General features: G+C 71.4%; 47 protein-coding genes and 1 riboswitch. Of the genes, 17 read left to right on the top strand and 30 right to left on the bottom strand.

Annotated features, from left to right (window positions below; translation table 11 throughout):
• Together ABZ659_RS00235 and ABZ659_RS00230 are read right to left on the bottom strand one after the other, a co-directional pair.
• A complete protein-coding gene (locus ABZ659_RS00235) occupies window positions 1–3,579 on the bottom strand; it encodes a type I restriction endonuclease (protein WP_360211828.1) in 3,579 nt (1,192 codons plus the stop codon).
• A 115-nt stretch (window positions 3,580–3,694) separates the two neighbouring features.
• Complete coding sequence (locus tag ABZ659_RS00230) at window positions 3,695–4,231, bottom strand: ATP-binding protein (protein WP_360211826.1); 537 nt, start codon at window positions 4,229–4,231, stop codon at window positions 3,695–3,697.
• A gap of 262 nt (window positions 4,232–4,493) precedes the next feature.
• On the opposite strand from ABZ659_RS00230, the gene ABZ659_RS00225 reads away from it, so the two are divergent.
• The gene (locus tag ABZ659_RS00225) at window positions 4,494–5,345 is read left to right on the top strand and encodes a helix-turn-helix transcriptional regulator (RefSeq protein WP_360211823.1); all 852 of its coding nucleotides are present in this window, start codon (window positions 4,494–4,496) and stop codon (window positions 5,343–5,345) included.
• Entirely contained in the window at window positions 5,314–5,550 is a 237-nt protein-coding gene (locus ABZ659_RS00220; protein ID WP_360211820.1) for a DUF397 domain-containing protein, read from the top strand. The genes ABZ659_RS00225 and ABZ659_RS00220 overlap by 32 nt, the downstream gene beginning before the upstream one ends.
• 14 nt (window positions 5,551–5,564) lie before the next feature.
• On the opposite strand, the gene ABZ659_RS00215 is transcribed toward ABZ659_RS00220, so the two are convergent.
• The 5 genes from ABZ659_RS00215 to mnmA all read right to left on the bottom strand — a co-directional run bounded on the left by ABZ659_RS00215 (window position 5,565) and on the right by mnmA (window position 12,834).
• Complete coding sequence (locus tag ABZ659_RS00215; RefSeq protein ID WP_360211817.1) at window positions 5,565–6,773, bottom strand: hypothetical protein; 1,209 nt, start codon at window positions 6,771–6,773, stop codon at window positions 5,565–5,567.
• Window positions 6,763–9,387: a class I SAM-dependent DNA methyltransferase gene (locus ABZ659_RS00210; protein WP_360211814.1), complete on the bottom strand. Its 2,625-nt coding sequence runs from the start codon at window positions 9,385–9,387 to the stop codon at window positions 6,763–6,765. Before ABZ659_RS00210 ends, ABZ659_RS00215 begins: the two co-directional genes overlap by 11 nt.
• 91 nt (window positions 9,388–9,478) lie before the next feature.
• Window positions 9,479–10,180, bottom strand: a complete 702-nt coding sequence (locus ABZ659_RS00205) for an RloB family protein (RefSeq protein WP_360211811.1) — start codon at window positions 10,178–10,180, stop codon at window positions 9,479–9,481.
• An 83-nt stretch (window positions 10,181–10,263) separates the two neighbouring features.
• On the bottom strand, window positions 10,264–11,544 hold the full coding sequence (locus ABZ659_RS00200) for an ATP-binding protein (RefSeq protein WP_360211808.1): 1,281 nt from the start codon (window positions 11,542–11,544) through the stop codon (window positions 10,264–10,266).
• A 162-nt stretch (window positions 11,545–11,706) separates the two neighbouring features.
• Window positions 11,707–12,834 carry a tRNA 2-thiouridine(34) synthase MnmA gene (gene mnmA, locus ABZ659_RS00195; protein ID WP_360211805.1) on the bottom strand — a complete coding sequence of 376 codons (1,128 nt, stop codon included), beginning with the start codon at window positions 12,832–12,834 and terminating at the stop codon, window positions 11,707–11,709.
• Between the two features lie 60 nt (window positions 12,835–12,894).
• Here mnmA and ABZ659_RS00190 point away from each other — a divergent pair, with 60 nt between their 5' ends.
• On the top strand, window positions 12,895–13,590 hold the full coding sequence (locus ABZ659_RS00190; protein WP_360211802.1) for an N-acetylmuramoyl-L-alanine amidase: 696 nt from the start codon (window positions 12,895–12,897) through the stop codon (window positions 13,588–13,590).
• On the opposite strand, the gene ABZ659_RS00185 is transcribed toward ABZ659_RS00190, so the two are convergent.
• From ABZ659_RS00185 to ABZ659_RS00175, 3 genes are all read right to left on the bottom strand, one after another.
• Window positions 13,587–14,756, bottom strand: coding sequence for a cysteine desulfurase family protein (locus ABZ659_RS00185; RefSeq protein WP_360211799.1), 1,170 nt, complete (start codon window positions 14,754–14,756; stop codon window positions 13,587–13,589). The genes ABZ659_RS00190 and ABZ659_RS00185 overlap by 4 nt on opposite strands.
• A gap of 112 nt (window positions 14,757–14,868) precedes the next feature.
• Window positions 14,869–15,135, bottom strand: a complete 267-nt coding sequence (locus ABZ659_RS00180; RefSeq protein WP_360211796.1) for a DUF4190 domain-containing protein — start codon at window positions 15,133–15,135, stop codon at window positions 14,869–14,871.
• A gap of 5 nt (window positions 15,136–15,140) precedes the next feature.
• Complete coding sequence (locus tag ABZ659_RS00175) at window positions 15,141–15,314, bottom strand: hypothetical protein (protein ID WP_360211793.1); 174 nt, start codon at window positions 15,312–15,314, stop codon at window positions 15,141–15,143.
• A gap of 125 nt (window positions 15,315–15,439) precedes the next feature.
• On the opposite strand from ABZ659_RS00175, the gene ABZ659_RS00170 reads away from it, so the two are divergent.
• The gene (locus ABZ659_RS00170) at window positions 15,440–16,066 is read left to right on the top strand and encodes a TetR family transcriptional regulator (protein ID WP_360211790.1); all 627 of its coding nucleotides are present in this window, start codon (window positions 15,440–15,442) and stop codon (window positions 16,064–16,066) included.
• A gap of 15 nt (window positions 16,067–16,081) precedes the next feature.
• Here ABZ659_RS00170 and ABZ659_RS00165 read toward each other — a convergent pair whose 3' ends face one another.
• From ABZ659_RS00165 to ABZ659_RS00120, 10 genes are all read right to left on the bottom strand, one after another.
• A complete protein-coding gene (locus ABZ659_RS00165) occupies window positions 16,082–16,936 on the bottom strand; it encodes a thioesterase family protein (RefSeq protein WP_360211787.1) in 855 nt (284 codons plus the stop codon).
• A 25-nt stretch (window positions 16,937–16,961) separates the two neighbouring features.
• The gene (locus ABZ659_RS00160; protein ID WP_360211784.1) at window positions 16,962–17,678 is read right to left on the bottom strand and encodes a trimeric intracellular cation channel family protein; all 717 of its coding nucleotides are present in this window, start codon (window positions 17,676–17,678) and stop codon (window positions 16,962–16,964) included.
• Between the two features lie 69 nt (window positions 17,679–17,747).
• A complete protein-coding gene (locus ABZ659_RS00155) occupies window positions 17,748–18,839 on the bottom strand; it encodes an oligopeptide/dipeptide ABC transporter ATP-binding protein (protein ID WP_360211781.1) in 1,092 nt (363 codons plus the stop codon).
• Window positions 18,836–19,843 carry an ABC transporter ATP-binding protein gene (locus tag ABZ659_RS00150; RefSeq protein ID WP_360211778.1) on the bottom strand — a complete coding sequence of 336 codons (1,008 nt, stop codon included), beginning with the start codon at window positions 19,841–19,843 and terminating at the stop codon, window positions 18,836–18,838. Before ABZ659_RS00150 ends, ABZ659_RS00155 begins: the two co-directional genes overlap by 4 nt.
• Before the next feature lie 6 nt (window positions 19,844–19,849).
• The gene (locus ABZ659_RS00145) at window positions 19,850–20,806 is read right to left on the bottom strand and encodes an ABC transporter permease (RefSeq protein ID WP_360211775.1); all 957 of its coding nucleotides are present in this window, start codon (window positions 20,804–20,806) and stop codon (window positions 19,850–19,852) included.
• 1 nt (window position 20,807) lies between these two features.
• Entirely contained in the window at window positions 20,808–21,812 is a 1,005-nt protein-coding gene (locus tag ABZ659_RS00140) for an ABC transporter permease (RefSeq protein ID WP_360211772.1), read from the bottom strand.
• A gap of 99 nt (window positions 21,813–21,911) precedes the next feature.
• The gene (locus ABZ659_RS00135; protein ID WP_360211768.1) at window positions 21,912–23,579 is read right to left on the bottom strand and encodes an ABC transporter substrate-binding protein; all 1,668 of its coding nucleotides are present in this window, start codon (window positions 23,577–23,579) and stop codon (window positions 21,912–21,914) included.
• A gap of 249 nt (window positions 23,580–23,828) precedes the next feature.
• On the bottom strand, window positions 23,829–24,653 hold the full coding sequence (locus ABZ659_RS00130; RefSeq protein WP_360211765.1) for an enhanced serine sensitivity protein SseB C-terminal domain-containing protein: 825 nt from the start codon (window positions 24,651–24,653) through the stop codon (window positions 23,829–23,831).
• A gap of 192 nt (window positions 24,654–24,845) precedes the next feature.
• Window positions 24,846–25,613, bottom strand: coding sequence for an enhanced serine sensitivity protein SseB (locus tag ABZ659_RS00125; protein ID WP_360211762.1), 768 nt, complete (start codon window positions 25,611–25,613; stop codon window positions 24,846–24,848).
• Window positions 25,614–25,678: 65 nt separating this feature from the next.
• Window positions 25,679–26,353 (bottom strand): AAA family ATPase, encoded by a 675-nt coding sequence (locus tag ABZ659_RS00120; RefSeq protein ID WP_360212270.1) that lies wholly within the window; start codon window positions 26,351–26,353, stop codon window positions 25,679–25,681.
• Between the two features lie 349 nt (window positions 26,354–26,702).
• A riboswitch (glycine riboswitch) is annotated at window positions 26,703–26,798 on the top strand.
• Between the two features lie 165 nt (window positions 26,799–26,963).
• Here ABZ659_RS00120 and gcvT point away from each other — a divergent pair.
• The 4 genes from gcvT (at window position 26,964) to ABZ659_RS00100 (ending at window position 31,293) form a co-directional block, all read left to right on the top strand.
• Window positions 26,964–28,082, top strand: coding sequence for a glycine cleavage system aminomethyltransferase GcvT (gene gcvT / locus ABZ659_RS00115; protein ID WP_360211759.1), 1,119 nt, complete (start codon window positions 26,964–26,966; stop codon window positions 28,080–28,082).
• A gap of 114 nt (window positions 28,083–28,196) precedes the next feature.
• On the top strand, window positions 28,197–28,577 hold the full coding sequence (gene gcvH / locus ABZ659_RS00110) for a glycine cleavage system protein GcvH (protein ID WP_360211756.1): 381 nt from the start codon (window positions 28,197–28,199) through the stop codon (window positions 28,575–28,577).
• Window positions 28,578–28,591: 14 nt separating this feature from the next.
• The gene (glyA, locus tag ABZ659_RS00105; protein WP_360211753.1) at window positions 28,592–29,854 is read left to right on the top strand and encodes a serine hydroxymethyltransferase; all 1,263 of its coding nucleotides are present in this window, start codon (window positions 28,592–28,594) and stop codon (window positions 29,852–29,854) included.
• 71 nt (window positions 29,855–29,925) lie between these two features.
• A complete protein-coding gene (locus tag ABZ659_RS00100) occupies window positions 29,926–31,293 on the top strand; it encodes an L-serine ammonia-lyase (protein WP_360211750.1) in 1,368 nt (455 codons plus the stop codon).
• Between the two features lie 93 nt (window positions 31,294–31,386).
• Here the strand turns inward: ABZ659_RS00100 and ABZ659_RS00095 are convergent, their stop codons facing one another.
• The 4 genes from ABZ659_RS00095 to ABZ659_RS00080 all read right to left on the bottom strand — a co-directional run bounded on the left by ABZ659_RS00095 (window position 31,387) and on the right by ABZ659_RS00080 (window position 34,440).
• Window positions 31,387–32,337, bottom strand: coding sequence for a glycosyltransferase family 2 protein (locus ABZ659_RS00095; RefSeq protein ID WP_360211747.1), 951 nt, complete (start codon window positions 32,335–32,337; stop codon window positions 31,387–31,389).
• A 108-nt stretch (window positions 32,338–32,445) separates the two neighbouring features.
• Window positions 32,446–33,096 (bottom strand): NAD(P)-binding domain-containing protein, encoded by a 651-nt coding sequence (locus tag ABZ659_RS00090; RefSeq protein ID WP_360211744.1) that lies wholly within the window; start codon window positions 33,094–33,096, stop codon window positions 32,446–32,448.
• Between the two features lie 155 nt (window positions 33,097–33,251).
• Complete coding sequence (locus tag ABZ659_RS00085) at window positions 33,252–33,464, bottom strand: EF-hand domain-containing protein (protein ID WP_360211741.1); 213 nt, start codon at window positions 33,462–33,464, stop codon at window positions 33,252–33,254.
• A gap of 55 nt (window positions 33,465–33,519) precedes the next feature.
• Window positions 33,520–34,440: a MerR family transcriptional regulator gene (locus ABZ659_RS00080; RefSeq protein ID WP_360211738.1), complete on the bottom strand. Its 921-nt coding sequence runs from the start codon at window positions 34,438–34,440 to the stop codon at window positions 33,520–33,522.
• A gap of 68 nt (window positions 34,441–34,508) precedes the next feature.
• Here ABZ659_RS00080 and ABZ659_RS00075 point away from each other — a divergent pair, with 68 nt between their 5' ends.
• Window positions 34,509–35,144: a GNAT family N-acetyltransferase gene (locus tag ABZ659_RS00075; protein WP_360212268.1), complete on the top strand. Its 636-nt coding sequence runs from the start codon at window positions 34,509–34,511 to the stop codon at window positions 35,142–35,144.
• A 21-nt stretch (window positions 35,145–35,165) separates the two neighbouring features.
• On the opposite strand, the gene ABZ659_RS00070 is transcribed toward ABZ659_RS00075, so the two are convergent.
• The 5 genes from ABZ659_RS00070 to ABZ659_RS00050 all read right to left on the bottom strand — a co-directional run bounded on the left by ABZ659_RS00070 (window position 35,166) and on the right by ABZ659_RS00050 (window position 40,730).
• Window positions 35,166–36,332: a hypothetical protein gene (locus ABZ659_RS00070; RefSeq protein ID WP_360211735.1), complete on the bottom strand. Its 1,167-nt coding sequence runs from the start codon at window positions 36,330–36,332 to the stop codon at window positions 35,166–35,168.
• Between the two features lie 30 nt (window positions 36,333–36,362).
• Window positions 36,363–36,866 carry an ATP-binding protein gene (locus tag ABZ659_RS00065; RefSeq protein WP_360211732.1) on the bottom strand — a complete coding sequence of 168 codons (504 nt, stop codon included), beginning with the start codon at window positions 36,864–36,866 and terminating at the stop codon, window positions 36,363–36,365.
• 275 nt (window positions 36,867–37,141) lie between these two features.
• Entirely contained in the window at window positions 37,142–37,909 is a 768-nt protein-coding gene (locus ABZ659_RS00060; protein ID WP_360211729.1) for an enoyl-CoA hydratase-related protein, read from the bottom strand.
• A 96-nt stretch (window positions 37,910–38,005) separates the two neighbouring features.
• Window positions 38,006–39,277 (bottom strand): Ig-like domain-containing protein, encoded by a 1,272-nt coding sequence (locus tag ABZ659_RS00055; protein WP_360211726.1) that lies wholly within the window; start codon window positions 39,275–39,277, stop codon window positions 38,006–38,008.
• Between the two features lie 211 nt (window positions 39,278–39,488).
• Window positions 39,489–40,730 (bottom strand): Ig-like domain-containing protein, encoded by a 1,242-nt coding sequence (locus tag ABZ659_RS00050; RefSeq protein WP_360211723.1) that lies wholly within the window; start codon window positions 40,728–40,730, stop codon window positions 39,489–39,491.
• Between the two features lie 152 nt (window positions 40,731–40,882).
• Between ABZ659_RS00050 and glgX the strand changes: the two genes are divergently transcribed.
• From glgX to ABZ659_RS00015, 7 genes are all read left to right on the top strand, one after another.
• A complete protein-coding gene (gene glgX, locus ABZ659_RS00045; RefSeq protein ID WP_360211720.1) occupies window positions 40,883–43,132 on the top strand; it encodes a glycogen debranching protein GlgX in 2,250 nt (749 codons plus the stop codon).
• A gap of 89 nt (window positions 43,133–43,221) precedes the next feature.
• Window positions 43,222–45,048, top strand: coding sequence for an ABC transporter ATP-binding protein (locus ABZ659_RS00040; RefSeq protein WP_360211717.1), 1,827 nt, complete (start codon window positions 43,222–43,224; stop codon window positions 45,046–45,048).
• Window positions 45,045–46,913, top strand: coding sequence for an ABC transporter ATP-binding protein (locus tag ABZ659_RS00035; RefSeq protein WP_360211714.1), 1,869 nt, complete (start codon window positions 45,045–45,047; stop codon window positions 46,911–46,913). Before ABZ659_RS00040 ends, ABZ659_RS00035 begins: the two co-directional genes overlap by 4 nt.
• 172 nt (window positions 46,914–47,085) lie before the next feature.
• Window positions 47,086–48,810: an ABC transporter ATP-binding protein gene (locus ABZ659_RS00030; protein ID WP_360211711.1), complete on the top strand. Its 1,725-nt coding sequence runs from the start codon at window positions 47,086–47,088 to the stop codon at window positions 48,808–48,810.
• A complete protein-coding gene (locus ABZ659_RS00025; RefSeq protein ID WP_360211708.1) occupies window positions 48,807–50,567 on the top strand; it encodes an ABC transporter ATP-binding protein in 1,761 nt (586 codons plus the stop codon). The genes ABZ659_RS00030 and ABZ659_RS00025 overlap by 4 nt, the downstream gene beginning before the upstream one ends.
• 317 nt (window positions 50,568–50,884) lie before the next feature.
• Window positions 50,885–52,942, top strand: coding sequence for a M4 family metallopeptidase (locus tag ABZ659_RS00020; RefSeq protein ID WP_360211705.1), 2,058 nt, complete (start codon window positions 50,885–50,887; stop codon window positions 52,940–52,942).
• Window positions 52,943–53,013: 71 nt separating this feature from the next.
• Window positions 53,014–53,541, top strand: coding sequence for a DUF1990 domain-containing protein (locus ABZ659_RS00015; RefSeq protein ID WP_360211702.1), 528 nt, complete (start codon window positions 53,014–53,016; stop codon window positions 53,539–53,541).
• Window positions 53,542–53,838: 297 nt separating this feature from the next.
• Here the strand turns inward: ABZ659_RS00015 and ABZ659_RS00010 are convergent, their stop codons facing one another.
• Complete coding sequence (locus tag ABZ659_RS00010) at window positions 53,839–56,463, bottom strand: glycosyltransferase family 1 protein (RefSeq protein ID WP_360211699.1); 2,625 nt, start codon at window positions 56,461–56,463, stop codon at window positions 53,839–53,841.
• 518 nt (window positions 56,464–56,981) lie between these two features.
• Here ABZ659_RS00010 and ABZ659_RS00005 point away from each other — a divergent pair.
• Window positions 56,982–57,671, top strand: a 690-nt coding sequence (locus ABZ659_RS00005) for a maltotransferase domain-containing protein (RefSeq protein ID WP_360211696.1), incomplete at its 3' end; no start/stop codon positions are given.

Genomic DNA, 57,671 nt, shown 5'->3' with positions numbered 1-57,671 from the left:
CTACGCGGTTGTGCTGTCACTTCGCCCGGGATACCGCAGGAAGTCCGCGTGGCGCTCGACCGCGAGTTCCACAAGCAGGTTGGCCAGGGGACCAGTCACCTCCCAGTCCACGTACACCTCCTCCTCCAGGAAGTTGCGCAACTCTCTGCGTACCCGGTCCCTCGCCTCGGGAAGCCGCTGGAAGTTCGGGGACCTGACCAGGACGGCCAGACAGGCAGCTACGTCCCGCGCCGCCTTGACACGGTCCACCGACTCAGGGACGGCCGGCCCGTCGGCCTCGTCGTAGTCCCGGCACAGCAACCCGTGAATGGGCTGCTCGGTCCAGGGGTGGAGGCCACCCGCTCCCGCCGCGCTCTCGCTCTCCGCCTCCCTTACGTCGCGAGCCAGAGTCTCCAGCGACGCCGCCGCCTGCTCGAAGTCCTCCTCCATTCGGCGGATGACCTCTTCGAGCCGCTCGCTGAACCGTTCATAGCGGGCGCGGTCGGCGTTCAGCCGGGCCGTGATGTGTGTGGTGAGGCGGCTGGTCAGGTACGACACCCGGGCGCGGGCATCAGGGTTCGCCAGGACACGTTCCAGGAAGTCGGCAGCGGTGAGCTGCGCGGGCGGCACCCGCTCCTCAATGCCGGACACCGAGATGTGCCGGGCGATGAGGTCCCGCACCTTCGCCCCGTACCGCCTGGGGCTGAACTCGTCCCGTTCGTCGAGGTAGCGGGCACGGACCAAGTACTGCACCACACCCACGTCACGCGCGAAGGACTCGTAGGTCAAGGCACCCGGCCGCGGGAGCACGGCACCTAGCGCGGTGAGGAACGCGCGGACTCGTTCGTCGAACTCACCCCGCAGTTGCGGTTCCTCCAGCCTGGCCAGCAGGTTCTCACGCTGGGTCTCGTCGCCCGGTTCGGTGACGCCGAGCCTGGCGAGGAAGGCGGTGAGGTTCCGGTGCCGGTCAGCGAGCAGCGCGTCGGCCGCCGCGTCCGCCTGCAACCACAGACGGTCCCGAGTGGGCTGGGGTCCGGTGTGCTCCGGGTCGAGGTGGTCGAGGGAGAGGTCCTGGTAACCGAGTACGGCCCTCAGGTGAGCATCCTCGTAGTCGGCGAGGGAGCGAGCCAGTTCGGGACCCACCCCGACGTAGTCCACTACCAAGCCGAACTCCTTGACCGGGTAAAGCCTGTTGGTCCGGGCGATACCCTGGAGCAACCCGGCTCCGGACAACAACCGATCCAGATACAGCACCTGCTCCGGCGGGGCGTCGAATCCGGTGAGCAGCATGGAGTTGACGACCAGGAAGCCGACGGGAGCGTCACTTCCCGAAGTGCCCCGCCGACCCCGCTGAGGGACACCTCGTGAGGGGTCTGCTCGAAAGGTGTCGTTCCAGACTCCGTCACCGGTCGACGGGCGCCGCCGCCCGGGTCGTCGGGTCCCGGTGCCCCAAGGCTGCCCGGGGCCGGGCTCCCGTGCCGGTACCCCTCGCTTGAAGCGCTCGATGTGATCGTCCTGGTGCTTCTTCTCCGTCCAGCGCTTCCAATTGTCGTCATCACCCCGGCGTCCGGAGATCACTGCGGCGATCTCGACGCGCTCCAGCAGATCCCGGTAGCTCGCGAGTCGGATCAGTTCACGCCGTTCAGGGTCCGACTCGCGTTCCTCGGCCTCCGGGTCGTACCTCAGATCGCCGAGGGCGTCGATCCGTCGCACAAGCCGCTTCCGGGCGGTGGTCAACGCCTTCTGGTAGCGCACGGCTGCCCGTCGGGAAACCGCGACGACCTGGGCGCCGAAGCCGTCCCGCATCGCCGTGGTGGCCCAGTGCCACATCATGTGCTCCGCCTTGGCCTCGATGACGGAGGTGGCTTCGAGGATCTCCTTGCGCCGCCCGAACTTCCTGAGTACCTGGAGGCGTTTGGCCTGATCAGCGGGTATACGCTCGTCGAACCCGGCGTCGAGCCGCGCCTTGTCGAGCACCTCCAGAGGCACGCTCTCAGCCGCGTACCAGACAGGGAGGACGGCACGATCCTGTTCGGCGTCGCGCAGAGTGTAGGTGTCGAGAAAGGGACCGAAGACGTCCTCTGTGGTCTTGCGTACCCGGCTGATGAGCGGCGTGCCGGTGAAGCCGAGCATCACCGCGTTCGGCAGCATGGCGCGCAGGCGGGCGTGCTGCCAGGCGTACTGACCCCGGTGGGCCTCGTCCACCAGGACGACGATGTCGTGCCCGTCGTTCGCCACGCGGTTGTGGACGTGGTCCGAGCCACCCGGTCCCTGGGCGAGGAACTCCTCTCGTCCGTCATAGGCGGTGTCATCCCGGCGGGCCTTCTGGAGCATGACGAGGACGACGTCGGGTACGTCGACGGCCAGGAAGCGACGAGCCTGCCGCACGTTCCGTGACCGGTAGATCCGCTCGTCGGCGGCGGCGAGGCTGCGGCGGATCTGCTTCTCCAGATCCCGCCGGTCGGTGACCACGACGACCTTGTGCCCGGCCAACTCCGGCGTGCTGCGCAGGTGGCGTACCAGGAAGGCCATGGTGAGGCTCTTGCCCGAGCCCTGGGTGTGCCAGGTGACGCCGCCTCGGTGGTCAGTGTCCTGACCGGCTCCGTGCGCCTCCTGCCGTCTGTGCAGGGCGTGCGCGATGCGGTGCACGGCACGGAACTGCTGGTAGCGGCCGATGACCTTGACGGTACGAGGGCCACGTCCGGCTTGTGTGGTGAAGTCCCGTACGAGACTGAGAAGATGGGCGGGCCGCAGCACACCCGCGACGAGGATCTCCTGCGCGGTCAGTTTCCGCCCTCCGGAGGCCCCCAACTCCTCCCGAACCTCCTGCTCACTAGCCGGACAGTAGGTCCGCCAGGCGGCGAAGCCGACGGGCTCGGAGGTGACGGTGCCCAGCTCGGCGTGCGTTCCGGCGGCGGCGACGAGAAGCTGCGCGAACCTCGTGAACTCGGGCACCGCGTCGGGTTCGTCCGCACCGGCGTACCGCACGACCTGCCCGACGGCGGCGTCCAGCGCGACCCGGCTGTCCGGGCCCGCCGCGACGGACACCTTGCACTCGACGACGACCCACGGCAGGCCGTTGACGAAGAGTACGAGATCCGGGGTGCCCCGCCGCAGCCCACCGCGCTCGACGCGGAACTGCGAGACCGCCAGCAGATCGTTTCCGCACGCGTCCTCCTGGCCCTGGCGGGCAGGCTGCTCCCAGTCGACGAGGCGCACGTGCTCGGGCTGGCCCCTCTTCCAGCCGGGGAGCGTCCGGGCGTTGACGCCTTCGCGGAGCAGCCGGGTGACCTCCAGGTTCCCGGCGACGCCCCGGGAGGTGTGCGGGTCCTGCCCCTGGCCGCGCCCCATGAGCCGATCGAGAATGAACCTCAACTGATCGTCGCTCAGCCAAGGGCGCCCGTTCGAGCCGGGGTTGAGGCGGGACACGGCGTCGTAGAACCGCCGCTCGTTCACGACCTCGCCCCAGGAGGTACGGCCGGAACTGGCGGGCCTGGTCGCCGGTGAACCGGGCGGTGCGCCTTCCAGATGCGTCCACCCCATGGCTACGAGCTGGTCGATCAGCGGCTTCTCGACCAGCTCGTACTCCGGCTGCGACATGCCCGCGCTCCCCGCCCTCATGTACTCCGCCCGCCCCTGTGCGAACAGAGGTAGGAGCGAGTCTAGTGACGGGGACTGACAGTGGCGGGCGTGACGGCAAAACGCCTTACGGCACTCAGGCGGCGAGCGCGGGCGGTTCGGGCTCCGGCTGGCCGAGTCTCAGCTCGAACCAGATGGCCTTGCCGTGGGCTCCGTCCAGCGGCCTTGCCGGTGTCGCGCAGCCGCCCCACCGGTCGGCGAGAGCGTCGAGGATCAGCAGCCCTCGGCCGCCGTCCGCGTGCGGCTGGGCGGGAGTGGGCCGCACTCCGGGGACGCCGGGCAGGTCGGGGCAGTTGTCGCGCACGCTGACCCGCAGGACAGGGTGCAGCCACTGGAGTCTCACCGACGCGGGCCCGGTGGTGTGCCGTACGGAGTTGGTGGCCAGCTCGCAGGTCAGCAGTTCGGCGCGGTCGGTGAGTTCGCCGAGCCCGTGCGCGTCGAGGACGGCCCGGAGGGTGACGCGGGCGACGCCGGGGCCTCTCGGGTCGCGGGGGAAGTGCAGCTCGTAGCGCCAGGGGGCGGTGAAGGGGAGCGGTGGGGGGTGCGGGAGTCCGGTGAGGGGGTCGAGGCAGGGGAGGAGGGAGTGCGGTTCCGGGCTCTGCTCTGGGTGCACGTGGCACCTCCTGGGTGCGCGGTCGTGACGGTAACTGGACTGGTGCCACGGGCTCCCTCCCGACGGTTCGGTGGCTCGCCGCGCCGAGAAGGACAGGGTGCGCTTCCTAGGTCGGGGCTGGAGGGAGTGGCACGACTCTTACCGTAGCGCCTCACTTACAACGGGTGATACCTACTTCACTACAACGAGTTGAAGTTGCGAATCAGAATGTACGCTCCGAGCACTCACGTGCACACTGTGCGCGAACAAGGAGAGAGGATGCATGGCACCACGTCAGGCCCCAACCATTCGTCAGCGCCGTTTCGGATCTGAGCTACGACGACTCCGCGAGTCCCTCGGCCTGTCCGCGCCACGCGCCGCCGAGCTTCTTGGTACCGATCGCACCACCATCTCCAACGTCGAGGCCGGGCGCTTCGGCATCAGCGAGCAGCGACTGCGGCGGCTGGCCAGCATCTATGAGTGCGACGACCACTCACTCATCGACGCACTGGCAGCTATGACAGGAGGGCGCAAACCAGGCTGGTGGGACGAATACAGGGGGAAGGTACCGCCGGACTTCTTGGACGTAGCGGAATTGGAGCACTACGCCCAAGCTCTGCGCACGCTACAAACGGCACACATTCCTGGGCTGTTCCAGACCGAAGACCATGCGCGTGCGTTGTTCGATCTCTTCATCCCCGCGCTACCTCGCTTGGAGGTCGAGTTGCGCGTCGCACAGCGCCTCGCCCGCCGCACAGTGATCACGAAAGAGCCTCCCGTCCAGTACACGGGCTTGATTCAAGAGGCAGCGCTACGTATGCAGGCCGGAGGGCGACGCGTCGCCAAGACGCAGCTAGAGTTTCTGTTGAAGGAGAGCGAGCGAGACAACGTTACGTTGCGCGTCATCCCATTCAGCGCCGGAGGATTCCCGATGGCGGGCGACTCGGTTCTGTACGTGACTGCAGAGACCCTGCAACTCGACACCGTCCAGGTCGACTCCCCGACCGGGGCAGTCTTCTTCGATTCCCCGGCGCAGCTCACCAACTTCCGCCGACGGTTGGACGCAGCCGAACAGGTAGCATTGCCCGCGCAGCAGTCGAGGGATGCCATCCTCGACATCATGCGCGAACTATAAGGACGAAAACACCTTGACTGAATTGAAGTGGATAAAGTCGTCACACTCAGAGGCATCGGGAAATAACTGCGTGGAGGTGGCTGCCGTCGAGGACGCGATAGTCGTACGCGACAGCAAGTTCCCCACCCGGAACCTTACGATCAGGCCACAAGCGTTCACGATGCTCATACAGAGTGTCACGGCGGGGCCACTCGGCCCCAAATGACCGCCACACCGTGGTCAAGCGGCTGCGGCTGATCCTCGCCCGTTGAACATGTCCTCCATGACGGACTGCTGGAGAACTCGAAGCTTGGCGATTTTCCGCTCCAGCACGCTAGACCGCGATCGCATGGCCCGAACCGGTTCAAGATTCCGCCACTGCTCGTCTATCGGCGGCACTGGAACGACCATGGTCTTAACTTGGGTTGAGTTGATCGATGCAAGATTGGTTGTCTGCTTACCCACACGTTGAAAGTACGCGCGCCCTTCGGCGGACGCCATGTACAGAGCCAGGAAGTGAGAATCCATCCTGCTACCGCAACGGACGCGAAAAACATGGTTCTGGTGCAGACAGGGCGTAATGCGACCGTCCCAAACCGCTCCTCGCCCAAGCTTGTCCAGGTCTCCACCCTCTGTCAGTAGTAGATCTCCCCTCCGCAGAGCAAAGCGCTCAAGCTGGGTAGCGAGGACCCGCACAGTCTTTACATCATCGGTATCAATACGCCCATCCAAAACGTTCGCAACGCGGAGGTACGGCAACTCCACTGTCCCGTCACCCAACGGCTCAGCTCCGAGCGTGACGCCTGCCGTCACCTCGGCAATGGATTCCACCGGCGCGTGCTCCCAGTGAGACTTCGACGCCAGCGCTCGCGTGGACAGAGCCTGCTCAGCAACCTTGCACTTGGCCAACATTCGCTCCAGCAACCCAATCCGCCGCTCGAACGCTCTGTGGGCTGCGACGATGCGTTCCTGCTGAACCAGAGTAGGCAGCGGTACCAGCAGGTTTCTCACATCTGCCTGCGAAATCTTGTACTGCCCGCTACTGCCGCGCATAACGTCGTCGACTTGGCGGCGTACAGCATCAGAGCCAAGAACTATGCCGAGGAATTCCGGATGCAGGATATCGCGGTCAGCCTTGAGACGGAAAACAAGGTCCGGGAGCAGCAATCGCCGGCGGACCTGCCGAACCACACAGGCCACACCCACAAGGCTCCGTACCCCATTTGCACGCGCCATTAGGACGTCACCAGGCACCAGTTCCAGCGTCGGACGTGGCCGGGACTCAGGGGTCAGAGCTTTCGCCTCGCCCTCAACGAACCGGCCGGAAGTCACAGCACTCAACTTCAGCACGCCCCACTCGTCGGGACTTGGCCGCCGAGACTCGCAAACAGGACTCCAGCCAGCACCAACGGACACCAACACCTCTCTCAACCGAACCTCAGCGCGCATACCCCAACTCCTTAAGCCACCGCCCCAGCTCACCGGCCGCCGCCTCGCTCTCTCCCTCCAGGTCCTCCAGCGAGACTTCGTATTTCGCCGCCCATGCTCTGAACACAGAAACCAGCCCGCGCCTCCCCGAGGCCACAGACGCGTCCAGGCGAACGGAAAGGCCAGCGCCGAATACTTCCAGGGTTACCCGGCGGGCACCGTCCTCCTCCGCCTTGGCCACTTCCGCAGCCGCCTTCAGGTCCTTCAGGAAGCGGTCGTCTAGGGCCGAGCGGCGCCGGGAGGCTGCCGTACGGTCCTTGCGCAGGCGGGCAACCTTCTTCTCCACGCGCTCGATCTCAGCGGCATCGGCAGGCTCCGGGGCCTCAGGCCCAGCGATGTCCGGGTCCTCCTCCTCGTCACCGGACGCGAATACCGGGGCCTGCAAGGCCGCGAGTTCGGCCTGGGCCTCCTTCAGCGCCGTATCCGCCTTGACCAACTCGGCGTCGGCACGGGCGACCTCCGCCAGGAATTCGGGGATCAGGGCTCGAACGACCGGCTGGTCCAGCGCCCGACGCCGGTCAGCGGTCGTGACCGATGGCTTGATACGGGCCTTCCTACGCCCAGTGCCGCCGTTGCCCCCGTCGTCGGTCTCCTCTTCGTCCGGCACCACCGGGTCGACCATGTTCTCGACCGAGTCGACCCAGCCGTCGAGGACCCGGTCGTACCCTCCGGCTGCCAGGGCCTTGAGGTCGTACCGTACGGCCATCCACCAGTCGGCGACGATGCCCGCGGCGTCGTGGCGGTCTAGCACGCCGACATCTCGCACGGCCTCCGTGAAACCGGTGACCAGGCGGGCGCGCAGTGGCAACAACGCGGAGTGGCCGATCAGGGCCGTGAAGTGGGGTTCCTGCTGCCCCCACCACTCCTCGAAGGTGTGGCGGATCTCCGCCTCCTTCGCTGCCGTGAGAGTCGGGATACGTGCCGCCGTCACCTCCGGGCCCTCGGGGAGGAAGTCGACGTAGTCGGGATCGTCCCTGCGGGGGGTGAAGAGATCGGTGACCCTCACGCCGTACGCTCCGAACCTTTTCGCCTGTGGCTTGATCTCCGTCAGCGGGACACCGCCGTACAGGTGGGCTCGTACGTCCTGGGACTCCGGCGGCGGAGAGTTGTCCACCCAGCGGCGGATGTTGAGATTGGCGTCGGCTGCCAGCAGGTCCTCGACCTCGACGAGGGCGGAGTAGCCAGGCTCCTCCCGCCACTCGCGGTACGCAGTGACGATCTTCTCGGCGTGCTCCTCGCCCAGCTCGTTCTGGTTGCGGGCGGAGCGGAAGTCGCGGTCGGCGTTGATAAACAGGACCTGCCCGGCCCGCTGGGGAGCCTTACGGCCCGGCCTGCGCAGGACCAGGATGCAACCGGGGATGCCCGTGCCGTAGAACAGGTTCGGGCCAAGGCCGATCACGGCCTCGACGCAGTCGTCCTCCAGGAGCCGGATTCGGATGTCGCGTTCCTTGCCTCCCCGGAAGAGGACACCGTGTGGCATGACCGTGGCGGCGACAGCCTCGCGGTTCTCCTCCAGTACCGAGATCATGTGCTGGACGAACATGAGGTCGGCCTTCTTGCCGCTTTCCGGAGCGTAGCCCCAGCTCATGCGGCGGCCATGGTCCTCGTCGGCCTTCGCGACCAGCTCGGCGTCGTAGTTCAGGGAGAAGGGAGGGTTCGACAGCACCTTGGTGAAGGTGCGCAGCCGTCCGCTCCCGGTGAGGTGCAGCGGCTCGGTAAGAGTGTCCCCGTGCTGGAGGTCGAACTCCCGGACACCGTGCAGCACCATGTTCATGCTCGCCATGGCCCAGGAGGGGCCGCTCTTGTCCTGGCCGTTGACCGACAGGTCGTCCGGGCCGCCGCCGCTCTCCTCCACGTATTCGTGGGCGGCGATCAACATGCCTCCGGAGCCCGCACAAGGGTCGTAGACGCTGTCACCCGGCTTCGGGTCGACGAGCCGGACCATCATGCGGACGACCTCGCGAGGCGTGTAGAACTCGCCGCCGCGCTGGCCCGCGCTGTCCGCGAACCGGGCCAGCAGGTATTCGTAGGCCGCACCGAGCATGTCGGGGAACTCGAAGTCCTCGTTGCGCAGCCGGTAGAGGGTGAAGTGCCGGATGAGCTGCCGCAGCTCCCGGTTGGTGAAGCGTGGTTTCGTGCCGACGACCTCGTTGAAACTGATGTGGCTGGCGATTCCGGCCAGCTTGTCGTTGCTCTCCTGGAGCGCCGCGAGGGCCTGGTCGAGACCTTCGCCCACCCGCTCGGTCAGGGCCGAGATGCCGGGTGCGGGGTTGTCGGGCTGCTCCGGATCGAAATGGGGCCCCTTCCACCAGCGGGCCCGTGGCGGTACGTAGAAGACCCGGGGGTATTTGTCCGGATCGTTCGCCCGAGCCAGGGCTCTTGCCTCGTCCTTGGTCCGCTCCCAGGTCTCCTCTCGGACGCGCTTCCACTCCGGCTCGAACTCGTCCGACGCGCGCTTGAGGAAGAGCATCCCGAAAATGAAGTCCCGGTACTCGGAGGCGTCCATCCGGCCACGCAAGATGTCCGCGGCGGAGAAGAGGTGCCGCTCCAACTGAGGCAGGGTGATACGGGCCAAGGTGAGCCAGTCCTTCGTAAACCGCGCGGTAAGGAGAACCCCGGCAGCCTAGTCGGGATGAGGCGCCCGGCGGAAACCGTCTGACCGGTTGCTACGTTTCGTCCGTTCCGATGCCAAGACTGACCAGTAGCCGCCACACGTCGGCCGACGGGTCCCGGCCTGCCGGATCGCAGCCCGGTGCGTGTCCGGTGTGCCGGGTCCAGTCGTCGTACGACTCTTGCGGCGTGGGGATGCGCTCCACTTCGAGGCCCCGGGCCGAACAGCCGCCGTGCGGGTGCGGGCAGAGCGCGACCAGACTGCGCGCATTGCGTACGGCGTCCCTCTCGCGGCCCAGTAGTGCCTGGCCTCGCGGGCCGTCGAGGCCCTTGCCCCGGTCACCGGACTGAGTGGCGAAGTTGGCGAATCCCTTGGCCTTGGGGTGGCGTCGAAGTCTCTCGATGATCTCGGCGTTCCGCCCGTTCTCGGGCCGGGAGTGCTGCTGGAAATGGAGCAGGAGCCACAGCTCGAATGATGGATGGGACAGTGCGACGTGCACGCCCTTCTCAGCGGCCAGGCGCATCGCGTCCTGGATCTCCCTGGGGGTCTTGTCACCCGAGTCACGGTCGAAGAGGGCCCACATCTCCGCGTCACCGTCTTGCGCCGCGTCAATGACCTTCTTGACGACCTCCACCGGCCGTAGGCCGTTGGGGTCGGTGTGCGGGCAGAAATGGAGTACGAATCCCTTGGCCTGGCCGTAGGCATGATTGAGCAGGGTGACGTAGTCCCGCTCGGTCTTGGCCCCTTCCGTGGCCACATACACCACTCGCTTGGACGGGTCCCGGTAGGAGGACGGGGACCGGCGCACCGATCCCCCGGACGACTGCCGTCTTCTTCTGCTCACGCCGTGGCCTTCAGCCCCTCTTCCAGCAGGACGAGCTGCCGCGCGACCTCTCCGCTGGTCAGCCGGGGCACGCCGCCGTAGCTTCCTTGCAGGTAACGGCGTACGAGGTTCTCGTCGTTGCGTACCTTCCGGGCGGCGGTGAGGGGGTATAGCTCCGTCTCCCCCGTGCTGTTCTTCAGGGTGATCCACACCTGGTCTCGGTCCAGGGGGCGCTCGGCGACCGTTGGACCGAGCAGAGTCGCGTCGTGGGTGGAGAAGACAAGCTGGGCCGAGCGCGGGTTGGCCTCCTGGTCCTGGAAGACGCGGACGACCTCGGCCGCGAGCAGGGGGTGGAGGCTGGAGTCGAGTTCGTCGACCAGGAGCGTGCCACCCCTACTCAGAACGTCCAGAAAAGGGCCCAGGAAGGAGAACCAGGCGTGCGTGCCAAAAGATTCCTGAGCCCAGAAGTCGAGGGGGCTGCCCTCCGCCTCGGTGGACTGGTGCACCAAGACCGGGTCCCCCGTCTCCGGGTCGACTGTCGCGTCCACGATCCCGAGGTCAGCCGCGCGCAGCCAGGTGACGAAGCGGTCCCTCAGTTCGCGGTCCGCGTGGCTGATCAGGTCCCGGGTCCAGTCGGTCCGGGCTGCCACGTCGTCACCTGGAGCGACGAGCCACAGGTTGTCCTGAAACCATCGGTGGATGGCGGACAACTGTGGGTGGTTCATGGTCGCGGCCACCGTCAGGAAGAGGGAGTTCGGCCGAGTGAAGTCGACGAACGCCTCCTTGGCTCCGCGCAGCCCGCGCCCCGGGAACGTGATCTCTCCGCCGTCGCCCTCGGCTCTGTCCGCCTCGCGGTCGAACCAGACCTGACGGCGTCCGCTGGGATAGGCGTGCAGCCACTCGGCTTCTACTCGCTCGTCCGACAGTTCGAAGCCGTAGGTGTAGCGGACTCGCTCGCCACCGGTTGGAAGGAGTAGCTCGACCTCGAACAGGCTGGTGTCCTGACGTGCGTCAGGGTCCAGCGCGAAAGGTTCGCGGGGCACACCGTGGCTCTTTCCCCATTCCGCGAACGATTCCCGAACGGCCTTGCGCATGAAGTTCATCGCCCGAAGCACGTTGGACTTGCCGGAGGCATTGGCGCCAAAGACTCCCACCACGGGCAGTATCTTCAGTTCTTTGCCCTGGGAGCGGGCCCCGGTACTTCGCGCGAAACGCCCGTCCAGCTCCGTGGCCGCGAGCGACAGCTCCACCTCGTCCTTGATGGACCGATGGTTGGCCACACGGAAGCTCAGCAACACAACGAGTCGCCTCCCTCCCGACCTGCCAACCGTCCGCGAAACTGTCGTCTCGGGCCCAGATATACGGATTACCCGTACCAGACAGCTTATGACGAACAGCAGGGCGCGGCCAGAGGGGCGTCAACGCACGCTGACGGTGGTCAAGCCCGTCATTCGTTCCAGTCAGACCCCGGCCGTCGCTCGCACGGTCGACGCGATCGTCGCCGAGCCCACCACGCGGGTGCCGTCGTACAGGACGATCGCCTGGCCGGGGGCGACGCCGCGGACGGGGGTCGTGAAGGTGACCTCCAGGGTGTCGTCGACGAGTTCGGCCGTTACCGGGGTCTCGTCGCCGTGGGCGCGGAGCTGGGCCGTGTAGGTGCCGGGGCCGGTGGGGGCGGTGCCGCACCAGCGGGGCTTGACGGCGCGCAGTGCGGTGACGTCGAGGGCGGTGGCCGGGCCGACCGTGACCGTGTTGGTGACCGGGGAGATGTCCAGGACGTAGCGCGGCTTGCCGTCGGGGGCGGGGGTGCCGATGCGCAGGCCCTTGCGCTGGCCGATCGTGTAGCCGTAGGCGCCCTCGTGGGTGCCGAGCCTGTTGCCCGCCTCGTCGACGATGTCGCCCTCCGAGCGGCCGAGGCGCTTGGCGAGGAAGCCCTGGGTGTCGCCGTCGGCGATGAAGCAGATGTCGTGGGAGTCCGGCTTCTTCGCCACCGCCAGGCCGCGGCGCTCCGCCTCCGCGCGGATCTCGTCCTTCGTCGTCACCGTGTCGCCGAGGGGGAACATCGCGTGGGCGAGCTGGCGGTCGTCCAGGACGCCGAGGACGTACGACTGGTCCTTGGCCAGGTCGGAGGCGCGGTGCAGCTCGCGCGTGCCGTCCGCCTGGAGGGTCACCTTCGCGTAGTGGCCCGTGCAGACCGTGTCGAAGCCCAGCGCCAGCGCCTTGTCCAGCAGCGCCGCGAACTTGATCTTCTCGTTGCAGCGCAGGCAGGGGTTCGGGGTGCGTCCGGCCTCGTACTCGGCGACGAAGTCCTCCACGACGTCCTCGCGGAAGCGGTCGGCGAGGTCCCACACGTAGAAGGGGATGCCGATCACGTCGGCGGCGCGGCGGGCGTCACGGGAGTCCTCGATCGTGCAACAGCCCCGCGCGCCCGTACGGAACGACTGCGGGTTCGCGGAGAGCGCGAGGTGGACGCCGGTCACGTCGTGGCCCGCCTCCGCCGCGCGGGCGGCGGCTACGGCGGAGTCGACCCCGCCGGACATGGCGGCGAGGACGCGGAGGGGGCGGGAGGGCTGCGAGGAGTCAGTCATAACGCATCCAGGGTACGGGGAGGCGGGAACCGGGGCCCGCGAGTATCCGTTGTGGACGACATGGGGCAGACGGAGGGCGGCTCGGACCGCCGCATCGGACGGCGCTCGCTGATCGTCGGCGGCGTGGCCGCCGCCGGTGTCGGCACCGCCGGGGTGCTGGCGTGGGACGGGCTGTCGCGGCTGTGGTGGCGGCTGCCCGGCGTGGAGAAGTCGCGCGTCGAGGGCGCGGTCGACTACAGCGGCGCCCGCTGGGTGGCGGCCTCCCCGGCGAACTGGCGGCGCGCGGACCGGCCGGACGACTACGCCGTCGACAGGGTCGTCGTCCACGTCACCCAGGGGAGCCTCGACAGCGCGGTGCGGGTCTTCCAGGACCCCGAGCACGGGGCGGCGTCCCACTACATCGTCGGCCAGGACGGGCACGTCACCCAGATGATCCGCGAGCTGGACGTGGCCTTCCACGCGGGCAACCGGGAGTACAACGAGCGCAGCGTCGGCATCGAGCACGCCGGTTTCGTCGACCGGCCCCAGGACTTCACCGACGCCATGTACGCCGCCTCCGCCCGGCTCACCGCGGGGATATGCCGCCGCTACGGCATACCCGTCGACCGCGAGCACGTCATCGGGCACGTGGAGGTGCCGGGGACCGACCACACCGACCCGGGGCCGCACTGGGACTGGGACCGGTACATGCGGCTGGTGCGGCGGGCGCGTACGGCGCCTGCCCCGACGTCAGCTGCCGCGTCCGCGTCCGGCTAGGAGAGCCCCGCCGCCCGGGCGCGTTCCACCGCCGGGCCGATCGCCTTCGCCACCGCCTCCACGTCCGCCTCCGTGGACGTGTGGCCCAGGGAGAAGCGCAGGGTGCCCCGGGCCAGGTCCGGGTCGGTCCCGGTGGCCAGCAGGACGTGGCTGGGCTGGGCCACGCCCGCCGTGCAGGCGGAGCCCGTGGAGCACTCGATGCCCTGGGCGTCGAGCAGGAGCAGCAGGGAGTCGCCCTCGCAGCCGGGGAACGTGAAGTGCGCGTTGGCCGGGAGCCTGCCCCCGGGGGCCGGGTCGCCGCCCAGGATCGCGTCCGGCACGGCGGTCAGGACCGCGTCGGCCAACTGGTCCCGCAGCGCGCCGATCTCGCGGGCGAACCACTCGCGCCGCTCGGCGGCGAGCCGTCCGGCGACCGCGAAGGAGGCGATGGCGGGCACGTCCAGGGTGCCGGAGCGGACGTGGCGCTCCTGGCCGCCGCCGTGCAGCACGGGGACGGGGGTGTACTCACGGCCGAGGAGCAGCGCGCCGATGCCGTACGGGCCGCCGATCTTGTGGCCGGAGACCGTCATCGCGGCGAGTCCGGAGGTGGCGAAGCCGACCGGCGTCTGGCCGAACGCCTGGACCGCGTCGGAGTGCAGGGGGACCTCGAACTCGGCCGCCACCGTCGCGAGTTCGCGGACGGGGAGGATCGTGCCGATCTCGTTGTTCGCCCACATCACCGTGGCCAGGGCCACGTCGTCGGGGTTGCGGGCGATGGCCTCGCGGAGGGCCTCCGGGTGGACCCTGCCGTACCGGTCCACCGGGAGGTACTCCACGGTGGCGCCCTCGTGTTCGCCGAGCCAGTGGACGGCGTCCAGGACGGCGTGGTGCTCGACGGGGCTGGCGAGGACCCGGGTGCGGGCCGGGTCGGCGTCGCGGCGGGACCAGTACAGGCCCTTCACCGCGAGGTTGTCGGCCTCCGTGCCGCCGGAGGTGAAGACGACCTCGCTGGGGCGGGCGCCGAGGGCTTCGGCGAGGGTCTCGCGGGCTTCCTCCACCGTGCGGCGGGCGGCGCGGCCGGAGGCGTGGAGGGAGGAGGCGTTGCCCGTGCGGGAGAGGTGGGCGGTGAGTGCCTCTGCCGCCTCCGGGAGCATGGGGGTGGTCGCGGCGTGGTCGAGGTATGCCATGGTGTGCCGATTCTACGGCGGGGCCTTGGTCGCCCTTGAGCGCGGCTTGACTACCGTGCGGCGCCGTGGGCGCCGGGGCGCCGGGCGTCGGTGGCTGGGCACGTCAGGCGGCTCAGAAACTCCACGACACCGTGTTGTCCGCCTGGATGAACACGAGCAGGACCAGCAGGTCCGCCACCCCCAGGCCCAGGCCCAGGTACGCCCGCCCCGGGCGGGCCGTGCCGCGCCAGAGGGCGATGGTGGCCAGGGTGATGGCGATGGGACCCAGGAACACGTTGAGCACCAGGAGGCCCAGCAGGCCCAGGACGAAGGACGCGACGGCCATGCCGTCGGTGTCGCGCTTGCCGGTGTGGCTGGTGGCCGGTGCGGTGAGGTGCATGGTGGTCAGCTCCCGGTGGTCGGGGTGCGGTGGCCGCGGTCGTGGCGCTCGCGGAGCGCGAAGACGGCCAGCCAGACGGCGATGACGGCGCCCACGGCGACGCTGAACGTCAGCGGCGCGTGCGCCACGGTGCCCAGCAGGACGCCGAGCAACAGGAGTGCGGCGACGAGAAACAGCATCGGGTCAGTCCCCCAGGTTCGGTGAACGGTGTGCTGACGCTTGCGGAAACAACTGTTCACTGACTATCCAGTCTAGCGCGCGCGACACCTTTCCCATTCCGGAGAACAGTTGTTAACTGCATGGCATGAGTCACACCCCCGGCACCCGGCAGGCCCAGAAGCGGAAGACCCGGCGGGCCCTGCTCGACGCGGCGCTCGAACTGCTGGAGGAGCAGAGCCTGAGCAGCCTGGGGCTCCGTGAGGTCACCCGGGCCGTGGGCATCGCCCCGACCGCCTTCTACCGGCACTTCCGCTCCACCGCCGACCTCGGTGTGGTGCTGGTGGAGGAGGCGCTCGGCAGCCTGCACGCCACCATCCGCACGATCGTCGCCACGTCCGGCGACAGCGACGAACGCATCGTGCGCAGCGTGGAGTTGATCGCCCGGCATGTCGCCACCCATCCCGCGCACGTCCGTTTCATCGCCCGGGAGCGGCACGGCGGGGTGCAGTCGGTGCGCGAGGCCATCCGAGGCCAGCTCGCCCTGTTCGGCGAGGAGGTGCGGGCCCAGCTGGCCACGGACCCGGAGTCCGCGGGGTGGCACGAGGACGACCTGCTGATGCTCGCGGGGCTCTACGTCGACCAGATGCTGATCACGGCCTCCCAGTTCCTGGAGAGCCTGGACGCCCCCGAGGACGAGAAGCGGCGGGTCGCCCAGCTCGCGACCCGCCGTCTACGGCTCATCAGCATCGGCCGCGTCCACTGGCTGGACTAGGGCGGCAGGAATCCCTCAGCCCAGTCGTACCCGCGCCAGCTGCCGGGACTGGGCCACCAGCCGATCCTCGCTGTCCCAGACCTCCGCGTCCTCCTCCAGGAACCCGCCCGCGAGGTTGCGGGTGGAGAGGGCGACGCGCAGCGGGCCGGGGGCCGGGCGGCAGCGGATGTGGACCGTCAGTTCGACCGTGGGGACCCAGCCGCTCAGGCCGAGTTCGAAGGCGGTCGGCGGCAGCGCGTCCACCGCGAGGAGGAGCGAGAACGGGTCCGCGTCGCGACCGTCGGCCAGGCCGAACCAGGCCCGCATCTCGCCCTTGCCGGAGGGCGCGCCGAGCGCCCAGCCGAGGGTGGCGGGGTCCAGCTTGAGCATCAGGCGGTCGGTGATGGCGGAGCTGCCGGGGACCGGGGCGGGGCCGTCCTCGGGGCCGAAGCACTGGTCGAGGGGCGGTATCGCGGGCGGGCGCGCCGAGGTGCGGACGTCGTCGGGGAGGGCGCCCAGGTCGCCGTAGGAGGCGAGGACGCGGATGCGTTCGACCTCGGCGCCCTGGTCGTCGCACTGGAAGAGCGAGGCCTGGCCGGTGGAGAGGGTGCGGCCGGTGCGGACGGTCTCGGTGCGGACGACCGCCGGGCCGGGCTGGGAGGCGGTGAGGTAGTGCGCGGAGATGGTGAACGGGTCCGGGTGCGGCAGGGCGTCCGCGAGGGCGCGGCCCAGGACGGCCAGCAGGTAGCCGCCGTTGACGGCGTTGATGATGGTCCAGCCGTCGGACAGGTCGATGTCGTAGACGCCGGGTGCGCGGCGGGTGACGGCGGTGTCGCGGTCGAACTCGCTGCTGCCGACGCTCGCCGGTGTTGCCTGGGATGCCTGGGACATGGCGGTACCGTACAACAGGAAAATACTAAGCGGTAGCTTTGCCGGGTCCCGCCTGGTGCCCTCCGGTAAGGCCCGCCTGGTCCGGTGGCTCCTCCCGCACCGTCGACCTGCGGTTCCACGCCCGCGGTGCCCGCCAGTGGAACCGCATCGCCAGCAGCCGCAGCGCGAAGGCGACGACGGCGGCGAGCGCGCTGGTCAGCGGGTTGAGGGCGCCGTAGCCGACGCACAGCGCGGTCAGCGTGGCGCCGACGATCGCGGGGACGGCGTACAGGTCGCGGTCCCAGCGCAGCAGTGACGGCACCTCGTTGGCGAGGACGTCCCGGACCACGCCGCCACCCACCGCGGTGACCAGGCCGAGGGCGGCGGAGGCGGTGAGGCCGAGGCCGTACTCGTACGCCTTCGTCGTCCCGGCGACGCAGAACAGGCCGAGGCCCGCCGCGTCGAAGACGTTGACGCCGACCTGGATGCGCTCCACCTGCGGGTGCAGGAAGAAGACCAGGAGGGTGGCGAGCAGCGGGGTGAGGAAGTAGCCGAGGTCGGTGAAGGCCGCGGGGGGTACGGCGCCGATCACCAGGTCCCGGAAGAGCCCACCGCCGAGTGCGGTGGCCTCGGCGAGGACGGCGATGCCGAACACGTCGAAGTTCTTGCGCACGGCCAGCAGCGCGCCGGAGATGGCGAAGACGAAGATGCCGACCAGGTCGAGCGTGTGCTGGACGGACGGGCTGAAGAGTTGCTGGAACACCCTTCCATTCTGACGTGCCTGAGGGCGTGCACCTTACGAACGAAGGTGCACGCCCTCACAGAGCATCGGTTACGCGGTCTTCTCGGCCGCCGTCGACTCCTCCGGCAGCCGCTCCTCCGCCAGTTCGTCACGCGCCGCCGGAACCACGTCGCCCATGGTCCGCGTCAGCGTCCCGGCGGCGATCTCGGCGGCGTAGTGGCAGGCCACCCGGTGTCCGCCGCCGACGTCGGTCAGCGTGGGGCGTTCCGTCGCGCACCGCGTCTCCTGCACCCACGGGCAGCGGGTGTGGAAGCGGCACCCGGCGGGCGGGTTGGCGGGCGAGGGCAGGTCGCCGATGAGGAGGATGCGCTCGCGCTGGTCCTCCACGTCCGGGTCGGGCACCGGCACCGCCGACATCAGGGCCTTGGTGTACGGGTGCTTCGGCTCGGCGTACAGCGCGTCGCTCGGGGCCTCCTCCACCAGCGCGCCCAGGTACATCACACCGATGACGTCGGAGATGTGCCGGACCACGGCCAGGTCGTGGGCGATCACCAGGTAGGTGAGGCCCAGCTCCTCCTGGAGTTCCTCCAGCAGGTTGATCACCTGGGCCTGGATGGAGACGTCCAGCGCCGACACCGGCTCGTCGCAGATGATCACGTCCGGCTCCAGGACCAGCGCGCGGGCGATGCCGATGCGCTGGCGCTGGCCGCCGGAGAACTCGTGCGGGTAGCGGGCGAGGGCGTTGGAGGGCAGGCCGACCTTGGCGAGGATGGCCTTGATCTTCTCCCGGCGCTCCTCCTGGTTGGCGCCGATGCCGTGGGCGAGCATCCCCTCGGTGAGGATCGACTCGATGTTCTGCCGGGGGTTGAGGGAGCCCAGCGGGTCCTGGAAGACCATCTGGAGGCGGCGCCGGAAGCGGCGCATCTCCTCCTCCGGCAGCTTCGCCAGGTCGGTGCCGTCGAGCACGACCTCGCCCTCGGTGATGTCCACCAGGCGCAGCACGGCCCGCCCGAGGGTGGTCTTGCCGCAGCCCGACTCACCGACCAGGCCGTACGTCTGGCCCGCCTCGACCTTGAGGGAGACGCCGTCGACCGCGTGCACGTGGCCCACGACGCGGTCGAAGAGGACGCCCCTCTTGACCGGGAAGTGGACCTTCACGCCGTCCAGTTCGAGCAGGCTCATGCGGGGACCTCCTCGGCCCGGGGGGCGTCGTCGAGTACGGGGTGGACGCAGCGCACCTGGTGTCCTTCGGCGCGCGGCTCGGTGAGCGCGGGGGTGCCGGAGAGGCAGTCCACCTCGTAGCGGTCGCAGCGGGGTGCGAAGGCGCAGCCGTCGGCCCAGGCGATCCGGTCGTTGATGGAGCCGCGCACCGGCGTGAGCGGCTCGCCGCGCGGGGCGTCGAGGCGGGGGATGGAGCCCAGCAGCCCGTGCGCGTAGGGGTGGGTGGGGTGGGCGAAGAGTTCGCGGCGCCCGGCGGACTCCACGACCTTGCCCGCGTAGAGCACGTTGACCTCGTCGCAGAGGCCCGCGACCACGCCCAGGTCGTGGGTGATCATCAGCAGGGCGGTGCCCTCCTGGTCCACGAGTTCCTTGAGCAGTTCCAGGATCTGCGCCTGGATGGTCACGTCCAGGGCGGTGGTCGGCTCGTCGGCGATGAGGAGCTTGGGCGCGCAGGCGACGGCCATGGCGATCAGCGCGCGCTGGCGCATACCGCCGGACATCTGGTGCGGGTACTCCTTCAGCCGCCGGGTCGGGTCGGGGATGCCGACCCGGTCCAGCAGGTGGGCGGCCTCCTTGCGGGCGGCGTCGCCCTTGAGGCCCCGGTGCCGCTGGAGGATCTCGGTGACCTGGACACCGATCGGGACGACCGGGTTCAGGGACGACAGCGGGTCCTGGAAGATCATGGCCATGTCGCGTCCGCGCAGGTCGCGCAGTTCGCCGGAGCTCATGGTCAGCAGGTTGACGCCGTCGAAGTCGGCCCGGCCGCCGACCTCGACGCCCTTGCGCGGCAGCAGCCCCATCAGCGCCAGGGAGGTGACGGACTTGCCGCAGCCGGACTCGCCGACCAGACCCACGACCTGGCCCTGGTCGACGGAGAACGAGACACCGTCGACCGCGCGGGACTCCTTGCGGCCGTGCTGTCCGCCGAAGGTGACGGTCAGTTCGTCGACTGTGAGAAGTGGCATGGTGGTTCAGCCTCGCAGCTTCGGGTCGAGGGCTTCCCGCATGGCCTCGCCGAGCAGGGTGAAGCCGAGGGCGGTGATGATGATGCCGACCGCCGGGTAGACCGCCATCATCGGCGCGTTGTCGAAGAAGCGCTGCGCCTGGGACAGCATGACACCCCACTCCGGCACCGACGGGTCGGGGTTGCCGAGACCCAGGTAGGACAGGGCCGCCGCCTCGATGATCGCGGTGGCCAGGGAGAGCGTCGCCTGGACGATCACCGGGCTGAGCGAGTTGGGCAGCACCTGGGTGACGACGATGCGCTTCCTGCGCACCCCGAGGGCGCGGGCGGCCAGTACGTAGTCGGTACCGCCCTGGGCGAGCATCGAACCGCGCAGCAGCCGGGCGAAGATCGGCACCTGGACGACACCGACGGCGATCATCACCGTGGTCAGCGACTGGCCGAGGACGGCGGCGACGGAGACGGCGAGCAGCAGCGACGGCAGCGCCAGCATCATGTCGGTGACGCGCATGATCACGGAGTCGACGCGCTTGCCCGCGGCGCCGCCGAGGGTGGCCGCGGCGCCGGAGAAGCCGCCGATGAGGAAGCCGACGGTGAGGCCGATGAGGGTGGACACGACACCGACGAGCAGGGTCTGCCGGGCGCCGATCAGCAGCCGGGAGAACATGTCGCGGCCGAGGTGGTCCAGGCCCAGCCAGTTGTCCGCGCGCGGCCCGACGAACTTGCCCTGGTTGATCAGGACCTCGTCACGCCAGGTCTGCGCGGTCGGCGAGTAGGGGGCGACCCACGGCCCGATGACGGCGAGCACGACGAAGACGGCGATGATGACCGCTCCGACGATCGCCATCTTGCTGGATTTGAGGCGCCGGAACGCCTCTCGCCACAGACTCAGGCCGGTGGTGGTCTCGTGCTGTGCGGTGAGCTGCGCGAGGCGCTCGATCTTCTCGGTTTTCGTGGTGCTCACGTCAGTGCACCCGCACTCTCGGGTCGATGAGGCTGTACGCCACGTCCACCAGCAGGTTGATCAGGACGTACACGATCGCGATGAACATGATGAAGCCGACGAGGACCGGGTAGTCACGGCCGTCGATCGCGGTCCGGATGAAGGAGCCGATGCCGCCGAAGGAGAACACCGACTCGGTGAGGACGGCGCCGGACAGCAGCGACCCGGTGAGCAGGCCGACCGCGGTGACCACCGGCAGCATCGCGTTGCGCAGCACGTGCCGGCCGCGCACGGTGGAGCGCTTGAGGCCCTTGGACTCGGCGGTGCGGATGTAGTCCTCGCCCAGGACTTCCAGCACGCTGGCGCGGGTCATGCGGACGATGACGGCGAGCGGGATGGAGGCCAGCGTGATCGCTGGCAGCACCAGGTGGGTGATCGCGTCCCACGAGGCGTCCAGCTCGCCGGTGAGTACGCCGTCCAGGACGGCGAACCCGGTCACGTCGGTGGCGTTGAGCCCGGTCGACTGGCGGCCGTAGCTGGGGAACATGCCCAGTTCGACGGCGAAGACGCCCTTGAGGATCAGGGCGAGGAAGAACACCGGGATGCAGATGCCGACCAGGGAGCCGGAGACGGCGGTGACGTCGAGCCAGCCGCCGCGCTTGCGGGCCGCGAAGTAGCCCAGCGGGACGCCGACCGCGATCGCGATGACCATCGCGGCGACGGAGAGTTCGACGGTGGCGGGGAAGCGCAGCGTGAACTCGTCCCACACCGGCTGTCCGGTCTGGACCGAGGTGCCCAGGTCGAGGTTGGCGATCCGCTTCAGGAACCGCCAGTACTGAACGTACAGGGGCTGGTCGAGCCCCAACGCACGGTTGATCCGTGCCACTTCGGCCTCGGTGGCCCGTTCCCCCAGGATCGCTGAGGCGGGTCCGCCGGGCAGCCGGTTGAGCCAGAGGAACAGCAGAACCGACAGGCCGAGCAGGGTGGGAATCAGCTGGAGCAGTCTTCGTACGACGAGACGCAGCACCCCGCAGCCCCTTTCTTACGTGTGTGCCTTCATGAACAGGTCCGTCCGGCCGCCGAGGTGCAGCAGCCGGACGGACCCGTGTGCGTATGCCTGTCTTGCTTACTTGAAGGAGACTTCGGCGAAGTTCTCCTGCGTCAGCGGCGAGACGTTCGGCGGGTTGACGTTCTTGCCGAAGGCGATGGCCGGCGGGGAGGACGAGATCGGGACACCCGGCAGGTAGTCCATGATGACCTCGTTGGCCTTCTCGTAGGCGGCGGTGCGCGCGGCCTCGTCACCGACCTCGGAGCCGGCGTTCACCGCGTCGAACAGCTCCTTGTTCTTGAAGCCCCACTGCTTGTCGAAGCCCGCGAACCAGGTGCCGATGAAGTTGTAGCCGTCGTTGAAGTCACCGGTCCAGCCGAGCATGTGCAGGGCGCAGGAACCGGCCTCGGTGGCGTCCAGGTAGTCCGGGGCCCACTTCATCGGCTTCGGGGTGACGGTGATGCCGGCCTTCTCCAGGTCGGCCTTCATCAGCTCGAACAGGTCCTGCGGCGAGGGCATGTACGGGCGGGTGACCTCGGTCGGGTAGCAGAACTCGATCTTGAGCTTGCTCTCCTTGGCGTCCGCGAGCAGCGACTTCGCCTTGGCGGTGTCGTACGCGTACGTCTTCACCTTGTCCGAGTAACCGGCGACGGTGTCCGGCATGAACTGCGTCGCGACCTTGCCGCCCTCGGGCAGCTGGGTCTTGACCAGGTTCTCCCGGTCGAGGGCGTGCGCGATGGCCTCGCGGACTTCCTTCTTCTTCAGCGCCGGGTTGGCGGTCTGCGTCATGCCGACGTAGAAGAGGTTGAAGACGTCACGCGTCGGGACCTTGAAGCCGTCGTTCTCCAGGGTCTTGACGTCGGCGGGCGCGACCAGGTCGTAGCCGTCGATGTCACCGGCCTGGAGGGCCTGGCGGCGGCCGTCCTCGGTGTCGATGGTGCGGATGACCAGGTTCTTGACCTTGGCCTTCTCACCCCAGTAGTCGTCGAAGCGGGTCAGGGTGACTTCCTTGTTGCCCTTGTTCCACTTGGCGATCTTGTACGGGCCGGTACCGGCGACCGTGCCGGCCTCCTGGCTGTACTTGGGGTACGTGATGGCGTCGCCCTTGGCGGTCGCCTCCTGCTTCTCGTACTCCGCGATGGCCTTCGGCGAGTGGATCGCCAGGGCCTGCAGGGAGAAGCCGCCGGGGAGGTTGGCGGAGGGCTTCTTGACCTCGATGACGGCGGTGTTGTCGTCCTTCGCGGTGCAGGACTTGTAGTTCGCCTCGGGCGTCTCCTCGTCCTCGTTCGCCGCGAAGCCGCCCATGATGGTCTGCCAGTAGTAGGAGACCGCGCTGGACTGGTAGGTGCCCTTCCAGTTGAACCAGTGGTCGTAGTTGGTGCAGACCGCCGCGGCGTTGAAGGTCTCGCCGTCGTGGAACTTCACGCCCTTGCGGAGGTTGAAGGTCCAGACCGTGCCCTCGGGGTTGCTCTCCCAGCTCTCCGCCAGGCCGCCGACGAGCTTGCTGCCGCCCGACTCGTGCTCCAGCAGAGCCTCGAAGGCCTGCCGCGTGACGCGGAAGGTCTCGCCGTCGCTCGCGAGCGCCGGGTCGAGCGAGCTGGGGTCGCCTGGGGCGCCGAACACGAACGTGTCCTTGGCACCGCTGCTGTCTTCCTCGTCTCGCTCACTGGCGCAGCCTGTGACGATCAGGCCGACCGCCAACGCGGCCGTGATCGCCTTGGCGGCACGGGATCTGGGTATGCGCATAGGGAGGACACTCCGGGTTCCGCTTGAAAAAGGGAATGCACTACTGACCGCCAGAACACTACAGACTGCGACGGGCGCCGGAGAACAGTCCGCATAGCGGTGATACCTAGTCGAGATCTGAACACTCAATAAATCGGAAGCTACTGGTACATCGCGGGTGCGTAAGTTAACTTGCCTGATACACGCAGCAGTTCGCGACCTGCGCAGAACCGGCGTTTGCGCAGGCCAGAGGTGATGGGGCGACTGCGCTCAGTAAGCGTGCGGGGCCGTGGCGCCGGGCTGGTGGCCGGGGGTGGGCGGGTACCCGTAGCCGCTGGCCGGGGCGGGCGCCGACGGGGCCGCGTGGGCCTCACGGTCGTAGAACGGACGGGCGTTGGCACGCAGCCACATCGCCACCGGGTCGTGCTCGTCCGACAGCGCGACCGTGGAGACGGGGAGTCCGTCCGGTACGGCGCTGACGGACTGCCGCATCATCGCGCGCACCGCGTCCACGGCGGGCGGGGAGGTGTCGTACACGTCCAGGCCGATGGCGAGGTACGGCGCGCCGAGCGCGGGCTGCACCCAGGCGCGGCGCAGTGAGCGGACGGCCGGGGTGCGGTGGGCGTTCTGCGCGAGCAGGGCGTAGAACTGCGGGACCTCGATCCCCGGTTCGGAGACCCGCAGCGGTCCGGCGGGCTGGCGGTCCAGACCGGTGGCGATCCGCCGCAGGTCCAGCCACGGCACGCCGACGCCGCCGCCGGGGGCGTGCGGGTTCAGCCACAGTCCGCAGTGGTCGGGGTAGAGGGCGCGGGCGACGTCGATGCCGTCGATGACCTCGTACGAACGGTTCCAGCCACTGGCGGACAGCTCCTGCGCGGAGGTGACGCAGGGGGCGTAGCCGAAGCCGTCGACGTCCATGTTGCCGTACTGGGCGTCGGGGGAACCGGACTGGCCGTGCCAGAGCAGCATCCAGATCCGGCCGGTGGAGGGGGTGGCGAGGGCACGCAGCAGGGCCTCGTAGGCGTCGTAGCGCCCGGGTGTCACCTGGCGCAGCATGTGCTCGACCTGACCGGCCGCGGCGGTGCCAGCGCTCACCTTTTTACGCCCCTCTGTAAACGCCGATTCAGCTTGTGACCCTAGCGTAAGCCTCCGACGGTGGAGCGGGGCCGGGGCGTGCGCGGGTTCGCGCCCACGTGCGGGTTTCGCCGTGGTGGAGCGCGCCCACGCGGCGGAGCCGCACATGGATACGGCCCCGCACCCTGAGGCGGGCCGTCCTGCCCGGCGCTCCTATTGACCCGTTGTATAGAACGGCCGGACCCTTTCCCTCAGCCAGGTGATGACCGGGTCGTCGGAGACGTCCATGAGGACCAGGTTGACCGGCCACTTGACGGGGGTCCTGCCGAGGGCGCGGCCGAGGGCGTCCATGGGGCGCAGCCGCAGGTCGCCCTCCCACTGGGAGAGTTCGACGCCGACGAACATGACCGGGTCGCCGGTCTCGACGGCGGCGAGGCAGCGGCGGGCGGTGCGGACGACGCCGGTGGCCTCGAACTCGGCGGACGCGGCGGTGAGGAAGTCGACCGGGTCGTCCTGCCAGTCGGGCTCGAAGAGCCGGACCCGGCCGCCGCTGGCGAAGCCGTCGAGCGGGGTGCGCCCGGCCCGGCACAGCTCGGCCACGGCGGGCGGCGGCAGCGGGATGCCGACCACGCCGTCCGGGTTGACGGCGATGCCGACCTGCGGCGGCAGTCCGCGGGCGAACTCCACGGCGGGCGCGACGGTGTACGACATGTGCGCGCCGGTGACCTGGCGGAGCTGTTCCTCGGAGCTGAACACGGGGACGTACGCCTGGCCGTCGATCTCCAGGGTGGGCAGGTCGAGCGGGCCGCTCTGCGGGCCGCCGCCGCTGGGCAGCGGCACCCACAGGAAGCTGCGGCCGAGCACCTCGACGATGCGGGCCCCGGCCGAGGGCACGCCGAGGGAGGCGGAGAGCACCTCCTCCAGTTCGTTGCCGGGCCATCCGCCGTGCGAATGGGGGTGCGCCTGCGCCGGGATGTCCATCTGCTACCGCCTGCTCCGTACCGCCGTGTGGCTGAAAAGGCTAACGGCACCCGTCGTGCCGTCCCTCACCCGGTGAAGCCGATCCTGCGCAGCGCGTCCGCCGCGTCCCGGTCCAGGAGGACGGCCGAGCCGCAGCCGTCGGGCAGGTCGCCGCGCTCCACCCGGCGCAGCAGCCGGGCGGCGGCGCCGCGGTGGCGCAGGAACGCGTACCGGGAGACGCCGCGCCCGCGTGCGCGCTGGCCCGCGAGGGCCTGCCGGGGGGTGACGTCGAGCACCAGCAGGTGCAGGGTGCCGCCGCGGCGGCGGGCGGCGCGGGCCAGCCAGCCGCGCACCCACGCCTGGGTGCCGCAGTCGTGCACGACGACCGCCTCCCCGGCGCGCAGGGCGCGGCGCAGCCCGGCGTAGTGCGCGGCGCGGACGAGGGGGCGGTAGACGGCGTACGGCAGCCAGGACGGCGTACGGCTCTCCCAGCGGTCGCGGGCGTCCTGGGAGTCGACGCGGACGGTGCGGACCGTGCGGCGCATGAGGGTGGACTTGCCGCTGCCGGGCAGGCCGGTGACCACGACCAGGTCGCGGGGGCCGAAGAGCAGGGCGTGCGGGCTGTGGCCGCCGCGCTCGCGCAGGTCACGGACGACGGGGGCGGGTAGTGCGGGGGCGGTGGTCTGTGGGGTGGTGGCCTGTTCGGGCAGTGCGGGACCCGAGGTGGTGGCGTACGCCGCCGTGGTCCTGTTCACCGTGATCGTCCTCCCCGTGGGCGGGTCGTGTGCGTCCCGCCCGTCGACTGTAAAGCGAAGGTAATACGGGGTGTTCCGTCTTTTCGTGCGCTTCACGCAACAAGCCCGCTACAGCCGCCGTACAGGGCCGTGCGGCTGCGGCGCGGCGACGGTGCTGAGGCCGTGCGAAGGCCGTGGGAAGGCCGTGCGGCGGCCGTGCTGAGGCCGTGCGGCGGCCGTGCTGAGGCCGTGCGGCGGCCGTGCTGAGGCCGTGCGGCGGCCGTGCTGAGGCGGTGCGGCGGCCGTGCGAAGGCTCCCCCTGCCGCCCCGGGGCCAGGCGTGCAATGATGTGCCCGCCAACTGCATACCGGCCGTTTGAATCCGCGCGGGAGAGTTCCCAGCCAGCCGCTGGGGCGCCGAAGGAGCAAGTCCCTCCCTTGAATCTCTCAGGCCCCGTTACCGCGCGGGCGAGGCACATCTGAAAAGCGGGCCGCCCGTGCCGGTGGCCCCACCCAAGGTGCAAGTCATCTCCGTACGCGGTGCCCGCGCGCGGTCATGACGAACCTCTCAGGTTCCGATGACAGATGGGGAGGAACGACCTCGCCCCCGCCGTCATGCCCTGGGAGACGACCGACCGATGAGCAGTACCGAACCCCGCCGTACCGCGCTGGACGCCGTGCACCGCGCGCTCGGCGCCACCATGACCGACTTCGCGGGCTGGGACATGCCGCTGCGCTACGGCTCCGAGCGCGACGAGCACAACGCCGTGCGCACCCGGGCCGGGCTCTTCGACCTCTCCCACATGGGCGAGATCACCGTCACCGGCCCGCAGGCCGCCGCCCTGCTGAACCACGCCCTGGTCGGCAACATCGCCTCGGTCGGCGTCGGCCGGGCCCGCTACACCATGATCTGCCAGGAGGACGGCGGCATCCTGGACGACCTGATCGTCTACCGGCTGGCCGAGACCGAGTACATGGTGGTCGCCAACGCCTCCAACGCGCAGACCGTGCTGGACGCGCTGACCGAGCGCGCCGCGGGCTTCGACGCCGAGGTGCGCGACGACCGGGACGCCTACGCGCTGCTCGCCGTGCAGGGCCCCGAGTCCCCGGCGATCGTGAAGTCCCTCACCGACGCCGACCTGGACGGTCTGAAGTACTACGCCGGGCTGCCCGGCACGGTCGCGGGCGTCCCGGCGCTGATCGCGCGCACGGGTTACACCGGCGAGGACGGCTTCGAGCTGTTCGTGAAGCCGGAGCACGCCGTCGAGCTGTGGCAGGCGCTGACCAGGGCGGGCGAGGCGGCCGGTCTGGTGCCGTGCGGGCTGTCCTGCCGGGACACGCTCCGCCTGGAGGCGGGTATGCCGCTGTACGGCAACGAGCTGAGCACCTCCCTGACGCCCTTCGACGCCGGTCTCGGCCGGGTGGTGAAGTTCGAGAAGGAGGGCGACTTCGTCGGCCGTACGGCGCTGGCCCGGGCGGCGGAGCGGGCGGCGGCCGACCCGCCGCGGGTCCTGGTCGGCCTGGTCGCCGAGGGGCGCCGGGTCCCGCGCGCCGGGTACCCGGTCGTCGCCGACGGCGCGGTGGTCGGCGAGGTCACCTCGGGCGCCCCCTCCCCCACCCTGGGCCGGCCGATCGCGATGGCGTACGTCGACGCGGCGCACGCGGCGCCGGGCACGGCCGGGGTCGGCGTGGACATCCGGGGCAGCCACGAGCCGTACGAGGTGGTGGCCCTGCCGTTCTACAAGCGGCAGAAGTAGACACACCGGGCGCCGGGCCGTTGGCTGGACCCGAGCGTGTCCGGCCTGCCCACCAGCGCCGTCAGCAGTCCCCCTGACCAGCAGCACTCATCCTCGTACAGGAGAATTCAGGCCATGAGCAACCACCCCAAGCAGCTGCGTTACAGCAAGGAGCACGAGTGGCTGTCGGCCGCCGAGGACGGCGTCTCGACGGTCGGCATCACCGAGTTCGCGGCCAACGCGCTCGGCGACGTCGTCTACGCCCAGCTCCCCGAGGCCGGCTCCACGGTGACCGCGGGTGAGACCTGCGGCGAGCTGGAGTCGACCAAGTCGGTCAGCGACCTGTACTCGCCGGTGTCCGGTGAGGTCACCGAGGTCAACGACGACGTGGTGAACGACCCGTCGCTGGTGAACTCGGCGCCCTTCGAGGGCGGCTGGCTGTTCAAGGTGCGCGTCACCGAGGAGCCCGCCGACCTGCTCTCCGCCGACGAGTACGCCGCGCACACCGCGGACTGAGGAGTCGTATCCGGATGTCTGTCCTGAACACCCCCCTGCACGAGCTGGACCCGGCGGTCGCCGCCGCGGTCGACGCCGAGCTGCACCGCCAGCAGTCCACGCTGGAGATGATCGCCTCCGAGAACTTCGCGCCCGTCGCGGTGATGGAGGCGCAGGGCTCGGTCCTCACCAACAAGTACGCCGAGGGCTACCCGGGCCGCCGCTACTACGGCGGCTGTGAGCACGTCGACGTGGTCGAGCAGATCGCCATCGACCGCGTCAAGGAGCTGTTCGGCGCCGAGCACGCCAACGTGCAGCCGCACTCGGGCGCGCAGGCCAACGCGGCGGCGATGTTCGCGCTGCTGAAGCCCGGCGACACGATCATGGGCCTGAACCTCGCGCACGGCGGGCACCTGACCCACGGCATGAAGATCAACTTCTCCGGCAAGCTCTACGACGTCGTGGCCTACCACGTCGGCGAGGACGGCCGGGTCGACATGGCCGAGGTCGAGAAGCTGGCCAGGGAGAGCAGGCCGAAGCTGATCGTGGCGGGCTGGTCGGCGTACCCGCGCCAGCTCGACTTCGCCGAGTTCCGCCGGATCGCGGACGAGGTGGGCGCGTACCTGATGGTCGACATGGCGCACTTCGCGGGCCTCGTCGCGGCCGGTCTGCACCCGAACCCGGTCCCCCACGCGCACGTCGTCACCACCACCACACACAAGACGCTGGGCGGCCCGCGCGGCGGTGTGATCCTCTCCACGGCCGACCTCGCCAAGAAGATCAACTCCGCGGTCTTCCCTGGTCAGCAGGGTGGTCCGCTGGAGCATGTGATCGCCGCGAAGGCGGTCGCGTTCAAGGTCGCGGCGAGCGACGACTTCCAGGAGCGCCAGCGCCGTACCCTGGAAGGCGCCCGCGTCCTCGCCGAGCGCCTGGTGCGGGACGACGTCAAGGCGGTCGGCGTGGACGTGCTGTCCGGCGGCACGGACGTGCACCTGGTCCTGGTGGACCTGCGCCACTCCGAGCTGGACGGCCAGCAGGCCGAGGACCGCCTCCACGAGGTCGGCATCACCGTCAACCGCAACGCCATCCCGAACGACCCGCGGCCTCCGATGGTCACCTCGGGCCTGCGGATCGGCACGCCCGCCCTCGCGACCCGCGGCTTCACCGCCGAGGACTTCGCGGAGGTGGCGGACGTGATCGCGGAGGCCCTGAAGCCGTCCTACGACGTCGAGTCCCTGAAGTCCCGAGTAAAGGCCCTGGCGGACAAGCACCCCCTGTACCCCGGCCTGACCAAGTAAGTCCCGGGCGGCGCACCCGGTCCGAGACCCGGACCCCGGGTGCGCCGCCACCCCGCCCCTGAGGAGTGACCGTGGCCATCTCGGTCTTCGACCTGTTCTCGATCGGCATCGGCCCGTCCAGCTCCCACACGGTGGGCCCCATGCGGGCCGCCCGGATGTTCGCCCGCCGCCTGCGCAACGAGGGCGTCCTGCCCTCCGTCGCCACCGTCCGCGCCGAGCTGTACGGCTCCCTCGGCGCCACCGGCCACGGCCACGGCACCCCCAAGGCGGTCCTGCTCGGCCTGGAGGGCGCCTCCCCACGCACGGTGGACGTGGAGACCGCCGACGACCGGGTCGCGGCGATCAGGTCCGGCGGCCGTCTGAACCTCCTCGCCGAGCACGAGATCCCCTTCGACGCCGACAAGGACCTCAAGCTCCACCGCCGCAAGGCCCTCCCCTACCACGCCAACGGCATGACGCTGTGGGCGCACGACGCCTCGGGCGCCGAGCTGCTGTCCAAGACGTACTACTCGGTGGGCGGCGGTTTCGTCGTCGACGAGGACGCGGTGGGCGCGGACCGGATCAAGCTGGACGACACGGTCCTGAAGTACCCCTTCCGCACCGGCGACGAGCTGCTCCGCCTGACGCGCGAGACCGGCCTGTCGATCTCCGCCCTGATGCTGGAGAACGAGCGTGCCTGGCGCACCGAGGACGAGATACGCGCGGGGCTGCTGGAGATCTGGCGGGTCATGCGGGCGTGCGTGGAGCGCGGCATGTCCCGCGAGGGCATCCTCCCGGGCGGCCTGCGGGTACGCCGCCGCGCCGCCGTCACGGCCCGCCAGCTGCGCGCCGACGGCGACCCGCTCGCGCACGCCATGGAGTGGATCACCCTCTACGCGATGGCGGTGAACGAGGAGAACGCCGCGGGCGGCCGGGTCGTCACGGCCCCCACGAACGGCGCGGCGGGCATCATCCCGGCGGTCCTGCACTACTACGTCAACTTCATCCCCGGCGCCGACGAGGAGGGCGTGGTCCGCTTCCTCCTCGCCGCGGGTGCCATCGGGATGCTCTTCAAGGAGAACGCCTCCATCTCCGGCGCCGAGGTCGGCTGCCAGGGCGAGGTCGGCTCCGCCTGCTCGATGGCCGCGGGCGCCCTCGCCGAGGTGATGGGCGGCAGCCCCGAGCAGGTCGAGAACGCCGCCGAGATCGGCATGGAGCACAACCTCGGCCTCACCTGCGACCCGGTCGGCGGCCTCGTCCAGATCCCCTGCATCGAACGCAACGGCATGGCCGCGGTGAAGGCGGTCACCGCCGCCCGCATGGCCCTCCGCGGCGACGGCTCCCACAAGGTCTCCCTCGACAAGGTCATCAAGACCATGAAGGAGACCGGCGCCGACATGAGCGTGAAGTACAAGGAGACGGCTCGGGGCGGGCTGGCGGTGAACATCATCGAGTGCTGACCGGACGCTTCCTCGGCTCTCCCCGGGGCGTGCCGACATGGAGGGCTTGTTAACGGCGATCGAATGCCGGGTGTCCATTCTCCACTCTCCCCTTCAACCGTCTGACCTGCTGTTATGGTCCCGCCCGTGAACAACTCCGCTCTTCTTTCGGGCGAGCCGATATCGGCGCCGGTTTCGGGGGCTTCTCGGGCTGTGGCCCGGGTTTCCGCGCTGTTGGCGTGTGGTGCGCTGGTGTACTCGGTGGTGACCGCGCGGTTGCACGGGGATATCCGGTACGTGCTGGCCTGTCTGCGGAGCAGTGACTACTCGCCGTCGGAGACGTTCACGCACCGGCCGTTCTTCTACCGGTGGTTCCTGTACGGGCTGGACCAGCTCACCATCGGACCCACCGCCGTGCGGGAGGCCGTCCTGCGGCTGGCGGGGGCGCTGCCGTGTCTCGCGGCCGGGGTCGCGTTGCGGGCCGCGCTGGTGCGGCGGATGGAGCCGCGGGGTGGCCGGTCTGACGGCGGCGATGGTGACGCTGGGGCTGGCGCTCGCGCCGCGGACCGACGTCCTCCAGCCGGAGTGGGCCGCGGCGCTGCTGGCCGTGGTCGCCGTGGAGTCCCGGCGGGTGCGGCGGCGCGCGTGCACCACCTCGGCTCCGCCCCGCCACGCGTCGATCAGTTCGAGGCAGACGCGCGGCGGGTCCTGGAGGTCGGTGTCCATCACTGTCACCGCGTCGCCGACCGCCTCGTCGAGACCGGCGGTGATGGCGATCTGGTGGCCGTAGTTCCGGGCGAAGTCGACGATCCGGACCTGGGGGTCGTTCTTCGCCAGGTCGCGCAGGATGTCCAGCGAGGCGTCCTGGGAGCCGTCGTTGACGTACACCAGCTCGAAGAGCAGTTCCGGCCGGTCGGCGAGGACGGCGGTCAGCTCCTCGTGGAAGCGCCGGATCCCCTCCTGCTCGTTGAAGACCGGCAGCACGAAGCTGACCACGGTGTCCGAGCGGGGTATGTCCCCGGGGCGCCGCGCGGGGGCGGCATCAGTGACGGAGGCGTCAAGCATGGGCTGACGTTTAGGAGCGCTTGCTGAACAAGGAGGGAATGGACAGTGGCCGTTGGTGTTCCAGCGGCTGACGTGCACACCCCAGCGCCCGCTCCCGTCAGCGCCGGGCTACCCGCGCGGTCGGCGGGTCGCCTCCGCGAGGGCCCGGGTGACCTCCGCGACGCCGCCGCGCAGGCCGTAGACGGGGGTGTCGGGCTCCTGGCGCCAGGAGTCGTCGATGCCGCCCGAGTCGACGGTGTCGAAGCCGATCTCCTCGATGAGGGCGCGGACCTTGGCCTTGGCCGCCTCGTCGTCGCCCGCCACGGGCAGGGCCATGCGGTCGGGGGCGCCGGCCGGGCGGTGGCGGTCCAGGATGTCCTGGGCGTAGGTGCCGTTGAACGCCTTGACCACGGGGTGGCCGATCTGCCGCTCGACCCAGCGGCTCTCGGTCAGGCCCTCGTCCTCGATGCCGCTGATCCGGCCGTCGCGCTGCGCCGGGTAGTAGTTGTTGGTGTCGATGACCGCGACGCCGTCCGCGGCCTCCTTGAGCAGGCCCGACGGCAGGTCGGGGACGGCCTTCAGCGGGACGGTGACCACGACGACCTCCGCGCCCCGGGCTGCCTCCTCGGCCCGCACCGGGGTGGCGCCGGTCTCCTCCGCCAGGTCCTTGAGGGTGTGCGGGCCGCGTGAGTTGGCGACGGAGACCTCGTGACCGAGGGCGGTGAGCCGCCGGGTGAGGTTGCCGCCGATGTTGCCCGCGCCGATGATGCCGATCTTCACGACTGACCCTTTCGGAGTAAATGCATGTGCATGTAGCTCTTACGAAGGGCGGTAACCGTGAGGCCGCGCGGGCTATTCCGGGCCGTACGGCATCCGGGTGAACGACAAGACGGAGAAGGGGGCGCCCGACCGCTGGGCGCCCCCTCCACCGGACGTCACTTGTTCAGGTGCGCCCAGAACTCGTCGAACGACAGCACCTTGTCGCCGTTCAGGTCGCGGTCGGCGATGACGGCCTCGGCGACCGCCTCGGTGACGTTCCAGTCGCCCCCCTGGGCCAGCGCGGTCTTGAACTCGGCGGCGGTGATGACGCCGTCCCCGTCCGTGTCGATCCGCTCGAACTGCTTGCGCGCTTCCTCGATGTCCGCCACCGGCGTGCCCCTTTATATCCCGTTGTGTCTGACCGTCGTAATGACGGTGATCAGATTAACCGCCGGTCCTGGACCGCAGTGCGGCGACCACCCAGCCGAAGTCCTCGGCGTGCGCGGGCTGCGGTTCCCGGCCGTTGACCAGGGCGATCAGCTCCCGGTACCGGTTGGCCTCGGCGTGGAAGGTGGCCTCAAGGCGCTCCCGTACGGCGGCCAGGTCGGCGTCCGGGCCGAGGAGCTCGGTGAGGAACGGGTCGGCCTCCGGGGATTCCGGGGCGACGCCCTCCGCGCGGGCGCGTCCGGCCAGCTCCACCAGCCGTTTGAAGAACCCCATCGTGGCGCCCGGCGGGGTGTCCGGGCCGCGGCCCCGCGCGTTGAACTCCACCATCTCCCGCATCCGCGCCCGGAACGCCGGGTCCCGCACCAGCTCCGCCAGCTCCACCCAGGCGTCGACCTGCCGCGGGGTCGGGTCGTCCGGCAGGTCGACGACGGTGTGCCGCAGCCGGTGCTCGACGTCCGGGTCCACCGTGGCGCCCACGTCGCGGAAGACCTCCGCCGCGAACTCGTCCATGATCCGCCGCCGTTCGGCGGCCGACAGCCGTGCCAGCTTGTTCATCAGGGTCGTCTCCTCGGTGGTCGAGCCACGTCGCGCCACGGTCGACAGCACCGCGCGGGTCACCTTCAGGGTCCGGATCTGCGCGTCCAGCGCCACCACGTGCGCCGCCGCGACCTCGGCGACCGTCCGCTCCCCGGCCAGCACCCCGCGTACGTCGTCCAGGCCGAGGCCCAGTTCGCGCAGGGTGCGGACGAGTTCCAGCCGGGCGGCGGACTCGGCGCCGTAGAGCCGGTAGCCGCCCGGGGAGCGGGTGACCGGGGGCAGGACACCCTCGTCGGACCAGTAGCGGAGGGTGCGCACGGTCAGTCCGGTGGCGCGAGCCAGCTCCCCGATGGTGAGAAGTCCGGTGCCGTCGTCGATCATGTCTGCGAGTCTGGGCCTTCCAGTGGGTGGAGACTCAAGTGCGGGGTCCGGCGGGGCGGGAGGGCGCGGTGGAGGGGCTGCGGGACATTCTGGACGCGGCGGCGCGCGGGGTCTTCCCGCCCGCGGACGGCGGTACGACCGTCGTGCCCCAGGACTCCCCCCGGGACGCGGGTGTGCTCGCCTTCACCGCGCACTCCGTCGTCTTCACGGACGAGGACCCGGACTGGGTGTACGCCACCCTGCGGGCGCTCGACTGCGACGCGCTCGCCGCGACGATGAACCCGCGGTTCCTCGCCGCCTTCATGGCGCGGACGGGGCGGCGTACCGACACCGTCGACGTGATGACGGTCGCGTCCGCGCTGCCGGGCGCGCCCCCGCTCCCGCTGCGGGAGATCGCGGACCCCGACCACCCCCGGGTCGCCAGCTCCCGCAAGCGCCGCGACGAGGTGCGGGTGTGGGCCGCCGACGGCGGTGTGCTCGTGCTGGGGCGCGGGATCGCCGGGCGGCTGGAGGCGGCGGTGGAGGTGGACGAGGCGGTACGGCACCGGGGGCTGGGGCGGGCGCTGGCGACGGCGGCGCGGCAGCTGGCCGGGGGTGAGCCGGTGTGGGCGCAGGTCTCCGCGGGGAACGCCCGCAGCCTGCGGGCGTTCCAGGCGGCGGGGTACCGGCCGGTGGGGTCGGAGGCGCTGTTCGTGGCCCGCTGACCGGGGGGGCCGGGGCGCCGGTCAGCGGAAGATGCCGGTGTGGCCCAGCGAGTAGCGTCCCGGCTGGGGGTAGACCGCGAGGCCGTGCGGGGCGCTGCCGACCGGGACGCGGGCGAGTTGGGCGCCGGTGCGGGTGTCGATGGCGTACACCTCGTCGTCGTAGCGGCCGGAGAACCAGAGGACCCGGCCGTCGGCGGAGACGCCGCCCATGTCGGGGCTGCCGCCGCCGGGCAGGCGCCACTTCCGGGTCACCCTGCCCCGGGCGAAGTCGAAGACGGAGACGGTGCCCTCGCCCCGGTTGGACACGTACATCTCCCGTGAGTCGCGGCTGACGTAAAGGCCGTGGCAGCCCTCGCCGGTGGGCAGCAGGGTCGGCTCGGCGAAGCGGTCGCCGTCGAGCACCCACATGCCGTCGGCCATCATGTCGGCGACGTAGAACCGCTTGCCGTCCGGGGACACCTTCACGTCCTGCGGCATCGCGCCCTCGAACGGCAGCTTCAGCTGCTCGACGACCTCCATCCTCGCGGTGTCGACCTTGAGCAGTTCCCCGCTGAACTCGCAGGACACGATGAAGTAGCGGCCGTCGAGGGAGAAGTCGGCGTGGTTGACGCCGTGGCAGTCGACCGGTTCCGTCTTGACGGGCTTCATGGTGTGCGGGTCCCGGAAGACCAGCTCCCGGTCGAGGGAGGCCATCACGACGGCGTGCTTCCCGTCGGGGGTGAAGTAGAGGTTGTACGGGTCGTGCACCTTGACCGGGGTGCCCGCCTCGCCGGTCCTGGGGTCGAGGGGGGTGAGGGTGTGGCCGCGGTTGTTGTTCACCCAGAGGGTCTTCAGGTCCCAGGAGGGGACGACGTGCTGGGGCTGGCGGCCCACGGGGATGGTGTCGACGACCTCGTACGTCTCCGGGTCGATGACGGAGACCGTGTCGGCCTCGGAGTTGGGGACGTAGACCCGGGACGGGACGTCCCTGACGGCCGGGGCGAGGTTGCCGGGGCGGTCGGCGGCGTAGACGTCGGTGGGGTCCAGGACGGGGGGCATCCCGGGGAGGCCGTCGACGGCGGGTTTCCCGGACGGGGCGGGGACCACCGGGTGGGGGGTGGCGGTGGGAGTGGGACGTTCGGGGACGCAGGCGGTGAGGACGGCGGTGAGCAGGGTGGCGGTGGCGACAGCGCGGCGGAGGTGGTTCACCCGCACCATTTAAGGGGCGGGGGTGGGGGCTCAGCGGTCTGCGACTCTCATCTCGAACCACGTCGTCTTGCCCCTGGGCAGCAGGTCGACGCCCCAGCGGTCGGAGAGCTTGTCGACCAGGGAGAGGCCGCGACCGGTGGTGTCGAGTTCCTGGACGGGCAGGAGACACGGCAGGCCGCGGGAGGGGTCGCGGACCTCGATGCGGATCATGCCGCGGCGGCGGCGCATCCGGAGGCCGAAGACACGGGCGCCGGTGTGGCGTACGGCGTTGCCGACGAGTTCGGAGACGAGCAGGACGGCGTCCTCGGTCATCTTGGGGGTCAGCCCCCACTGCCGTAACACCACCACCTGGGCCAGCCGCCGCGCCGTCGCCGCGGACTCGGGGCGGGACGGCAGCGTGACCTCGGCGTCCGCGGGGTTGCCGTACAACTCCAGGGCCCTGAGCGCTCGTTCGTCCTCGACCGCGGGCGACCAGCGCGCCGCGGGCGCACGGCTGTGTCCCCGTGGCTGTTCGATGCCCTCCAGCCCCGCCATGCCCCCATCATGGCCGCCCAGCGGGCCCTTCGTGGCCGTTCCGGACGAATACGTCCCCGGGGAGCCGTCCATCCGGGGGATTCGGACGGCATATGCCACCGGCAGTTCGGAGTCGTCCACAAACCCGTTGAGCTGCGCAGACGGGTCGGCAGGCGGCAACGGACGGACTCCCTCGACGGTACCGGCGGCAGGTCGCACCAAGGCTTCCACAAACCGCCCCATCGAGGGAACCGGATGAGACATCACGTCAATTGCAAGGGGCAACGAACCTGTTTCTAGGAGAACTTGGCCTTGCCCGGCCCCTCATCCACGAAGCTCCTCATGCCGCGCTCCCGGTCCTCCGTGGCGAACAGGCCCGCGAACCAGTTCCGCTCCACCGCGAGGCCGGTGTCGATGTCGGCCTCCAGGCCGGTGTCGACGGCCTCCTTCGCGGCGCGCAACGCGAGCGCCGGCCCCTGGGCCAGCCGTGCCGCCCAGGCGTGCGCGGTCGGGTACACCTCGGCGGCCGGGACCACCTGGTCGACCAGGCCGATCGTCAGCGCCTCGGCGGCCTTGACCATCCGGCCGGTGAAGATCAGGTCCTTGGCCTTGGAGGGGCCGATCAGCCGCGGCAGCCGCTGGGTGCCGCCCGCGCCGGGGATCAGGCCGAGCAGGATCTCCGGCTGGCCCAGCCTGGCGTCGTCCGCGGCGACGCGGTAGTCGGCGCAGAGGGCGAGTTCGCAGCCGCCGCCCAGGGCGTAGCCGGTGACGGCCGCCACCACCGGCTTGGGGATACGGGCCACGGCGGTGAAGGCGTCCTGGAGGCCGCGGGCGCGCAGGACCATCGCCGTGTGGTCCATGGCCTGCATCTCCTTGATGTCCGCGCCCGCCGCGAACACCTTCTCCCCGCCGTAGAGCACCACCGCGCGCACGTCCGCGCGGCGCGTGGCCTCCTCGGCGAGCTCCTTCAGCCGGTCCTGCGTCGCGATGTCCAGCGCGTTCATGGGCGGGCGGTCGAGGCGGATCGTGCCGACGCCCTCGGCGACTTCGAGATTCACGGTCATGCCAGCAGGTTAACGGCCACTAACGACATCGCCCCGGTGCCGTACCTCACAGGGCGGAGGCGGGCACCGGGGCCGGCGGTCGGCTCGGCGGAGGGCCTACGCCTTCCACTCCTCCCACGGCATGTTCCAGCCGTTGAGGCCGTTCTCCGGGGCCACCACCGCGTCGTTGGAGTTCTTCACCTCGACCACGTCGCCGACCAGCGAGTTGTCGAAGAACCAGGCCGCGGGGGCCTGCTCGTCCCAGCCGCCGCGCACGTCGCGCAGGCCGATGCAGCCGTGGCTGGCGTTGTAGTTGCCGAAGGCGTCGCCGCCCCAGTAGTTGCCGTGGATGAAGGTGCCGGAGGTGGTCAGGCGCATGGCGTGCGGGACGTCCTTGATGTCGTACTCGCCGCCGTAGCCGACCGTCTCGCCGTTCATCCGGGTGACCGGCAGCCGCTCGGTGATGACCATCTTGCCGTTCCAGGTCTCCATGCCCGCCTGGCCGGTGGTGACGGGGATGGTCTTGAGGACCTCGCCGTCGCGCTTGACCGTCATCGTCAGCTTCTTGACGTCGACGACGGAGACCTGGCCGCGGCCGATGGTGAAGGAGACGGTCTTGGACTGCTCGCCGTAGACGCCGTCGCGGCCCTCGACGCCGTCGAGGTTGAGATGGACGGCGACCTTGGTGCCGGGCTCCCAGTAGTGCTCGGGGCGGAAGTCGAGGCGGTCGTTGCCGAACCAGTGGCCCTCGACCTCTACGGCGGGCTCGGTCTTGATCTCGACGGCCTTCTCGACGTCCTCGGGGTTGGTGATGCCCCGGGTGAAGTTGAGGGAGAAGGTCATGCCGACGCCGACCTTGGCACCGTCCTCGGGGGTGAAGTAGCCGACGAAGGTGTTCTGCGGCGTCAGGGTGGTGAAGGACGAGTCCTCGGCGGCCTCACGGCCCTCGGCGTCCTTCGCGACCGCGTGCACCTGGTACTTCGTCGACGCCGCCAGGTGGGTGGACGGCGTCCAGCTGGCGCCGTCCTGCGCTATCTCCCCCGCTATCTCCTTGCCCTTGGCGTCCTTGACGACGACCTCGGTCAGCTCGCCCTTGGCCGCGGTGACCTTCAGGGCGCCGCTGGTGTCGACGGACTCGGCGCCGTTCTCGGGGGCGATGGAGACGACGGCCTCCGACTGCGCGCTCTGTGTGCTGGTCGAGTCCCCGTTCTTGCCCTTCCCCCCGTTCGCGGAGTCGGAGGCGGCCCCCGAGTCCGGTCCTCCTCCACCGCCGCAGGCGGTGACGGCCAGCAGCAGCGCCCCGAGCAGCAGCGCCAGGAGCCCGTGGCTCCCCCGGCCACGCCCCCCTCGCGCGTCAACCGACGCCCCCGATATCGGTCGCACGTTCACGTTGTTCTCCCCTCCCCGGGCCCCAGATCCGGACCCGCGCGGGCCCGACCGGGCCCGTTCCCCCGCGCCGTACGCGCGGCGCGTTCCGCGCGACTCGCGCGTCCGCGCATATTAACCAGATGATCGGAGGGGTCTGTGTCGCGCGTTTGTCACTGTTTCGTACCGAGTCCTGGGGCGGGGCCCCAGGACCGGATGCGGCAGTCGTCCCAGGTCACCCGAGCGCGCTGCCCGCCTTCCACTCCGTCCAGCCCATGTTCCAGCCGCCGAGGCCGTTGTCGGGGGCGACCGTCTTGTCCTCGCTGCCCACGACCTCCACCACGTCGCCGACGAGGCTGCGGTCGAAGAACCAGCCGGCCGGGGTGTCCGAGCCGCCGCCCTTGTCGTCCCGCAGGCCGATGCAGCCGTGGCTGACGTTGGTCTCGCCGAACACGCTCGCGGGCGCCCAGTAGTTGCCGTGCAGGAACGTCCCGGAGTCGGTCAGCCGCATGGCGTGCGGGACGTCGGGGATGTCGTACTCGCCCTTGCCGTCCTTCTTCTTGAAGCCGACCGTGGCCCCGTCCATGCGGGTCATCTCCAGCATCTCGGTGACCACCATCTTGCCGTTGTACGTCGTCGACCTCGGGGCGCCCGCCGTGATGGGTACGGTGCCCAGCAGCTCCCCCTCGCGGCGTACCCGCATGGTGTGCCGGGCGGCGTCCACGACGGAGACCTGGTCGCGGCCGACGGTGAAGGTGAACGTGCGGTCCTGGAGGCCGTAGACGCCGGGGGCGCCCTCGACGTCCCGCAGGCGCAGGTCGACCGTCACGCGCGTGCCGGGCTTCCAGTAGCGCTCGGGGCGGAAGTCGAGGCGGTCGTCGCCGAACCAGTGGGGGCGGATCTCCACGGCCGGTCGCGCGCTCACGCGTACGGCCCGTTCGACGGCCGCGCGGTTCTTGACCCCGCGGTTGAACTCCAGCGAGACGATCATGCCGGTGCCGACCGTGGAGCGGTCCTCGGGGGTGACGTAGCCGATGAAGCGCTCGTCGGGGACGGCGGTGGTGAAGGTGGTGTGCCGCGCCGAGCGGCGGCCGTGCCCGTCGAGGGCGACGACGTCGACGGTGTACTCGGCGGCCAGCGACAGCCGCCCCTCGTCGGGTTCCCAGCGCAGTCCGTCGTCGGAGATCCGGCCCGCGACCGGCGTCTCGCGGGCGTCCTGCGAGCGGACCACCCGCACCGACTCAAGGCGCCCGCTGGGGACGCGTACCAGCAGCTTCCCGTCGGGTCCGACGTCGTCGGCGCCGTCGCCGGGGGTCACGCGGATGACGTCCCCGGCGGCGGGGGGCGCGCCGAGCGCGCCGATGCCGGGCGGTCCGCCGTCGGCGGTACACGCGGTTCCGGCCAGCAGTCCTGCCCATGTCACTACGGCGGCCAGTGCGGCCCTCGCGCGCCGCGCGCGCCCTTGTTCGTGCCTCACAAACGAACCCAACGACGCGCCCCGCCCTGGGGAAACGTGAGTGCGAGCCACGGTCTGGGCAGAACAGTGGGAGGACGACGCGACGGGAGCCACGGACGGGACACCGACGGCCCCTCACGGTGTCATGCCCACGAGCCGCGGGAGGCCGACAGGTGTCGAGCGCAGCCGAGCAGGAGACGGCGGCCGGAGAGGGCGGGCGTCCGGCCGCCCTGGTGAACGGCGCACCCCATCCGGCGCCGCCCGCCACCGGGCCGGTGTGGCCCGGCGCGCCGACGCCGCTGGGGTCCCGGTACCGGGTCGGCCCGGACGGCGTGGCGGGCACCAACTTCGCGCTGTGGGCGGGCGGGGCGGAGGCGGTCGAGCTGTGCCTGTTCGACACGGCGGGCGCCGAGCGGCGGCTGCCGCTGGCCGAGCTGACCCACGAGATCTGGCACGGCTTCGTGCCCGGCGTGCTGCCCGGCCAGCGGTACGGCTACCGGGTGCACGGCCGCTGGGACCCCTGGACCGGCGGACGCTGGAACCCGGCGAAGCTGCTGCTCGACCCGTACGCGCGCGCGGTGGACGGCGACTACGCCACCCACGGCCTGCCCCCCGAGGTGTACGGGCACGTCCGGGACTGGCCGCAGCAGCACGTCGCCGACACCGTCCGCGACGACCGGGACTCGGCGCCGTACGTCCCCAAGGGCGTCGTCGTCCACGATGACGACGACTGGGCCGACGACCGCCGCCCGAAGACGCCGTGGGCGGACTCGGTCCTCTACGAGCTGCACGTGCGCGGCTTCACCCGGCTCCACCCGGACGTCCCGCCCGAGCTGCGCGGCACCTACGCCGGGCTCGCGCACCCGGCGGCCATCGCGCACCTGACGCGGCTGGGCGTGACGGCCGTCGAGCTGCTGCCGGTGCACCAGTTCGCGCACGAGGACCACCTGCTCCGCCGCGGCCTGCGCAACTACTGGGGCTACAACTCCGTCGGCTACTTCGCCCCGCACGCCGCCTACGCCGCCACCGGTACGGCGGGCCAGCAGGTCGGCGAGTTCAAGCGGATGGTGCGCGCGCTGCACGCCGCCGGGATCGAGGTCATCCTCGACGTGGTCTACAACCACACCGCGGAGGCGGGCGAGCTGGGCCCGACGCTGTCCCTGAAGGGCATCGACAACCGCGGCTACTACCGCCTCCAGCCCGAGGCCCGCCGCTACGCCGACTACACCGGCTGCGGGAACACCCTGCACGTCGTCCAGCCGCACGTCCTGCGCCTCATCACCGACTCGCTGCGGTACTGGGTGACCGAGATGGGCGTGGACGGCTTCCGCTTCGACCTGGCGGCGGCGCTGGCCCGCTCCATGCACGACGTCGACATGCTCTCCCCGTTCCTCGCGGTGATCGCCCAGGACCCGGTGCTGCGGCGGGTCAAGCTGATCGCCGAGCCGTGGGACGTGGGGTCCGGGGGCTACCAGGTGGGCGCCTTCCCGCCGCTGTGGACGGAGTGGAACGACCGCTACCGGGACGCCGTACGGGACTTCTGGCGGCACGCGCTGCCCGACGTGCGGGAGATGGGCTACCGGCTCTCCGGCTCCAGCGACCTGTACGCCTGGGGCGGGCGGCGGCCGTACGCGTCCGTCAACTTCGTCACCGCGCACGACGGCTTCACCCTGCGCGACCTGGTGTCGTACGAACGCAAGCACAACGAGGCCAACGGCGAGGGCAACCGGGACGGCTCCGCCGACAACCGCGCCTGGAACTGCGGCGCCGAGGGCGAGACCGACGACGAGCGGATCCGCGCGCTACGGCGGCGGCAGCTGCGGAACCTGCTGACGACGCTGCTGCTGTCCACCGGGGTGCCGATGCTGGTCGCCGGGGACGAGCTGGGCCGCACGCAGGGCGGCAACAACAACGCCTACTGCCAGGACAACGAACTGGGCTGGCTGGACTGGGGGCTGCTGGCCGACCCCGGCTGGCGGGCGCTGACCGACCTCACCGCCCGGCTGATCGCGCTGCGCCACCGCCACCCGGTGCTGCGGCGCCGGGCGTTCTTCTCCGGGCGGGCGCACTCGGCCGACGGGCTGCGGGACCTGGCCTGGTTCACCGCGCGGGGCACGGAGATGACCGAGGAGGACTGGTACGCGCCCGCCGCCACGCTGGGCATGTACCTCTCCGGACGGGACATCCCGGGCCGGGACGAGCGCGGGGCGCCGGTCCTCGACGACAGCTTCCTCGCCGTACTGCACGCCGGGGAGGCGCCGGTGGCCTTCACGCTGCCGGGGGCGCCGTGGGCGGAGCGGTACGAGGTGGTCGTCGACACCTCGCGGGAGGAGCAGGGGGCGGCGCCGGGCGTGGAGTTCGCGGCGTGGGCGGAGGTGACGGTACCGGCGCGGACCGTGCTGCTGCTGCGCGTGCTGGCGTGAACGTGGCGGGGGCCCGGTGACCGCGGTGACCTGCGCGTGCCCGGAAACTCGGTGGGCAGTGTCAGTGGCAAACCGTAGGCTCGCCCCTGATGCCCACGACACCCGCCACCGCCGGACACCCCGTCCGCTCCGACCGCTCCGCCGTCCGTACGCTGCTGCGGCTGTGGCCGTACGTCCGTCCCGTGCGGGCGCGGCTGTTCACCGCCGCGTTCGTCGCGGTCGTCGCGTCCTGTACGGGTCTGGTGATCCCGCTCGTCCTGAAGTGGATCGTGGACGGCCCGGTCGCCGACCGGGACCCGGCGGGGGTGTGGCTCGGGGCGCTGTACCTGCTGCTGCTCGGCTTCGCGGAGGCGCTGCTGTTCGGGCTGCGGCGGTGGCTGGTGGCCCGGCCGCTGGCCGGGGTCGAGGCGGAGATGCGGGCGGACCTGTACCGGCACCTCCAGCGGCTGCCGGTCGCCTTCCACGACCGCTGGGCGTCGGGCCAGCTGCTGTCCCGGGGCACCACGGACCTGATGCTGCTGCGGATGTTCCTCGCCTTCCCACTGACGTTCCTGCTGGTCAACGGCGTCACCATCCTCGTCGGCGTGATCATCATGCTGGTGCAGGACGGGACGCTCGGGCTGGTCGTCCTCGTTCCCGCGGTGCCGGTGCTGATCACCTGCGTGATCTTCGAGCGGCGGTACGCGGACGTGGCGCGCCGGGCGCAGGACCAGGTCGGCGATCTGACGACCGTCGTCGAGGAGAGCGTGCTCGGCATCCGGATCATCAAGGGGTTCGGGCGGCACCGCAGCCAGGCGCACGCGTTCCGCGAGCTGTCCCGGACGCTGCGGGGCACCGAACTGCACAAGGCGCGGCTGCTGGCGACGATCTGGGGCGTCATCGTCGCCCTGCCGGAGCTGGCCATCGGGGCGGCGCTGGTGGTGGGCGTGGTGATGGTGGCGGACGGCGGGCTGTCCGCGGGCACGCTGGTCGCCGTCCTGTCGACGGCGCTCGCGCTGCGCTGGCCGGTGGACTCCATCGGCTTCCTGCTGGCGATGAGCCAGGAGGCGGCGACGGCGACGGAGCGGTACTTCGAGGTGATGGACGAGGGGGTGGAGGACGCCGGGGGCTCCGGTACGGCGGCGCCCGTGCCGGACGCGGGTACGCCCGGACTCCGCTTCCACGACGTCAGCTTCCGCTACCCGGACGCCCCGCCCGACTCCCCGCCCCTCCTCCACCACATCGACCTGCACATCCGCCCCGGCGAGTCCATGGCCCTGGTCGGGGCGACCGGCAGCGGCAAGACGACCCTCACGGCGCTGATCCCGAGGCTGCACGAGGTCACCTCCGGCCGGATCACGCTGGACGGGACGGACATCCGGGACCTGACCCGCGAGGAGCTGCGCGAGAAGGTCGCCGTCGCGTTCGAGGAGCCGACGCTGTTCTCGGCGAGCGTCGGGGAGAACGTCCTGATGGGCGCCGCCGACCGGGCGGGCGCCGCCGAGCTGAACCGGGCGCTCTCCGTCGCGCAGGCCGAGTTCGCGCACGCGCTGCCGCACGGCACGGACACCCAGGTCGGTGAGCAGGGCCTCAGCCTGTCCGGCGGGCAGCGGCAGCGGCTGGCGCTCGCGCGGGCGGTCGTCGGGCAGCCGGCGTTCCTGGTCCTGGACGACCCGCTGTCCGCGCTGGACGTGCACACGGAGGCCGCCGTGGAGGCGGCGCTCCGGCAGGTCCTCGCGGACACCACCGCGCTGATCGTCGCGCACCGCCCGTCGACGGTGCTGCTGGCCGACCGGGTGGCGCTGCTGTCCGGCGGCCGGATCACGGCCGTGGGCACCCACCACGAACTGCTGCACCGCCACGCCGAGTACGCGCACCTGATGTCCGGGCTCGCATCCGGCCCCGGAGCCGGTGACCAGGAGGACGACGACCGATGACGGCCCCGACGACGTCCGCTCCCGTCACGGACGGGGAACCGGACGACCGCCCACCCGGCAAGGCCGCCCCCGGCGGCGACCCCTTCGACCGGGACGTCCTGCCGACCCCGCCCGGCGCGACCGGCACGCTGCTGCGTTCCCTGCTCGGCCCGCGACGGGCCCGGGTGGCGGTGACGACCCTCCTGCTGCTGCTCCAGCAGGCGGCGGTGCAGGCGGGCCCGCTGCTGGTGGCGTACGCCATCGACCACGCGGTACCGGCGTTCCGCGACCACGACCGGGGCCCGCTGGTGGCGGTGGGCGTGGCGTACCTGCTGTGCGCGCTGGCGTCGGGCGTCTTGCAGTACGGCTTCATCGTCTCCGCCGCGCGGGTGAACCAGGACGTGCTGCTCGACCTGCGGGGCCGGATCTTCCGCCACGCGCAGGCGCTCAGCGTCGACTTCCACGAGCGCTACACCTCGGGCAGGCTGATCTCCCGCTCGACGACGGACGTGGAGTCCCTGCGCGAGCTGCTGGACGAGGGCCTCCAGGAACTCGTCACCGTCGTCCTGTCCTTCGCCTACATCGCGGCGCTGCTGCTCTGGCTGGACCTGGGCCTGGGCGCGGTCGCGGTGGCGTCGTTCGTGCCGCTGTACGGGCTGGTGCGGCTGTACCAGCACCGGGCGCGGCGGGTGTACCGGACGCGGTCCACGGCGATCGCGGCGGTGATCGTGAAGTTCGTGGAGACGATGAACGGCATCCGTCCGGTGCGGGCGTTCCGCCGGGAGGCGGCCAACGACGCCGACTTCCGGGTGCTGAACCGGCGGCACGAGCGCTCCAACGGCGACGCGCTGCTGGAGATGGCCCGCTATGTGGTGGGCTCGCGGCTGGTGGCCAACACGGCGGTCGCGGGGATCGTGCTGTGGGGGGCGTACCGGGTGGCGGACGGCACGCTGGCGCTGGGTGTGCTGGCGGCGGCGGTGCTGTACCTGCGGCGGCTGTACGACCCGATCGACCGGCTCGGGATGTTCCTGAACTCGGCCCAGTCGGCGGCGGCGTCCCTGGAGAAGATCGCGGGGCTGCTGGCGCAGACGCCGTCGGTGCCGGAGCCGTCGACGCCGCGTCAGCTGCCGGAGCGGCGGTCCGCGGAGCCGGGCCGCGAGGTGGTCTTCGACTCGGTCCGCTTCGCGTACCGCACCGGCGGCGAGGTGCTCCCCCGCTTCGACCTCACCCTCCCGGCCGGGCAGACGGTCGCCGTGGTCGGCTCCACGGGCGCGGGCAAGTCGACGCTGGCCAAGCTCCTCGCCCGGTTCTACGACCCCACGGAGGGGCGGGTCCTCCTCGACGGCGTGGACCTGCGCGACCTGCCGGTGCCGGAGCTGCGGCGCGGGGTGGTGATGGTGACCCAGGAGGCGTTCCTGTTCTCCGGCACGGTCGCGGAGAACATCGCCATCGGCCGCCCCGAGGCAACGCGGGAGGACATCGAGCGGGCGGCGAAGGCCATCGGCGCCCATGACTTCATCGCCTCGCTGCCGGACGGCTACGACACGGACGTACGCAAGCGGGGTGGCCGGATCTCGGCCGGTCAGCGGCAGCTCGTGGCGTTCGCGCGGGCGTTGCTGGCCGACCCGGCGGTGCTGATCCTCGACGAGGCGACCAGTTCCCTCGACGTGCCTGGCGAACGCGCGGTCCAGCGCGCGATGGCGACGGTCCTGAAGGGCCGTACGGCGGTGGTGATCGCGCACCGTCTCTCCACGGTGGAGATCGCCGACCGCGTCCTGGTCATGGAGCACGGCCGGATCGTGGAGGACGGCACACCAGGAGACCTCATCGACGGCACGGGCCGCTTCGCCGACCTCCACCGCGCGTGGCGCGACAGCCTGGCCTGAGGTCAGCCGCCCGCGCGGTGCCGGCCCCGCCAGCCGCAACGCTCACCCCCCGCGTACCGGCTGGCGGCGGGGGAAATTGCGTGGTGGCTGGTCAGGAGGGGCTTCTAGGGTGGCGGGGACCGGGCGGACAGCCCGTTTCGCTGCGGTGTTGGTGCCGTTCCCTAGGAGAGCCGTGATCGACGCGTACGAGGAGCCGGGCACGCCTGACTGCCGGAGTGGGGGGCGGTACCTGTGGTGGCTGGTGCGGGCGCAGGCGGGGCGGTCGGTGGGGGCCGCGGGGCTGGGGGTGGTGTCGCTGGGGGTGGCGGCGGTGGCGCCGTACCTGCTGGCGCGGGCGATCGACGACGGGCTGGCGCCGGGGGACATGGGCGTGCTGGGCGGGTGGGCCGGGGCGCTCGTGGTGACGGGGATCGTGGCCTCCTGGCTGGACATCTCGCGGCACCGGACCATGACCCGGGTGCGGATGGACGCCAACTTCCGGACGGTGAAGGTGGTCGTGGGGCAGGCGGTGCGGCTCGGGGCGTCGTTGCGGCGGCAGGTCGCGGCCGGGGAGGTCGTGACCATCGGGGTGGGGGACGTGCAGACCATCGCCACCGCGCTGACGGTGATCGGGCCGGGGGTCGGCGCGGTCGTCACGTACGCGCTGGTGGCCGTGGTGCTGCTGGGCGTGTCGCCGTTGCTGGCCGCGGTGGTGCTGCTGGGGGTGCCGGTGATCGCGGTGGCGGTGGGGCCGTTGATGGGGCGGCTTCAGGGGGCGGAGGGCGTGTACCGGGAGCGGCAGGGGGTGCTGACCGCCCGGATCGGTGATCTCGCGGGTGGGCTGCGGGTGTTGAACGGGCTGGGCGGCAAGCGGTTGGTGGCCGACGCGTTCGGGCGGGACTCGCGGCGGCTGCGTGACGAGGGGTACCGGGTCGGCGCGGTGACGAGCTGGATCCAGGCGCTGGGGCTCGGGCTGCCGACGGTGTTCCTGGCGGTGGTGACATGGCTGGCGGCGCGGCTGGTGGCGCGCGGCGACATCACGGTGGGCGAACTGGTGTCGGTGTACGGGTACGTGGCGGTGCTGGTGGTGCCGGTGTCGTACCTGCTGGAGTTCGGCAACCAGGTCAGCCGGGGGCTGGTCGCCGCGCGGCGGGTGGTGGGCTTCCTGCGCCTCGAACCGGCGCCGGACACCGGTACCCGGGACGCCCCCGCCGAACCGGCCGCGCTGTACGACCCGGCGTCGGGCGTGCGGGTGCTGCCGGGGCGGCTGACGGCCCTGGCGGGCGCCCGGCCCGCGGACGCGGCGGAGGTCGTCGACCGGCTCGGGCGGTACGTCCCGTCGGAGGCGGTCTGGGGTGGGGTGCGGCTGGACGAGGTGGCGCTGGCCCGGGTGCGGGAGCGGATCCTCGTGGCCGACCCCGAGGCCGACCTGTTCGCGGGGACGTTGCGGGAGGTGGTGAGCGGCAGGCGGCGGCCGGATGACGCCGCCGTCGAGCGGGCCGTACACGCCGCCGCCGAGGACGTGGTGCGCGGGCTGCCGGACGGCCTGGACTCGCGGATCGACGCGCAGGGGCGGAACCTCTCCGGCGGGCAGCGGCAACGCGTGCGGCTGGCGCGGGCGCTGCTGGCGGAGCCGGAGGTGCTGCTCGCGGTGGAGCCGACGTCCGCGCTGGACGCGCACACCGAGGCGACGGTGGCCCGGCGGCTGCGGGCCGCGCGGGCGGGCCGTACCACCGTCGTGACCACCACATCGCCGCTCGTGCTCGCCGAGGCCGACGTGGTGTACCACCTGGTCGACGGCAAGGTGGCCGCGCACGGGACCCATGAGGGGCTGCTGGCGTACGACCCCGGGTACCGGGGTCTCGTCGCGCGGGACGCCGATGACGACGTCAGCGACGCCGAGGAGGCCCGGTCGTGACCGGTTCCGGTGGGAAGCTGCCCGTCGCCGGGCGGCGGGACGTGCGGCGGGCCGTGGGGCGGCTGGTGCGGGCGGACGGGCGGGTGTTCGCCGGGGTGCTGGCGCTGAACGCGGCGGCGGCCGGGGTGGGGCTGGTCGGGCCGTGGCTGCTGGGGCGGATCATCGACGAGGTGCGCGGCGGGGCCGGGACGGGCGTCGTGGACCGGCTGGCGGTGGCCATCGTCGGGTGCGCGCTGGCGCAGCTGCTGCTGGCGCGCTGGGCGCGGTACGCGGGGCACCGGTTCGGGGAGCGGACGCTCGCCCGGATCCGGGAGGAGTTCGTCGGCCGGGCGCTGCGGCTGCCCGCGTCGGTGGTGGAGCGGGCCGGTACCGGGGACCTGACGGCGCGCGGCACCGCGGACGTGGCGACGGTCGGCACCACGCTCCGGGACGCCGGTCCCGAACTGCTGGTCTCCGCGCTCCAGGCGGCGTTCCTGCTCGGCGCGGTCGTGGTGGTGGACCCGCTGCTGGGCGCGGTCGCCGTACTCACCCTGGCCCCGGTGTGGGGCGCGGTGCGCTGGTACACGCGCCGGGCGCGTCCCGCGTACCTCGCCGAGGGCGCGGCCACCTCGGACGTCGCGGAGATCCTGGCGGCGACCGCGGCGGGGGCGCGGACGGTCGAGGCGTTCGGGCTGCGGCGGGAGCGGACGGCGGCGAGCCGCGCGGCGCTGGAGACCTCCCGCCGCACCCGGCTGCACACGCTGTGGCTGCGCAGCGTGTTCTTCCCCATGGTGGACTTCAGCTACGTCCTCCCGGTCTCCAGCGCGCTGCTGTTCGGCGGCTGGCGGTACACGCAGGGCGCGTTGAGCCTGGGCGCGGTGGTGGCGTGCGCGCTGTACCTGCGGCAGTTGACGGAGCCGCTCGACCAGCTGCTGATCAGGATCGAGCAGTTGCAGGCCAGCGCGGCGTCCTTCGCCCGGGTGGAGGGGCTGGCGCGGGTGGAGCGGCCGGCGGACGGGGCGGCCTCGCCGGTGCCCGCGGACGACCGGATCGACGTGGCCGGGGCGCGGTTCGCCTACGACCGGGGCGGTGAGGTGCTGCGCGGCGTCGACCTGACCGTGCGGCCCGGGGAGCGGCTGGCGGTGGTCGGCCCGTCCGGGGCGGGCAAGTCCACGCTCAGCAGGCTGCTGGCGGGGGTGGACCCGCCGAGCGCGGGGTCGGTGACGGTCGGCGGGGTGCCGGTGGCGGCGCTCGGTCCGGAGCAGTTGCGCCGTCAGGTCGTGCTGGTCACCCAGGAGCACCACGTCTTCCTCGGCACCGTGCGGGACAACCTCCTGATCGCCGAGCCGTCCGCCACGGACGACCGGTTGTGGGCGGCGCTCACCGCGGTCGGCGCGGACGGCTGGGTGCGCGAGCTGCCGGGCGGGCTGGACGCCGACCCGGGTGCGGAGGGCCACCGCGCCGACGGCTCGCGGGCGCAGCAGCTCGCGCTGGCGCGGGTGGTGCTGGCCGACCCGCACACCCTGATCCTCGACGAGGCGACCGCCCTGCTGGACCCGGCGACCGCCCGGCACACCGAGCGCGCCCTCGCCGCGGTGCTGCACGGCCGTACGGTCATCGCGATCGCGCACCGGCTGCACACCGCGCACGACGCGGACCGGGTGGCGGTGATGGAGGACGGGCGCCTGACCGAACTCGGCACGCACGAGGACCTGGTGGCGGCGGACGGGGCGTACGCGCGGCTGTGGCGGACGTGGCACGGGGAGACGCCCGACTGAGCCGTGATCTGAAACAGGACACGACTCACGTGGCGAGACGAGACCTCAGGAGACCGGCTCACCAGGCGTGCTCCCCGGGGCGTTGGTGGCCCACCCCGGAAGGCCACCCACGACCGGCTCCGTTTATCGAACGTGAACTCCCGGACAACGGACGATATCCAGCCAATCTCTTGACGCGCTCCTGACAGAAACCATGGTCTCCTGACACGCTTCCCCACGGCCCCGCACCCCACGCACCACCGTTCTGCCCGGACGGCCCACCTGTCGTCCGGTCTCCCCCTGGCCGCGCGACCCGCGGCCACGCAGAAGGAGCCAGTGTGAGAAGCCACCCCCACAGACCCACCCCCTCCGCGCGCCAGCGCCGCCGCGCCGCCGCCGTCGCCCTCGCCGGTGTCGCCGCGCTCGTCGCGACCGCCGTCCAGACGGGCGTCGCCACCGCCTCCCCCGAGCAGGCCGGACAGGCCCGCCCGGTCGCGGGCAAGGCCGACCCGGGCGCACTGCCCGTCAAGCTCAGCCCCGCCCAGCGCGCCGCGCTGATCCACGAGGCCGAGGCGGACAGCGCGGAGACCGCCGGGGAACTGAACCTCGGCGCCAAGGAGAAGCTCGCTGTCAAGGACGTCCTCAAGGACCGCGACGGCACCCTGCACACCCGCTACGAGCGCACCTACGCCGGGCTCCCCGTGCTCGGCGGCGACGTCGTGGTCGAGACCTCCGCGTCCGGCGAGGTCGAGCACGTCGCCCGCGCCACCCGCGCCGCGCTCAAGGTGCCCACCCTGACCCCCGAGGTCGGCACCGCGCACGCCGAACGGCAGGCCCTGAACGCGGCGAAGGCCGAGGACGCCAAGAGCCCCGACGTCAGCCGCGCCCCCCGCAAGGTCGTCTGGGCGGCCGACGGCAAGCCGGTCCTCGCCTACGAGACGGTGGTCGGCGGCTTCCAGCACGACGGCACCCCGCAGGAGCTGCACGTCGTCACCGACGCGGCCAGCGGCGCCAAGCTGTACGAGTGGGAGGCCATCGAGACCGGCACCGGCCACACCGTCTACAGCGGCACGGTCCCGCTCACGACCACCCAGTCCGGGTCGTCGTACAACCTCACCGACGGCGCCCGCGGCAACCACCGCACGTACAACCTGAACCGGGGCACCTCCGGCACCGGCACCCTGTTCTCCGGCTCCGACGACGTCTGGGGCAACGGCAGCCCCTCGAACCTGGAGTCGGCCGCCGCCGACGCCCACTACGGCGCCGCGCTGACCTGGGACTACTACAAGAACGTGCACGGCCGCAACGGCATCCGCGGGGACGGCGTCGGCGCCTACTCCCGGGTCCACTACGGCAACAACTACGTCAACGCCTTCTGGTCCGACAGCTGCTTCTGCATGACCTACGGCGACGGCTCCGGCAACGCCAACCCGCTCACCGCCATCGACGTCGCCGGGCACGAGATGACCCACGGCCTGACGTCGAACACCGCGGGCCTGAACTACAGCGGCGAGTCCGGCGGCCTGAACGAGGCCACCTCGGACATCTTCGGCACCTCGGTCGAGTTCTTCGCGGCCAACTCCTCCGACGTCGGTGACTACCTCATCGGCGAGGAGATCGACATCCGCGGCGACGGCTCCCCGCTGCGCTACATGGACAAGCCCAGCAAGGACGGCTCGTCCAAGGACAGCTGGTACTCCGGCATCGGCTCGATCGACGTGCACTACTCCTCGGGCCCGGCGAACCACTTCTTCTACCTGCTCAGCGAGGGCAGCGGCACCAAGACCATCAACGGGGTCACCTACAACTCCCCGACCTCCGACGGTCTGCCGGTGACCGGCATAGGCCGCGCCAAGGCCGAGCAGATCTGGTTCAAGGCGCTCACCACGAAGTTCACCTCCACCACCAACTACGCGGGCGCCCGCACCGGCACCCTCGCGGTCGCCAGCGCGCTGTACGGCGCCACGAGCGCGGAGTACAAGGCCGTGCAGGACGCCTGGGCGGCCGTCAACGTCGGCACCCGCTCCGGCGGCGGAGGCGGGGGCGGCACGACCTACGAGTCCACCACCGACGTCTCCATCCCGGACAACGGCGCCGCGGTGACCTCGTCGATCTCCGTGACCGGCCGCACCGGCAGCGCGCCGTCCAACCTCCAGGTGTCCGTGGACATCGTGCACACCTGGCGCGGTGACCTGGTGATCGACCTGCTCGCCCCGGACGGCTCGGCGTACCGCCTGAAGAACTTCTCGTCCTCCGACTCGGCGGACAACGTCCAGGAGACCTACACGGTCAACGCCTCCTCCGAGACCGCCAACGGCACCTGGCGGCTGAGGGTGCAGGACCAGGCGCGCTACGACACGGGCTACATCAGCGGCTGGTCGCTGACGTTCCCGTAACCCCCACCGGAGCGCGTCGCGGCGGCAACCGGAGTCCACTGGCCCCGGTTGCCGCCGTAGTCTTGGGTCCCATGTCAGCCACGGACGGGGCGGAGTTCACCTACGACCACGTCGGCGCGACCCGGGAACCGGACTTCTGTCCGCCCGGGTTCCACCGGCTCCACGTGCGCGCCCGGATAGGAGAGGGCCAGGCGGTGTTCCGCCGGGCCGCCGAGGCGCTGGGCACCTGGGAACTGCACCGCACGGTCGGCGTCGGCATGGACACCGGCGCCGACCGGGCGGCCCCCGGCGTCGAGGTCACCGTCCGGCTCGCCGGGCTGGTGAAGGCGCCCTGCCGGGTGGTGTGGACGGTGGACGAGGACCGCCGCTCGGGCTGGGCCTACGGCACGCTGGACGGCCACCCGGAGTGCGGCGAGGAGGCGTTCGTGGTGGACCGCACCGGCGACGGCACGGTCTGGCTGACCATACGGGCGTTCAGCCGCCCGGCGAAGTGGTACACCCGCGCGAGCGGCCCCGCGACCCGCGGCCTCCAGCACGCCTACGCCCACCGCTGCGGCACCGTCCTCCGCCGCCTGTGCGCCCCGCACGCCGAGTTCTGACCAGCACGAGGCACGCCCACCACCGCACCGACGCCCCGGCCACCCGCACGGCCCCGCTCCGAGACCTGAGCCCAGCGGCGGGCCCGCCTACCGGCCCCGTCCCGCATCCCCACCCCGGCCACAGACGCACGCCAGCGCCTCAGCGCCTCAGCAGAGACCCGCCGATCGCCCCCGCCCCCACACAGACGCACGCCACCCGCTCAGCGAACCCGCCAACCAGCGCCGCCCGCAGGCCCGGCCCGGCGGGCCACGCCGCCGCGGCCGCCGCCCGGCGGCGCGGCGCGCGCCCGGCGCCCCTCACCGCATCAGCACCCCCGCCCCCTCCGCGACCTCCTCCGAAGGCACCGTCAGCAGGCCCAGTTCCGTGCCGGAGGCCAGCAGGCGGTGGGCCGGGAGGATGCGGACCGTGTAGCCGTAGGGACCGGTGCGGTCCAGGGCGAGGGGACCCTCGTAGGCCCAGCGGCCCTCCAGGTCGGGACCGCCCGCGGCCTTCAGGGCGACGGTCGTCGCGTCGGCGATCCGGTCCTCGGAGTCCACCCGGCCGGAGACCGCCTGCACCTCCACGTCGTCGGGACCCAGGTCGCCGAGGCCGACCCGGACCCGCAGGGTGAGCGTGGCGCCGAGTTCCGCGGTCGCGGCGGTGGCCGACGTCTCCACGTGGTCGACGGTGACCCGCGGCCACGCCGCCCGCACCCGCGCCTTCCACACCGCCAGCTCACGCGCCGAGTCGGGGTCGACGGCCCGGTGGGCGCGGGCGGCGGGCGCGTACAGCCGCTCCACGTACTCCCGGACCATCCGCCCCGCCAGCACCTTCGGCCCGAGCAGGCCGAGCGTCTGCCGGACCATCTCGATCCAGCGGTCCGGCAGCCCGCCCGTACCCCGCTCGTAGAACCGCGGCGTCACCCGCTGCTCCAGCAGGTCGTACAGCGCCGCCGCCTCTATGTCGTCGCGCCGGTCGGCGTCCGTGGCGGAGCCGTCGGCGGTGGGGATCGCCCAGCCGAAATCGGGCTGGAACCACTCGTCCCACCAGCCGTCCAGGACGGACAGGTTGAGGCAGCCGTTCAGCGCGGCCTTCATCCCGCTCGTCCCGCACGCCTCCAGCGGCCGGAGCGGGTTGTTCAGCCAGATGTCGCAGCCGGGGTAGAGCTTCTGCGCCATCGCCATGCCGTAGTCCGGCAGGAAGACGATCCGGTGCCGCACGCGCGGGTCGTCGGCGAAGCGGACCAGCTCCTGGATGAGCCGCTTGCCGCCGTCGTCCGCCGGGTGCGCCTTGCCCGCGACGACGATCTGCACCGGCCGCTCGGGGTGCAGCAGCAGGTCCATCAGCCGGTCCTGGTCCCGCAGCATCAGCGTCAGCCGCTTGTACGACGGGACGCGGCGCGCGAACCCGATGGTCAGCACGTCCGGGTCGAGCACGCCGTCGATCCAGCCCAGCTCGGCCGTACCCGCGCCGCGCTGCCGCCACGAGGCCCGCAGCCGCTCGCGCACCTCGTCCACGAGCTGCTCGCGCAGCGCCCGGCGCAGCTCCCAGATGTCCTGGTCGGGGATGTCGGCGACGGCGTCCCAGCGCTCCGAGCCGCCCACGGTCAGCGCGTCCTCGGCACGCTGCGCGCCGACCTGCCGGGCACCGAGCCGGAACACCTCCGGCGCCACCCAGGTGGGCGCGTGCACCCCGTTGGTGACGGAGGTGATCGGCACCTCGGCGGCGTCGAAGCCCGGCCAGAGCCCGGAGAACATCTCCCGGCTGACGTCGCCGTGCAGCAGGGAGACCCCGTTGGCGCGCTGCGCGAGCCGCAGCCCCATCACGGCCATGTTGAACAGGTTGGGCTCCCCGCCCGGGTACGTCTCCATGCCCAGGCGCAGGATCCGCTCGACGTCGATCCGGGGCAGCTCGGCGTCGGCGCCGAAGTGCCGGGCGACCAGCTCCCGGTCGAAGCGGTCGATCCCGGCCGGGACCGGTGTGTGCGTGGTGAACACGGTCCCGGCGCGCACCGCCTCAAGCGCCGCGTCGAACTCCAGCCCGTCGTCGCACAGCTCGGCGATCCGCTCCAGGCCGAGGAAGCCCGCGTGACCCTCGTTGGTGTGGAACACCTCCGGCGCCGGGTGGCCGGTCAGACGGCAGTACGTCCGCACCGCCCGCACCCCTCCTATACCCAGCAGCATCTCCTGGAGGAGCCGGTGCTCGCTGCCGCCGCCGTAGAGCCGGTCGGTCACCCCGCGCTCGCCGGCGGCGTTCTCCTCCACGTCGGAGTCGAGCAGCAGCAGCGGGATCCTGCCCACCTGGGCCAGCCAGATCCGGGCCCGCAGCGACCGCCCGCCGGGCAGCGCCAGGGAGACGCGCGCCGGGGTGCCGTCCTCCTCCCTGACCAGGGCGAGCGGCAGCTCGTTGGGGTCGAGGACGGGATAGTGCTCCTGCTGCCAGCCGTCCCGGGAGAGGGACTGCCGGAAGTAGCCGTGCCGGTAGAGCAGCCCCACCCCGACCAGCGGGACGCCGAGGTCGCTGGCCGCCTTCAGGTGGTCGCCGGCGAGGATGCCGAGGCCGCCGGAGTACTGGGGCAGCGCGGCGGTGATCCCGAACTCGGGGGAGAAGTAGGCGACGGCGGCGGGCAGTTCGGCGTACTGCGGCTGGTTCTGGTACCAGCGGTCGCCGGTGACGTAGTCGTTGAGGTCGCCCGTGGCCGTGCCGAGGCGGCGCAGGAAGCGGCGGTCCTGGGCCAGCTCCGCGAGCCGCTCCGGCGCCACGCTCCCCAGCAGCCGTACCGGATCGCCGCCCGAGGCGGCCCACTGTTCGGGGTCCACGGACTGGAAGAGGTCGCGGGTCTCCGGGTGCCAGGACCAGCGGAGGTTGCGGGCGAGATCGCTCAGGGGCCGGAGGGGCTCGGGAAGTACGGGACGGACGGTGAACCGACGGATCGCCTTCACATTCCACCTCGGTGGTCGCGGATGAGACCGCCGGGGCGGTCTCGTCGTCTGACGGGAAACGGTACCGGCGCGGACACCGCTCCCGCTGGGAGTGCACCCGGCAGTTCGTCTGGAAATCACCATAGATTTCACCCCGCCCGGGAGGCTGCCCAGCGGCCCGCCGGTCCACGCCGGACGTATACGGCGCCGAACCCGCCCGCCCGACGGACGAGTTCCGGCCGTTCTCACGCCCCCGGCGCACGCCCCCGGGCCACCAGGGGCGGATCCCATCTGACGGACTTCTCCCAATACCGTCCCGTTCGTGGCACAGTCCCGCTGTCGGCTCCGCACCTCTCGGAGGAGGCCGGTCTTGGGTGTAGACATACGTCTGAGTAGTTAACAAAGTGCCGGATTGCTCACCCGAATAGGGTGGGAAGGCTCCTGCGGAACACCCCGCAGACACCTCACGCACGACATCCCGCAGACGCACCTCCCCCCATGCCATCCGCCCACCCACGTTGACGCGGACAGGAGCGGTGATGCCCGCCTCGCACCATTCGTCAGCACCCCCGACAGCCAGCACCGAAGGCCACGACGCCTTCCCCGCGCGCCCCGTCGACGCCGGTCCCGCCGCCCCGGAGCCACCCTCCGCGGCGGGCGGGGACACCGCCGTCGGGCGCATACCGGTCCTGGACGTCCGCCCGGTCGTCCAGCACGGCCGCAGGCCCGCCAAGGCGGTCACCGGCGAGACGTTCGAGGTGTCGGCGACCGTGTTCCGCGAGGGGCACGACGCCGTCGCCGCCAACGTCGTACTCAAGGACCCCGAGGGGCGGCCGGGCCCCTGGACGCCGATGCGGGAACTGGCCCCCGGCACCGACCGCTGGGGCGCCACCGTCACCGCGGGCGCGCCCGGCCGGTGGACGTTCACCGTCGAGGCGTGGGGCGACCCGGTCACCACGTGGCGGCACCACGCGCGGATCAAGGTCCCCGCGGACATCGACACGGAACTCGTCATGGCGGAGGGCGCGCTCCTGCACGAGCGGGCCGCCGCCGGGGTGCCCGACGAGGACGGCGCGCGCGCCACCGTCGAGGCCGTGGTCGACGCCCTGCGCGACGGGTCCCGCCCCGCCGCGTCCCGGTTGGCGGCGGCGTTGACGCCGGAGGTGGACGCGGTGCTGGCCCGCTACCCGCTGCGGGACCTGGTGACGCGGTCGCCGGAGATGCCGCTG

It is taken from the genome of Streptomyces sp. NPDC006997 (genome assembly GCF_040635175.1).
Lineage (GTDB): Bacteria > Actinomycetota > Actinomycetes > Streptomycetales > Streptomycetaceae > Streptomyces.
Note: the sequence above shows the minus strand (reverse complement) of the source record. Positions and strands in the feature narration are given on the sequence as shown.

Coding starts and splice junctions, on each gene's coding strand:
- ABZ659_RS00235 (WP_360211828.1), bottom strand. CDS start 3,579: ATGTCGCAGCCGGAGTACGAGCTGGTCGAGAAGCCGCTGATCGACCAG.
- ABZ659_RS00225 (WP_360211823.1), top strand. CDS start 4,494: ATGGCACCACGTCAGGCCCCAACCATTCGTCAGCGCCGTTTCGGATCT.
- ABZ659_RS00220 (WP_360211820.1), top strand. CDS start 5,314: ATGCCATCCTCGACATCATGCGCGAACTATAAGGACGAAAACACCTTG.
- ABZ659_RS00215 (WP_360211817.1), bottom strand. CDS start 6,773: ATGCGCGCTGAGGTTCGGTTGAGAGAGGTGTTGGTGTCCGTTGGTGCT.
- mnmA (WP_360211805.1), bottom strand. CDS start 12,834: ATGACTGACTCCTCGCAGCCCTCCCGCCCCCTCCGCGTCCTCGCCGCC.
- ABZ659_RS00190 (WP_360211802.1), top strand. CDS start 12,895: ATGGGGCAGACGGAGGGCGGCTCGGACCGCCGCATCGGACGGCGCTCG.
- ABZ659_RS00185 (WP_360211799.1), bottom strand. CDS start 14,756: ATGGCATACCTCGACCACGCCGCGACCACCCCCATGCTCCCGGAGGCG.
- ABZ659_RS00180 (WP_360211796.1), bottom strand. CDS start 15,135: ATGCACCTCACCGCACCGGCCACCAGCCACACCGGCAAGCGCGACACC.
- ABZ659_RS00175 (WP_360211793.1), bottom strand. CDS start 15,314: ATGCTGTTTCTCGTCGCCGCACTCCTGTTGCTCGGCGTCCTGCTGGGC.
- ABZ659_RS00170 (WP_360211790.1), top strand. CDS start 15,440: ATGAGTCACACCCCCGGCACCCGGCAGGCCCAGAAGCGGAAGACCCGG.
- ABZ659_RS00165 (WP_360211787.1), bottom strand. CDS start 16,936: ATGTCCCAGGCATCCCAGGCAACACCGGCGAGCGTCGGCAGCAGCGAG.
- ABZ659_RS00155 (WP_360211781.1), bottom strand. CDS start 18,839: ATGAGCCTGCTCGAACTGGACGGCGTGAAGGTCCACTTCCCGGTCAAG.
- ABZ659_RS00150 (WP_360211778.1), bottom strand. CDS start 19,843: ATGCCACTTCTCACAGTCGACGAACTGACCGTCACCTTCGGCGGACAG.
- ABZ659_RS00135 (WP_360211768.1), bottom strand. CDS start 23,579: ATGCGCATACCCAGATCCCGTGCCGCCAAGGCGATCACGGCCGCGTTG.
- ABZ659_RS00125 (WP_360211762.1), bottom strand. CDS start 25,613: ATGGACATCCCGGCGCAGGCGCACCCCCATTCGCACGGCGGATGGCCC.
- gcvT (WP_360211759.1), top strand. CDS start 26,964: ATGAGCAGTACCGAACCCCGCCGTACCGCGCTGGACGCCGTGCACCGC.
- gcvH (WP_360211756.1), top strand. CDS start 28,197: ATGAGCAACCACCCCAAGCAGCTGCGTTACAGCAAGGAGCACGAGTGG.
- glyA (WP_360211753.1), top strand. CDS start 28,592: ATGTCTGTCCTGAACACCCCCCTGCACGAGCTGGACCCGGCGGTCGCC.
- ABZ659_RS00095 (WP_360211747.1), bottom strand. CDS start 32,337: ATGCTTGACGCCTCCGTCACTGATGCCGCCCCCGCGCGGCGCCCCGGG.
- ABZ659_RS00080 (WP_360211738.1), bottom strand. CDS start 34,440: ATGATCGACGACGGCACCGGACTTCTCACCATCGGGGAGCTGGCTCGC.
- ABZ659_RS00065 (WP_360211732.1), bottom strand. CDS start 36,866: ATGGCGGGGCTGGAGGGCATCGAACAGCCACGGGGACACAGCCGTGCG.
- ABZ659_RS00060 (WP_360211729.1), bottom strand. CDS start 37,909: ATGACCGTGAATCTCGAAGTCGCCGAGGGCGTCGGCACGATCCGCCTC.
- ABZ659_RS00040 (WP_360211717.1), top strand. CDS start 43,222: ATGCCCACGACACCCGCCACCGCCGGACACCCCGTCCGCTCCGACCGC.
- ABZ659_RS00035 (WP_360211714.1), top strand. CDS start 45,045: ATGACGGCCCCGACGACGTCCGCTCCCGTCACGGACGGGGAACCGGAC.
- ABZ659_RS00015 (WP_360211702.1), top strand. CDS start 53,014: ATGTCAGCCACGGACGGGGCGGAGTTCACCTACGACCACGTCGGCGCG.